The sequence below is a fragment of the Pseudomonas sp. TKO26 genome (assembly GCF_003225665.1).
GTDB classification, from domain to species: Bacteria; Pseudomonadota; Gammaproteobacteria; order Pseudomonadales; family Pseudomonadaceae; genus Aquipseudomonas; species Aquipseudomonas saponiphila.
Map to the genome: position 1 here is coordinate 110,510 of NZ_QKLN01000007.1, position 56,210 is coordinate 166,719.

Sequence of the window (56,210 nt, forward strand, 5' to 3'; positions counted from 1 at the left end):
AGCAAGGGTGACGAACTGCTCAAGGACAATGTCTGGGTACTGATCTTTCCGGAAGGCACCCGCGTCCCCTACGGCACCATTGGCAAGTTCTCCCGCAGTGGCAGCGCCCTGGCGGTGAACGCCGACCTGCCGGTGCTGCCAGTGGCCCACAACGCCGGCAAGTTCTGGCCGAAGACCGGCTGGGCCAAGCGCCCGGGCACCATCACCGTGACCATTGGCGCGCCGATGTACGCCGAAGGCAGCGGGCCACGAGCCATTGCCGAGCTCAATGACCGGGTCGCGGCCTGGAATGAACAGGCCCAGCGGGACATGGGCTCATTGCCACCATTGGCCACTTCCACGGATAAGGTTGCTGTATGAGCTTCTGTGGATAACCTGTGTACGACTTTTCTCACAGCGGCAAAAATCTACTTATAAATTACTGATTTATATGCATATTTCCCAAGCTAATAAAATGTGGAAAAACGTGCATAAGTTTTTCGGACACAAAAAAACCGGCCTTGATGCCGGTTTTTTTTCGCCCGTTCAATCCCATCGGCTTCAGTCCTGCAACAAAGGCAGCTCAAGGATGAAACAGGAGCCCTGGCCGACCTCGCTGCGACAGCTGATCCGCCCCTGATGCCGATCCACCACCGCCTTGACCATGGACAGACCCAGGCCCAGGCCATCGATGCCCTGGGCCGAGGAAAAGCGCTGGTACTGGCCAAACAGCTGGGGCAGGTCCGCCGGCGCAATCCCCTGGCCCTGATCGGCGATCTCGCAGCGCAGCCAGCCTTCGGCACAGCTCACTGCAACATGAACCGTTGAACCTGGCGGGCTGTACTTGATGGCGTTCTCCAGCAGATTGAACAAGGCCCGGGTCAGCAGCGACTGATCCGCCAGGACCATGCCCTCATTGTCTTCATCCAGATCATGCTGCAGGCGGATCTGTTTCAACTGGGCCAGGGTGGTGGCCTGGTCGAAGGCATCCAGCACCAGCATGGCGAACATGCTGGGCGCAAACTGATAGGCCTCCGACTCGGCCTTGGCCAATTGCACGAAGGCCTCGGTCAGCTCCAGGGCCCGGCGCACCTGTTGCTCGATCTGCCTGTAGACCTGCCCGGGCGGCGAGGGCTGGCGGCTTTGCACATCCAGCAGCGCGAGGATTGCCGAGTGGGGCGCGCGCAGATCGTGGGACAGAAAGCGCAGCAGCACGCCGCGCTGCTGCTCGGCGTCCCGCTCGACGCTGAGGTCGGTGAGGCTCAACAACCAACCGATGGCGTTATCACTGTCCACCGGCAGCAGGGGCGCCAGTTCCATGCGCAGGCTGCGCTGCCGGACGTCGCGAAACTCCAGGGCCGGCAACTGCCCCAGGCTCGGGACCGGGGCCGCGTCCGTCAGGCCCGGATAACCCAGGGCGGCCAGCTGCGCAATCAAGGGCTGCCCCACCAGGGAATGGGCGAACACGTCCCGGGCATTGCGGTTGGCCAGCAGAATCTTGCCGTCCGGATCGCTGATCAGGGTCGCCACCGGCAGGTACTCCAGGCCGTCGGCGATAAAGCGCCGGGTATCCCGGGTCCGGCTCAGGGCCTGTTCCAGGGCAACGATCTGCCCTTGCAGCACGTCACCCGCGGGAGTCTGGCTACGACGGCGCTCCGGCAACACCTTGGGCTCGCTGTCCAGGCGCTCCAGCTCCCAGCCGAAATAGGCCAGGATCACGCTCAGCCGCCGCCAGTTCCAGATCAGGTAAGCCAGCAACATGCCCAGCAGGCTGGCCACCGGCGACCACCAGTAGCCCAGGCGCAACATCAGCACCGACCCCAATAGCGCCAGGCCCATGCAACCCAGGGTTATCCACAAGGCGTGACGTGGACGCCAGAGCAGCAACCCGAGCAATGCAGCGGTCAGGGCCACGGACAACAGCAGCCCCGACCACTGGCCCAGGTCGACGATACTGCGATGCTGCAACAGGCCATTGAGCAGGTTGGCCTGGATCTCCACGCCCGGGGTGGTGCCCTGGCTGCCGGATTGCGGGGTGACATAACGGTCGCCCAGCCCCGGGGCGGTGGACCCCACCAGGATCAGCCGGTCACGCAGCAACTCGGCGGGCACCTCGCCACGCAGCACGCTGACATAGGGCACGCTGGGAAAGCCCGCCGCCTTGTCGATAAAGGCAATACGTACCGGGTTGGCTCGCAACCAGCCCCTGGCAATCTGCGCAGTTCCGGGGCCCGGCATCAGCGGCGACAACGGATCGGCTTCGGTGAGCTGGTAGAGCAACCAGGTCAGCTGCGCCCGCGGCGCCTGCTGCGGACCTTCGCGCAGGTAGACGCTACGCACGGTGCCGTCGGCATCCGCTTGTGCATTGACATGCCCCAGCCCCCGGGCACAGTGGCGCAGCACCGGCACCGGAGGGATCTCCTCCAGGTCCTGGCCGTAGCGAGCGATCCCCTCGCGCAGCACCGGCAGGAACACGGTGCCGGCGCGGCACAGGGCAGCGGCCAACCGGGTGTCGTTTTCCACAGTGCTGCCGGGCTCGCTGAGGATTACATCGAACAGCACGCCTTTGACCTTGGCGTCCGTCAGCCGGTCCAGCAACTGTCCATGCATCGCCCGTGGCCAGGGCCAGCGTCCCAGTTGCTGCAGGCTGTAGTCGTCGATGGTCACCAACAGAATGCGCGGATCGACCGGCAGCGGGGTAAAGCGTCGCAGGTTGTCATAGAACAGGTTGTTAAAAGCCAGGCCCTGGCTCAGGGACAGCAAGGCCGTCAGGGGCAGAAGTATCAGGCCAACCCACAGCCATTCACGTACCAGGCGACGAAACAGGCGCTGGGCCTGGGTCGGTTCACGGCCGTTGGCCCATTGCTTGCCGAGACTCATCGACGGCCCGCCGACGGCTCATTGAGCACGAGTGGTCCTGGGGTAGTAGAAGATGTCATAGACCCCGGTTTCTCCTTCCAGGCCATGCTCGTCGAACGCCGAGAGCCGTACATGATAGAAAAACGCCTTCAGGCCAGTGAAGTTCACTTCCGGAGTGCTGGAGAACTGTTCCTGCTTGATGTTGAGGAAATCCTTGTCGGTAGCCACCTGTGCCCGATAGCGACGGGCACCCGGCAACGGTTGCAGGATGAGTTGCCAGACGGGCAGGGCGCCGGTTTGTCCGGCCTGCCCCAGCAGCCGGGGCGCAGCCAGCAGTTCCACCGGCTTGAGCTCGCCCTGCTTCTGAATGCGCAATCCCTGGCGCGCCATGACCTGGACCTCCCCGGGCAGCGGGCCGGCAGGTTTATCCACAACATGCTTGCCGGAGCGTCGAGCAGTCTTGGTCGGCGGCGGCTCATCGCGGCTCACCGCCACCTGGCCATTGAGCACCTCCACCAGGGATTGCTGATCGTCATTACGCACCCGGAAGTGCGTCCCGCGGACCCCCAACACGCCTACGGGGGTCACGATCTGGAAGCGGTCGTGATCGCTGTTGCGCTTGATCACATAGGATTCGATCTGGCCCTGCTCCAGGACCACCTGAGGAATGCTGTATTGCGTATTCAATTGCAGGGTGACCTGGGAACTGGAGGGTAGCACCACGCGCGAACCATCGCCGAGGGACAGGCTGACGAAAGCCGACGGCGAGGTTTTTATCCCTTCTTTCTCATCGATGCTCATGCCTTCTTCCAGGGCCACCTCGCGGCCCTTGGCATCCAGTTTCCAGGCCTCACCCGTCAAGTGCTCGACGGTAGCCGGCAAGGGCTGGCCGCGGCATTGCTGGTTGTCATCCAGGTAGGGAAGGCGTTGCGGGGCAGCCTGCACGGCGCAGGATGGCAGGATCAGGCCCGCTAGCAGCAATGCAGCGCACGCCACCTGCAACCGGCCAACGGGCGGAGAAGGGCAGAGGTCATTCATGAATTTGCTTTGAGCCTTTGGGAAAACCACGGCGAAATCCTACGCACCATACCTGAGGCAGCGCATGGGCAGAAATCCGCGGCTGCAGGGCGCCGCCCAGGGAAAGGGGCGAATCGGAACCGGGAGGGAAGAGCACAGCCAGCAAAGAAAGTGACACGTCCCTGTGTCGGAACCGGGGCGACAGGTCGCCCGGCCCAAAGTCCTGAGGAGGCACTCCCTGTATTCCCCTTCAACGACGCACGCAAGCGCGCGTTGTGCCGCCAGCCTGGCGGTTGACACTCCCTGTGTCGGAGCACTTCCAGGTGCCCCCGTGTGCCACTCAGCGAGAGCCAATGTAGCGCTGCGCGAGCGGCCGGGGCGGTTTTGCAATATTTGTTCAGAATCATCGCCGCACCTGCTAGAAGACCCAGCGGGGTGCCGGTGACTGCCGCACCGCAGGCAGGGCTGTCCGGCCCAGTAGCGGTTCGGCATCCAGGGTCAGGCTGGCTTCCTGGCTGTCGGGCGAGGCCAGCGTCGAGTAGGCATCGGCCTTGGCTGCCTCACAGCAGGAGCCGGACGACGACGGCAGCCCGCTGGCACTGATCCCCAGATAAGCCGCCAGCATCAAGCTGACCAGGCGCAGCGGATCATCGCCGCTGAACATTCTGACCAGCGCGACCTGGCCTTTGCTGAACATGTTCCCCATGGTTCTTTTCCTTGCTTGAGCGAGCCGGTATCGTGCTGCTGCGATAGCCCCCCAGCACCCGTGCTCCAGGTGCCTTACCGGCTATTTGATATCAGCGTACCGAGGGAGCAGGGGCTCAAGAGCAATTCGCCATAATTGTTCAGAATCAGCCAAGACGCCTAAACTGCCCCCTGCCTGAAGCCGCTGGATCTGTGTCTCTGGGGCTCTTCGAACCATAAGGAACTGCCTGGCATGCGTGTCGCGATACTGGATGACGAACCCGCAGAACTGGCGCGTGTGGAACAGACGCTGCGAGAAATTCCCGGCCCCGGTGAAGCCCCATGGACCCTGCATCGCTTCGAACGGGGCGAAGACCTGCTACGTCAGTTGCGGCGGGAAACCTTTGACCTGCTGATACTCGACTGGCAACTGCCGGACCTCAGCGGTCTGTCGTTGCTGCGCTGGACTCGGGAACACATGGATGCGCCACCTGCGGCCATCATGCTCACCAGCCGCGATGCCGAGAGCGATATTGTCCAGGCCCTGAACAGCGGTGCCGACGATTACTTGAGCAAGCCGTTTCGTCCCAACGAACTCAAGGCCCGGGTCAACGCGGTGCTGCGCCGCCACGGCTTGCAGCGCAATAACAGTGAGGAGCTCCTGAGCTTCAACGACCTGACCTTCGACGATGCCGAACTGACCGTGACCCGCGCAGGAGTCCCCATCAGCCTGACCGAGCGCGAGTACCGCCTGGCCCGCTGCCTGTTCGCCAACCTGGGCCGGCCACTGTCTCGGGAGTACCTGTACGAACGGTTCTGGACCCATGAGGAAATCGCCTCCTCGCGGCCCTTGGACACCCACATCTACCGCCTGCGCAACAAGCTGGGGCTGACCGCGGATCGCGGTTGGCAACTGCTGACCATCTACGGCTATGGCTACCGGCTGGAAAGCGTGGCGGCACCCGACCAGCAGGGCCACTGACAGCTTGCCGGCAACAGCGGCTTGATATCACTCCGGGTCCTGCCAGACATCTTCATAGCCGGCGCGGTCGATGATGAAACGCGTCCCGCTCGGCAGATACAGGTAATCGATCACCTCCGGCAACAGCTCGACCAGATGCTCGGCGCACAGCGGCTGGTAGAAATCCACGGCTGTGGAATGTTCGCCGCAGTGGATAAACCAACTGACCGTGCCGTTCTCCGGCAACTCGATCCGGGTGCCATAGATGGGCGACTGCGCCAGGGAACCAATGGCCAGTGCAATCATCGGCTCCGGCGCCTGGGGAGCGAGGTCGTAGCGTTCACAGACAAGCTGCTGTCTTTCGTTCATTGCTCCAGCCACCAATCGAGCAAGGTCTCGTCATCGGTGTCATCGAGGTTTTTATAGATGTTGGCGTAGTACCACTCGATGCCCGTGGTTTCGCGGAAGCGGTTGAAGAACCGTGCAATGTTGTCCATGCCGTTTCGCGCCGGCACCGACAACGTCAGATTGCCCTTATGGCGCCCGTCGAGCATGCCGCCCAATTCGGTCGCCACATCCGCCGCCAGGGCAACGATGTGCTCTTCAGGGATGTAATCCGCATAGATATGGATACAGAAGTTGCCGCCACGCTTGAGCACAACGGCGGGGGCCTGCGGGTTCTTGATCGAGATGATGTCGCCCTTGGCCAGGTTCAGCGTCAGCCCCGGTGAATAGAGAATCTCGTAGCTGTCCTCGTCGATCCGCCGTACATGTAGCGGCTCATAGACCGGGCCATGGGCGTTTTGCCCCGCCACGACCCGAATCGATATTTCCTGGTTCTGATCATCCATAACTGGTTTCCGAGCGATTGCTGTTTTTACACAGGGTGAAAGGAATCGATCCAGGCTCAGCCGCGTAGCGGGGTCGACTGCTCGATGAACACATCTCGAAGCGCCTGTTCGATGCCCGGATCGTCTTGCAGCTCAGGTGCCAGCAACAGCACCAGCCGATCCAGTCCGGCACACCAGCTGACGGAGCTGTCCATGCTGAAAATGATGCGCTCCTGTTCGATCCGCACTTGTGCAACCCCGCCATAGCCGGAGAGAGCGGGGCTGGAGATTTCCAGGTGGTAGGTGTCCTGGCCCAGGGCGGCGTCCTGTTCGTCGCATTCGGTGCTGCGTTGCAACAACAGGTAGTGCTCGGGCTCGTCGGCGGTATCGGCAAAAGCCACAAGCCATACATCGTCTTCCAGGGTTGCGCTGAAATAACTGGCAGGCCATTCAACGGTCATGCTTGAACCTCAAGTGAAGCCAGCGACAAGCACTCGCTCATGCGCCCAGGATCAATGTTCCCGTGCTGCAAACAGGCATCTTCATAAGCGATATGTTGGTCGTCGGTGATGGAAGACAGGTAGTGGTCGATGGCGCAAAAACTGACCTCGGGCGCGATATCCACGGTGAACAGCGACAGGCCCCGGGTAACCATGCAGCTGGCGCCGAGACTGCGCAGGTGCTGCACAATGCTCGCGCGCTCTGACTCGCCCTCGGCAAAAACCCGCAGCGTCGAGTGCCCGGATTGCCGCACCACGCCAGTTGCGATCAGCTCGTGGGCGTCAGCGCGAGTCAGCACCCAGTCCCCCTTGCTCACGCCGTAGAGATAGTAGGGCGTGTTGTCCAACTCATAGACACCTGCGCCCCGTTGGATGCCCCACATCGATTCATACCCCACCGGTGGGTAACCGTCAGCGTCGATGGTGAGTTTGAAAATGATCTTGTGAAATTGTGCTGTCGAGTTATCCATTCCATCTCACAGAGGCGCCGCCATGGGCCTCACGAACTGTCCGTAAAAGAAGTTTTCCTTGAAGGAAAATATGACCTCTGCGCTATTTCGGCGTGGCCAGGGCCGTATTCTCATCGGACGGATAGAAAAAGTCGTCCCAGCATTTTATAAAATTATCCTTGGACACCTGCGCTGCGCAGCAGCGGATGGGCCCGCTGACGAGGCACTATCTGATGGATCAACAGGGCGGTATCGGGCGTGGGTTGGTAGCGAAATGTCGATACCTCGCTGTGCGGCGACAGCAGTTGAAGGCGCAGACAAGCCTGTGGATCAAACCAGTCGACCCCATCAAACAGCACCAGCGCTTCGCTTGACCAATCAATACTCAACCGCTCGATCGGGGTCAGTGAACCAAGCTCAAGCTGCTCAAGCTGCGCCAGCACCTCGGCCTCAGATGGTGCGCAAATCCATCGGATAATCAGCAACGCGTCGTCTGCCGTGGCAATCGCCGTGTCCAAAGGCTCGTCACCCAGGACAAGAATATCGCCATCGACACCCTCCAGTCGGCCGGCATGGTCATCAATCTGACACGCCCTGTGGTAATCCGAGGGATCGCCGTCGAGGCCACGCCACATACCGGCCAAACCTTCACCTATCACCACCAAGGGGCCACCGGAACTGGACAGCCATGGAGAAATCTTGAATCGACTCATAGGCTCCTTGCCTTCCTGTTGAGCAGAACAGCTACATGATCCACTGACAACGCCATGATGTCCGCGCAAAAAAAAGCCAACGCTAGGCGTTGGCTTTTTAGGTGCCACTGCGGATCAGAAGTCCAGGTTGGACACCGCCAGGGCGTTGCTTTCGATGAAGTCGCGACGGGGCTCGACCGCATCACCCATCAGGGTGTTGAAGATCTGGTCGGCGCCGATGGCGTCTTCGATGGTCACCTTGAGCATGCGGCGCATGCTTGGGTCCATGGTGGTTTCCCACAGCTGGTCGGGGTTCATCTCGCCCAGACCTTTGTATCGCTGGATGGTGTGGCGCTTGGTGCTTTCCGCCATCAGCCAGTCCAGGGCCTCCTTGAACTCGGTGACCGCTTTCTTGCGTTCGCCGCGCTGAACATACGCGCCTTCGTCCAGCAGGGTGCTCAGTTGAGCGCCGAGGGAGACGACGGTCTTGTAGTCGTTGCTGCCAAAGAAGTCGCGGTTGAAGGTGACGTAGTTGGACAGGCCGTGGGAGATCAGTTCGACCTCTGGCAGCCAGACATTACGTTCACGGTCTTCACGCAGGCTGGCCTTGTAAACCAGGCCGGACTTCTCGGAAGTGCGCAGGCGGGCGTCGTACTTGGCCAGCCAATCCTGCATGGCGGCGTGATCGGACAGTTGCTCCATGGTCACGGCCGGCAGGTAGATGAAGTGCTCGGTCAGCTCCTGCGGGTACAGGCGCGACAGGCGCTTGAGGGTCTTCATCACCATGCGGAAGTCGTTGACCAGGCGCTCCAGCGCCTCGCCGGAGATCCCCGGAGCTTCGTCGTTCAGGTGCAGGCTGGCATCTTCCAGAGCCGACTGGGTCATGTAGTCTTCCATGGCGTCGTCGTCTTTGATGTATTGCTCTTGCTTGCCTTTCTTGACCTTGTACAGCGGCGGCTGGGCGATGTAGATGTAGCCGCGCTCGATCAGCTCCGGCAACTGACGGAAGAAGAAGGTCAGCAGCAGGGTACGGATGTGCGAACCGTCGACGTCAGCATCGGTCATGATGATGATGTTGTGATAACGCAGCTTGTCGATGTTGTACTCTTCGCGGCCGATGCCGCAGCCCAGCGCGGTGATCAGGGTGCCCACCTCTTGCGAGGAGATCATCTTGTCGAAGCGCGCCTTCTCGACGTTGAGGATCTTGCCCTTGAGCGGCAGGATCGCCTGGGTCTTGCGGTTGCGTCCCTGCTTGGCGGAACCGCCAGCAGAGTCACCTTCCACCAGGTAGAGTTCGGACAGCGCCGGGTCTTTTTCCTGGCAGTCCGCCAGTTTGCCCGGCAGGCCGGCGATATCCAGAGCGCCCTTGCGACGGGTCATTTCACGGGCTTTACGCGCCGCTTCACGAGCACGGGCAGCGTCGATCATCTTGCCCACCACCAACTTGGCTTCGTTGGGGTTTTCCAGCAGGAAGTCGGAGAAGTACTTGCCCATTTCCTGTTCGACCGCGGTCTTCACTTCGGAAGACACCAGCTTGTCCTTGGTCTGGGAACTGAACTTCGGATCCGGCACCTTCACCGAGATGATGGCGGTCAGGCCTTCACGAGCGTCATCACCGGTGGTGGCGACCTTGTGCTTCTTGGCCAGGCCTTCCTGCTCGATGTAGTTGTTCAGGTTACGCGTCAGGGCCGAACGGAAGCCCACCAGGTGGGTGCCGCCGTCGCGCTGAGGAATGTTGTTGGTGAAGCACAACAGGTTCTCGTTGAAGCTGTCGTTCCACTGCAGGGCGATTTCCACGCCGATGCCGTCTTCACGCTGGATGTTGAAGTGGAACACCTGGTTGACCGCAGTCTTGTTGGTGTTCAGGTATTCAACGAAAGCACGCAGACCGCCTTCGTACTTGAACAGTTCTTCCTTGCCGCTGCGCTCGTCCTTGAGGACGATGCCGACACCGGAGTTGAGGAAGGACAGTTCACGAATCCGCTTGGCCAGGACGTCCCAGCTGAAATGGATGTTCTTGAAGGTTTCAGCCGAAGGCTTGAAGTGAATCTGGGTACCGGTGGTTTCGCTGTCGCCAACGATCTTCATCCGCTCTTGCGGAACACCGTGGACGTAGGTCTGTTCCCAGATCTTGCCGCTGCGGCGCACGGTGAGGATCAGTTCCTCGGACAGCGCGTTCACTACCGACACACCCACACCGTGCAGGCCGCCGGAAACCTTGTAGGAGTTGTCGTCGAACTTACCGCCGGCGTGAAGCACGGTCATGATGACCTCTGCCGCCGAGACGCCTTCTTCTTTGTGCACATCCACCGGGATGCCGCGACCGTTGTCGCGCACGGTGATGGATTCGTCCGGGTGGATGATGATGCTGATGTCGTCGCAATGACCGGCCAGCGCTTCGTCGATGGAGTTATCGACCACCTCGAACACCATGTGGTGCAGACCGCTGCCGTCATCGGTGTCGCCAATGTACATACCGGGACGTTTGCGTACGGCATCCAAACCTTTCAGCACCTTGATGCTGGTCGAGTCGTACGTATTTTCTTCGCTCATGCCTTCACTCCCGATGGTCGTGGGTCTGGGTGATACGGCCTTGTTCCACGTGGAACAAGGCGACTGGCGTTTCCGTCTGCCAGCCTTCCCTCAATAATTCGTGGTCTACACAGGTGATGAACACCTGGCAGCGTAAGTCTTCCAGCAAGCGACAAAGTGCGCGGCGGTGCTGCTCGTCCAACTCGGACGGCAAGTCATCCACTAGATAAATACACTGACCGCGACGGGCCTGGCTCACCAGATGCCCCTGGGCAATGCGCAAGGCACAGACCACCAACTTCTGCTGGCCACGGGACAAGATGTCCGCGGCGTTGTGTCCGCCTAAGCGCAGACGCAGATCAGCACGTTGTGGACCGGCCTGGGTATGACCCATTTGCTGATCACGGTGCAGGGCGGTCGCGAGTACTTCACTGAGCTCTCGGTCCTTGTCCCAACCACGGTAATAGCTAAGCGTCAGGCCCTCGAGCTGCAGCAGTTCGCCCAAGGTCCGCTCAAAGACTGGTTTCAAGGCTTTGATGTAAGCGCGGCGGTATTCATCGATTTCAGCGCTGGCCTGACACAGTTCCCGGTCCCAGGCCGCTTGCGAAGCGGCGTCAAGTGTACCATGCCGCAGCCATGAGTTCCGCTGCCGCAGGGCCTTCTGCAGGCGCTGCCAGGTGGACATGAAGCGCGGTTCCACATGGAACACGCCCCAGTCCAGGAACTGCCGGCGGATCTTGGGAGCGCCTTCGAGCAGGCGAAAGCTGTCCGGGTTGATCAGCTGCAGCGGCAGGATTTCCGCCAGCTGAGCGGCGCTGCGGGCATTCTGCCCGTCGATGCGGATCTGGAACTCCCCCTGGCGATCCCGGGATATCCCCAGATTGCTGTGTCCTCCCTCAGCCAACTCCACCTGGCCAAATACCGTGCAGGCCAGTTGCTCATACTGGATCACCGGTAACAGGCGGGTGCTGCGGAACGAGCGGGCAAGCCCTAGCAGATGAATGGCTTCCAGCACGCTGGTCTTGCCACTGCCGTTGGCGCCGTAGAGAAGGTTGATGCGAGGAGAGGGGGAGAAGGTCACCGGGTGCAGATTGCGCACCGCGGTGACCGAGACGCGACTGAGGGACATCTAGCTTCTGCTGAGCATGATTACAGGCGCATCGGCATGACAACGTAAGCCGAGTCGTCGTTGTCGGATTCCTGCACCAGCGCACTGCTGTTGGAGTCGGACAGGATCAGGCGAACCTGTTCGGTGGTCATCACGCCCAGTACGTCCAGCAGGTAGCTGACGTTGAAGCCGATTTCCAGCGAGCCGCCGTTGTATTCCACGCCTACTTCTTCTTCCGCTTCTTCCTGCTCAGGGTTGTTGGCCTGGATCTTCAGCTGACCATTGGCCAGTTGCAGACGGATGCCGCGATATTTCTCGTTGGACAGGATCGCGGTACGGCTGAAGGCTTCACGCAGGGCCTGACGGTCGCCCAATACCAGCTTGTCGCCACCTTTTGGCAGCACGCGCTCGTAGTCCGGGAACTTGCCGTCCACCAGTTTGGAGGTGAAGGTGAACTCGCCGGTGGTGGCGCGGATGTGGTGCTGCCCCAGGACGATGCTGACGTTGCCGTCCGGCTCGGTGAGCAGGCGCGCCAGTTCCAGGATGCCTTTACGCGGCACGATCACCTGGTGACGATCCGGCTGGCCGATGTCGGCCTGCATCGAGCACATCGCCAGACGGTGACCGTCGGTGGCCACGGCGCGAATGATCCCGGCGGAAACCTCCAGCAACATGCCGTTGAGGTAGTAGCGCACGTCCTGCTGAGCCATGGCGAAGCTGGTGCGCTCGATCAGGCGACGCAGCTTGCTCTGCTCCAACTGGCAGGTCAGCGAGCCCGGGCCTTCTTCCACAGTCGGGAAATCGTTGGCCGGCAGGGTCGACAGGGTGAAGCGGCTACGCCCGGCCTTCACCACCAGCTTCTGCTCATCGACCTTGATGTCGATCAGCGCATCGTTGGGCAGGCTCTTGCAGATGTCCATCAGCTTGCGCGCGGGAACGGTGATTTCCCCCGGTTCGGCCGGCTCTTCAAGTTGTACACGACCGACCAGTTCGACTTCCAGGTCGGTACCGGTCAGCGACAGTTGCTGGCCTTCGACAACCAGCAGCACGTTGGAAAGCACCGGCAAGGTCTGACGACGTTCGACGACGCCGGCGACCAGTTGCAGAGGTTTCAACAGGGCTTCGCGTTGAATGGTGAAATGCATGGTCTAGTCCCTTGCCTTAATAAGCTGCGTTGGAGTCATCAAGTGGTCAGAGTACGCAGCAGGTTCTTGTAGTCCTCGCGGATGTCCGCGTCGGATTCCTTAAGTTCATTGATCTTGCGGCAGGCGTGCAGCACGGTGGTGTGGTCGCGGCCGCCGAACACATCGCCGATTTCCGGCAGGCTGTGGTTGGTCAGTTCCTTGGACAGGGCCATGGCCACCTGACGCGGACGGGCCACCGAACGCGAACGTCGCTTGGACAGCAGATCGGAAATCTTGATCTTGTAGTACTCGGCGACGGTGCGCTGGATGTTATCCACAGACACCAGTTTGTCCTGCAGGGCCAACAGGTCCTTCAGGGACTCGCGAATCAGCTCGATGGTGATGTCGCGGCCCATGAAGTGCGAGTGAGCAATGACCCGCTTGAGCGCGCCTTCCAGTTCACGGACGTTGGAGCGAATCCGCTGGGCAATGAAGAACGCCGCGTCGTGGGGCAGTTCGACCTTGGCCTGGTCGGCCTTCTTCATCAGGATCGCCACCCGGGTTTCCAGTTCCGGAGGCTCGACCGCCACCGTCAGGCCCCAGCCGAAGCGCGACTTGAGGCGCTCTTCCAGGCCCTCGATCTCCTTGGGATAGCGGTCGCTGGTGAGGATCACCTGCTGGCCGCCTTCAAGGAGGGCGTTGAAGGTGTGGAAAAACTCTTCCTGGGAACGCTCCTTGCGGGCGAAGAACTGAATGTCATCGATCAGCAGCGCATCGACCGAACGGTAGAAGCGCTTGAATTCGTTGATGGCATTGAGCTGCAACGCCTTGACCATGTCTGCCACGAAGCGCTCGGAATGCAGGTACACGACCTTGGCATTCGGGTTCTTCTTCAACAGGTGGTTACCCACGGCGTGCATCAAGTGGGTCTTACCCAAACCGACGCCGCCATACAGGAACAGCGGGTTGTAGCCATGCTTGGGGTTGTCCGCCACCTGCCAGGCCGCCGCGCGGGCCAGCTGGTTGGACTTGCCCTCGACAAAATTCTCAAAGGTGAAGGTGCGGTTCAGATAGCTGGTGTGCTTGAGCGCGCCTTCTACCTGGACAGTACGCTGCTCGGCGCGTACCGGTGCCTGCTGCGAGCTGGCGCCCGCCATCGGGTCGAAGCTGTCACGAGAGGGTTCTTCGCTGACTTCGGCACTCTTCTGCGCCGCGGTTTTCTTGGCCGGAGCGGAAGTGGGTGCCGGAGTTGGCGCAGGAGCCGCCGCCGGGGTGGCATTGGCCGCTGCCGCTTGCAGCGCTTGCGAGGCTGCGGCGGCCAGTGGCGCATTAGGTGCAGCGCGAGGCGCCGAACTGCGTTTGCTGCCTATTAATAAGGAAAGAACCGGCGCACTGCCGTTGCCGTGTTCATCCAGCAGCTCGAGCACGCGCCCCAGGTACTTTTCGTTGACCCAATCGAGAACAAAACGATTCGGTGCGTAAACACGCAACTCGTCGCCTTCGGCTTCGACCTGTAGCGGACGGATCCAAGTGTTGAATTGCTGGGCAGGCAGCTCATCACGCAGAAGCTCCACGCACTGCTGCCAAAGTTCCACTGACACGGATATCCCCTAAGTTGAAAGCCGGTGAGGCAAAAACAAGCGGCCATTGTAGCGATCAGCCGCCCACTTATCCACATGTAGCGTGCCCTCAGGACACTAAGAATCAACGTCTTACCCCGAATAAACACGACCAGCGGTATGTGCATAAGCTCTGTGGATAACCCCGCTTGAGGTCGTTGCACAACTCGGGTCGAAACGCTGTGGGTAAGTCGCCTGTGGATAACTGCTCGTTCCACGCACAGGTTTTCCGATAGCGCAGCACAGGGAGGACACCGTTTCTCAACCGTGTTGTCATTCTCTGTACAGTACGGAATAGAAGGGCTAAAGCCAGTTATCCACAGAAGGCGTCGTCCCTAGCCTTTATAAGCTTTACAGAAAAGCTTTAAATACTTTCCTTCTTTATTTTTATATCTACCTGACCCTGGCTCACAACCCCGTCCCCGGACATACATAGATAAAGGAAAAGCTGGTTGGAAATTGACCTAGAGGCTTGCTTTCTCTAGAATCGCCGATCTCTTAAAACGGGGGCCATTCCGGCCCGTTGTGGACGAACCAGGTAACACGACATGAAACGTACTTTCCAACCAAGCACTATCAAACGCGCTCGTACCCACGGTTTCCGTGCTCGCATGGCTACCAAGAACGGTCGTGCCGTCCTGTCGCGTCGTCGCGCCAAAGGTCGTGCGCGTCTGGCAGTTTGATAATCCGGCACTGGAGGTGAGTCAGGACTTCAGTCGGGAAAAGCGTCTGCTTACACCCCGGCACTTCAAGGCGGTCTTTGACTCCCCTACCGGCAAGGTTCCGGGGAAAAATCTCCTGCTCCTTGCGCGCAACAACGACCTGGATCATCCCCGTCTGGGGCTCGTGATCGGGAAAAAGAGCGTAAAGCTCTCCGTTGAGCGCAATCGCCTCAAGCGTCTGATGCGCGAATCGTTTCGTCTCCACCAGGATTCACTGGTCGGATGGGATATCGTTATCGTCGCGCGCAAAGGTTTGGGCGATGTAGAAAACCCCGAATTGATTCAGCATTTCGGCAAACTCTGGAAACGTCTGGCACGCAACAAGCCGGAACCAGCAGTCAAATCCGAAACTGTAGGGGTAGACAGTCCCGATGCGTAAACTGGCACTCGTTCCGATCCAGTTTTACCGCTATGCCATTAGTCCTCTGATGGCCAATCACTGTCGTTTCTACCCCAGTTGTTCCTGCTACGCGTTAGAAGCCATCGAAAATCATGGCCTTCTGCGCGGTGGCTGGCTGACCTTTCGTCGTTTAGGTCGCTGTCATCCGTGGAATCCCGGTGGTTATGACCCGGTTCCACCTATCCCTACCTCCCGTTCTTCTTCGATGGCCGAGTAATCATGGATATCAAACGCACGATCCTGATCGTCGCCCTGGCAATCGTGTCCTATGTCATGGTTCTTAAATGGAACCAGGATTATGGCCAGGCTGCCCTGCCGACTCAGAATGTTGCTTCCAGCACGACCACTCCGGGCTTGCCGGACACGCCAAATGGCACTTCCGCTGCCAACGACGACATTCCGCGCGCAGCAAGCGACACCACTGCACCGGCTGAAGCGCCCGTTGCTGCAAGCAAAGATCTCATTCAGATCAAAACGGATGTGCTCGACCTGGCTGTCGATCCACAAGGTGGGGATATCGCGCAACTGCGTTTGCCACTGTATCCACGTCGTCAAGACCACCCGGAAATCCCGTTCCAGTTGTTCGATAACGGCAATGAGCGGACTTACCTGGCACAAAGCGGCCTGATTGGCAGCAATGGCCCGGACGCAAGCCCGGCTGGTCGTCCGATCTACTCCTCGGAAAAGAAAAGTTATCAACTGGCTGACGGTCAGGACCAACTGGTGGTCGACCTGAAGTTCAGCAAGGACGGCGTCCACTACATCAAGCGTTTCACCCTGAAACGTGGCCTGTATGACATTACCGTTTCCTACCTGATCGACAACGAAAGCGCACAACCTTGGACCGGTGCAATGTTTGCCCAGCTCAAGCGTGACGCCAGTTCCGATCCATCCTCCAGCACCGCCACCGGCACTGCGACTTACCTGGGCGCAGCCCTGTGGACAAGTTCCGAGCCGTACAAAAAAGTGTCCATGAAAGACATGGACAAGGTGAACGAGGATAAAACCAAGGCCCCAATCACTGAAAACGTTCAGGGTGGCTGGGTAGCCTGGCTGCAACACTACTTCGTGACCGCCTGGATTCCGCCAAAAGGCGAAAACAATCAGGTTCTGGCGCGCAAGGACAGCAAGGGCAACTACATCATCGGCTACACCGGCCCTTCGATGACCGTCGCTCCAGGTGCCAAGGCCGAAACCAGCGCCACTCTGTACGCTGGTCCGAAAAGCCAGGCCGTGCTGAAAGAGTTGTCCCCAGGTCTGGAACTGACCGTCGACTACGGCTTCCTGTGGTTCATCGCCCAGCCGATCTTCTGGCTGCTGCAACATATCCACAGCCTGGTGGGTAACTGGGGTTGGTCGATCATCTTCCTGACCATGCTGATCAAGGGGATCTTCTTCCCACTGTCGGCTGCCAGCTACAAATCGATGGCGCGTATGCGTGCCGTAGCTCCGAAACTGGCCGCGCTGAAGGAAAAATTCGGCGACGATCGTCAGAAAATGTCCCAGGCGATGATGGAGCTGTACAAGAAAGAGAAGATCAATCCGCTGGGCGGCTGCTTGCCGATCCTGGTGCAGATGCCGGTCTTCCTGTCCTTGTACTGGGTTCTCCTGGAAAGCGTGGAAATGCGCCAGGCGCCGTTCATGCTGTGGATTACCGACCTGTCGATCAAGGATCCGTTCTTCATCCTGCCGATCATCATGGGCGCCACCATGTTCATCCAGCAGCAGTTGAACCCGACGCCTCCGGATCCGATGCAGGCCAAGGTGATGAAAATGATGCCAATCATCTTCACCTTCTTCTTCCTGTGGTTCCCGGCCGGTCTGGTGCTGTACTGGGTAGTGAACAACTGCCTGTCGATCGCTCAACAGTGGTACATCACTCGTAAGATCGAAGCGGCCACCAAGAAAGCGGCTGCCTGACCTACGCTGTGGATAACCACACAAGACGCCCCCTAGTGGGGCGTTTTGCTATCTGTCACTTTTGTCTGGATGTCGGGTTATGAATGTCCCTCGTGAAACCATCGCCGCCATCGCCACCGCCCAAGGGCGCGGCGGCGTGGGCATCGTACGGATTTCCGGGCCCCTGGCGGGCGCGGCGGCCAAGGCCATCAGTGGTCGCGAACTGAAGCCGCGTTTTGCCCATTACGGGCCATTTCTCAGTGCGCAGGCTGAGGTCCTGGACGAAGGCATCGCCCTGTATTTCCCGGGTCCGAACTCCTTCACTGGGGAAGATGTACTGGAACTTCAGGGCCACGGCGGGCCAATTGTTCTCGACATGCTGCTGCAGCGTTGCCTGGAACTGGGCTGCCGCCTGGCCCGGCCGGGGGAATTCAGTGAACGTGCGTTCCTCAATGACAAACTGGACCTGGCACAGGCCGAAGCCATTGCCGACCTGATCGAAGCCAGCTCGGCACAGGCTGCGCGCAACGCCTTGCGTTCATTGCAGGGGGCGTTCTCCCAGCGTGTGCATAACTTGACCGAGCAACTGATCGCCCTGCGGATCTACGTCGAAGCGGCGATTGATTTTCCCGAGGAAGAAATCGACTTCCTCGCCGATGGTCATGTCCTCAGCATGCTCGATGCAGTGCGCGATGAGTTATCCACAGTACTGCGTGAAGCCGGGCAGGGTGCCTTGCTGCGTGATGGCATGACCGTGGTGATCGCCGGTCGTCCCAATGCCGGCAAATCCAGCCTGCTCAACGCCCTGGCCGGGCGCGAGGCGGCAATCGTCACCGATATCGCCGGCACCACCCGGGACATCCTCAAGGAACATATCCACATCGATGGCATGCCGTTGCACGTGGTGGACACCGCCGGGCTACGAAATACCGAAGACCAGGTGGAAAAGATCGGTGTCGAACGGGCACTCAAAGCCATCGGTGAAGCGGATCGGGTGTTGCTGGTGGTGGATGCCACTGCAGCCGAGGCCGCGGATCCTTTCGCTTTGTGGCCCGAATTCCTGCAACAGCGGCCGGATCCGGCCAAGGTTACGCTGATTCGCAACAAGGCCGACTTGACCGGCGAGCCCATTGCCCTGGAAACCTGTGATGATGGCCACGTAACCATCAGCCTCAGTGCGATGTCCGCGGGCGTCGGCCTGGATTTGCTGCGTGAGCATCTCAAGGCTTGCATGGGTTATGAACAGACCTCGGAAAGCAGCTTCAGTGCCCGCCGCCGACACCTCGAGGCCCTGCGCTACGCCAGTGCCGCGCTGGAGCATGGCCGTGCCCAGCTGACCCTGGCCGGTGCCGGCGAACTGCTGGCCGAGGATCTGCGCCAGGCCCAGCAGTCCCTGGGGGAAATTACCGGGGCTTTCAGTTCCGATGATCTGCTGGGGCGGATCTTCTCCAGTTTCTGTATCGGCAAGTAGATTCGCCCCCGATGGGCTCCGGCAAAGGTTATCCACAGCCCTGCCGGTAGCGCTCGGTTTTACTCCACTGACAGGTAGATTCGTGTCTGCAGCTGTGCAGGCGGGGTGGAGCGCGGATCGTTTACATACTGTTCAAACATCGGAAAATTCCCCGGCGTCAGGCCACTCTCGGGCAGCCACTCGGAGAACATCCAGGCATAGGCTTTGCCCATCTCGTTGTAGGGGCCAACGTAATTCAGCATTGCGTAGCGCCCTTGAGGGATTTCGAACCTTTCCAGCTTTTCACCCAGATCCGCATCAGGCGCGACCGAGACTCCGGCCAGGGAACGCAACTGTTCGGTCGGAACCTGCTCGGGGTCATTGAAGTACACACCAAACCCGCAGGCGGTCGGGTGCATGAGCCCCTGGCTGGCAGCCAGCATGAAAACACGGGTGAACACCGGACCGATTTCCTGATAGGAACCCTGATGAGGCAATGCCGCCAGGACAACGCCAGGGAAATGTTCAATGGTAATGGGGTACATATTTGACTCCTTTGGGTCGAAAGGACAGGAACGGGTTGCGCGATACCGCCCTGGTGGCACCCCGAAAACGCCAGAGAATGCCCGGTTGAAGGTAGCTCCCGATTCATACCCGGCACGCAAGGCCACCTCGGCCAGGTCCTCTTGCGTACCTGCCAGTGCCGCGGCAGCCAGATGCATGCGCATCCGTTGCACCGTGGCATTCAGCGTTTCTCCCATCATCGCGCGGTAAATGCGGTGAAAGTGGTAAGCCGACATACAGGCCAGGTCCGCCAGGTGGTACAGGTCCGGATCGCTGTGTGGATGGCTTGCCAGCCAATGCAGCACCGGCTCCATGCGCTGGCCGTAATGGATTCGGGTTGCAGGTTTCATAAGGGCTCCTTGGCACTCCACTGTAGCGACGGCAGATTTGCAGATTTTGCGATTTTTACCGGCCCAGGGGAGAGCGACGTTACCTTTACCCCCCTCCCGCACGACAGCTGATAAAGCTGCGGTCTTGAGTAACAACCCTCTTTCGAAGAAGGGCCATTTCTCCTTGTTTTTCCCGAAAAATCAGGTTTTTCGCGGCTTTTTATTGGTTTTCCCAAGTGGTACCTGATTTGCATCCTGGTGGATGGACAGGTTTGTACACCTGAAGAAACAGTCCGGCATTCAAGGAATAGAAATGGCTAGCGCGAATTCTGCATTGCACCGTGGCTTGAGTACCCGGCATATCCGCTTCATTGCATTGGGTTCTGCCATAGGCACGGGCCTGTTCTACGGTTCAGCGGCGGCGATCCAACGGGCCGGCCCTGCGGTTCTGCTGGCGTACCTGATTGGCGGTGCGGCCATCTACCTGACCATGCGCGCGCTGGGGGAAATGGCGGTGAGGACACCGGTTTCCGGCTCCTTCGGACAATACGCCAGCACCTACCTGGGGCGTTTCCCGGGGTTCCTGACCGGCTGGAGCTACGCCTTTTCGATGCTCATGGTGTGCCTGGCGGACGTCACCGCCTTTGGCGTCTACATGGGCCTGTGGTTTCCCGAAACCCCCAGGTGGATATGGGTACTGAGCATCGTCCTGGGGATCGGCGCCTTGAACCTGTGCAGCGTCCGAGTATTCGGCGAGCTGGAGTTCTGGCTGTCGATGCTCAAGGTTGGCGCCATCGTGGCCATGATCGTCGGCGGCTTTACCTTGCTGTTCTTCGGCATCCAGCTCGGAGACGAACAAAGCCGTGGGGGGCTGGGCAATCTCTGGGAATACGGCGGTTTTTTCCCGAATGGCGTCGAGGGCATGATCGCCTCCTTCACCATTGTCATGTTCGCTTTTGGCGGAATCGAAGTTATAGGCATCACTGCCGGCGAGGCCAAGGATCCGCAACGCATGATTCCCAAGGCCATCAACTCGGTGCCACTGCGGATCCTGATCTTCTATGTTTTCACCTTGCTGATTCTGTTGACGCTGGCTCCCTGGTCGAGCATAGGCAGCCATGGCAGCCCGTTTGTGCAGATCTTCAGCAGCCTGGGGATAGATTCGGCGGCCACGGTGCTGAACATCGTGGTGATTTCGGCCGTGGTGTCGGCCATCAACAGCGATATCTTCAGTGCCGGCCGCATGATGTACGGCATGGCCGCCATCGGCCAGGCACCGGCGGTGTTTGCCAGAACCTCACGCTTCGGCGTGCCCTGGATGACGGTGCTGGTGATGTCGCTGGCGCTGCTGCTGGGCGTGCTTCTCAATTACTGGGTGCCGGAGCGACTGTTCCTGGTCTTTGCTTCCCTGGTGACGTTTTCCGTGGTGTGGGTCTGGCTGATGATCTTGCTGTCGCAGATCGCCATGCGTCGTGGCCTGACAACTCGGGAAGTCCACGAGCTGCAGTTTCCGGTGCCCCTGGGAATTGCCGGCCAGGCCTGCGCCGTGGTTTTCATGCTGTTCATCTTTGCCGTGCTGGGGGCTTTTGCCGACACACGCCTGGCACTGTATGTGGGAGTGGGCTGGCTGGCACTGCTGTCTCTGGCCTACTGGATCTGGATCAGACCGGCCGCTGTACACGGGGTTGTGACCGAGCCCGGTCTTGAAACTCATGAATAGGGATATGTCCATGCGAACATTCGAGTTGCCGCCCGCCACTGTAGAAGCCTTTCAGCGTGATGGAGCGGTGTGCATTCGCCAGTTGTTCAGCGCAGATGAAGTGGCGCTGCTGGAGCAGGGTATCGAACACAATCTGGCGCAACCCAGTGAGCGGGCCAAGGTCGCCAGCCTGCCCGACGATCCCGGCTGGTTTTTCGAGGACTTCTGCAACTGGCAGGAGAACCCTGATTATCGACGCTTTATCTTCGATAGCCGGGTCGGCCATGTAGCCGCGCAGTTGATGGGTTGTGCACAGGTTAGGTTGTATCACGACCATCTGCTGGTCAAGGAGCCCAATACCCGGCAGCGCACTCCCTGGCATCAGGACCAGCCTTACTACAACGTCGAGGGGCGACAGAACTGCAGCATGTGGATGCCTGTGGATCCGGTTGCGCGAGAGTCGACCCTGGAGTTTGTCGCCGGTTCGCACCTGGGGCCCTGGCTGATGCCCCGTACCTTCCTGGACAACCAGGCCAAATGGTTCCCCGAAGGCAGCCTCGCGGATCTTCCGGATATCGAGGCCGATCGAGACGCATGGAACATTCTTGGCTGGGATCTGCAGCCCGGGGATGCGGTGTTTTTCCACATGCTGACCTTGCATGCAGCCGGTGGCGTCGGTGGAGATAGGCGACGGCGCGCCTTCTCCCTGCGCTTTCTGGGGGAAGATATGCGGCATGCCCCCAGGCCCTGGCGGACGTCTCCGGAGTTTCCAGGCCTGGCCTCGCAACTGCCGGCTGGGGCGCCAATGGAACATGAACTCTTTCCTTGCCTGTGGACGGAGCAGCCCCGGTTTTAGGCACTTGTGGTCCGCGGCAGAATCGGAATCAGCTGATAGGCATACAACCAGAGCCCGACCAGCATGCGCGATCGCAGCCTCAAATGGATGGAAGGTGTTTATGCGCTTTTTTAGCTATCTTGCGGTACTCGGTCTGAGCCTTGTCTGCCAAGGCACCTGGGCTCAGCTTTCTTCGAATCAGGCACCAGCGCCAGAGCAGGTGGCCACGTCTGTCTCCGCGGAAGCTGAAGTTGCCCCTCTCAATGCTGGAATAGCGACAGCGGAGCCGGTGTCCGCTGATAGAGAAGCAGCTGCGCCGGTGAGCGAAGCGACGCCAAACAGCACCAAGCAGTATTGGGCACTGCTGGTGGTTGTGCTGCTGGGGCTGAGTTGGTGGGTCCAGGGGCGCTTGGTCAAACAGCCCGAGTAATACTGCTTATCCACAGACAGGCTCCTGCGGCCTGTCTGTTTCCTCTCTCTCTGATAACCACTGAATGCGCTGCAAGCCAGAGTCGTGTCCCCGGATTATCCCGGGCACGGCTTTTTTCTGTGGATTAAGCCCTGTGAATAACTGCCCTTCAGCTCAGTTGATAACCGGGCCTCAAAACTGAGGAAAACCACCTCTGTGGATAACCACCCCATTCATCCACAGGTTTAAACCGCTTATCCAAGGGCCTCCTGGCTACCTAATCACAGAGTTTAAAACCTCTGTACACATTGAATATAAAGGGCTGTAGAGATTTATCCACAGAAAGACATGTGTATAAGAATAAACATAAAAACAAGGATTTAATAAATTTCTCTCTTTTAATTTCTATTGTCCGTCAGTCATCCACAGCTGGTTAAATTTTGTGCAAAGGGTTCTTTAGGAAGGGCTAAGTCCCTATACTTGCCGCCTTGGTCCAAAAACCAACCCGACAACTACTCCTAATTACTCCTACTTGAAGCAGGCACGAGGTGCGTGGTGGATTTCCCTTCCCGTTTTGAAGTGATCGTCATCGGCGGCGGTCATGCCGGTACCGAGGCAGCACTTGCATCAGCACGCATGGGGGCAAAAACCCTGTTGCTGACGCATAACGTGGAAACCCTCGGTGCCATGAGTTGCAATCCCGCGATCGGCGGCATTGGCAAAAGCCATCTGGTCAAGGAGATCGATGCCCTCGGCGGCGCGATGGCCATGGCGACCGATAAAGGTGGTATTCAGTTTCGTGTATTGAATAGCCGCAAAGGCCCAGCCGTGCGTGCTACCCGCGCCCAGGCCGACCGCGTTCTATACAAGGCCGCGGTACGCGAGATTCTCGAGAACCAGCCCAACCTGTGGATATTTCAACAAGCCGCTGATGACTTGATCGTGGAACAGGATCAGGTGCGGGGCGTGGTCACCCAGATGGGACTGCGGTTCTTCGCCGAATCGGTGGTGCTGACCACCGGCACCTTTCTCGGCGGACTTATCCACATTGGCATGCAGAACTACTCTGGCGGTCGTGCAGGTGATCCACCCTCGATCGCTCTCGCACAACGTCTGCGGGAGTTGCCACTGCGGGTCGGCCGCCTGAAAACCGGTACTCCGCCACGCATCGATGGCCGTTCTGTGGATTTCTCGGTCATGACCGAGCAACCTGGGGATACACCCATTCCGGTGATGTCGTTCCTGGGTTCCAAAGAACAGCATCCGCAACAGGTCAGTTGCTGGATTACCCACACCAATGCCCGCACCCACGAGATCATCGCCTCGAACCTCGATCGTTCACCGATGTATTCCGGGGTGATCGAAGGCATTGGGCCGCGTTACTGCCCGTCGATCGAAGACAAGATCCATCGCTTTGCCGACAAGGAAAGCCATCAGGTGTTTATCGAACCTGAAGGCCTGACCACCCATGAGCTGTACCCGAACGGGATATCCACATCCCTGCCGTTCGACGTGCAGCTGCAGATCGTGCAATCGATCCGCGGCATGGAAAATGCCCATATCGTGCGTCCCGGCTACGCCATCGAGTACGACTACTTCGATCCTCGCGACCTCAAGTACAGCCTGGAAACCAAGGTGATCGGCGGTCTGTTCTTCGCCGGCCAGATCAATGGCACCACCGGTTACGAAGAGGCCGGCGCCCAAGGTCTGCTGGCCGGGGCCAACGCCGCCTTGCGCGCCAAGGGCAAAGACAGCTGGTGCCCGCGTCGCGATGAGGCCTATATCGGTGTGCTGGTAGACGACCTGATTACCCTGGGGACCCAGGAACCGTACCGGATGTTCACGTCACGGGCCGAATACCGCCTGATTCTGCGGGAAGACAACGCCGATCTGCGCCTGACCGAAAAGGGGCGCGAACTGGGGCTGGTGGATGACGTGCGCTGGGCGGCGTTCTGCAAGAAACGCGAAGGCATTGCCCAGGAAGAGCAACGCCTGAAGTCCACTTGGGTCCGTCCGGGCACCGAACAGGGCGATGCGATCGCCCAGAAATTCGGCACGCCGCTGACCCATGAGTACAACCTGTTGAATCTGCTGAGCCGTCCGGAAATCGACTACGCTGGTCTGGTCGAAGTGACCGGGCAGGGCGCTGAAGATCCACAAGTCGCCGAACAGGTCGAGATCAAGACCAAGTACGCCGGCTACATCGATCGTCAGCAGGACGAAATTGCCCGTCTGCGTGCCAGTGAAGACACCAAACTGCCTGTGGATATCGATTACACCGGCATTTCCGGACTGTCGAAGGAAATCCAGAGCAAGCTCGGCGCGACCCGTCCCGAAACCCTGGGCCAGGCGTCGCGGATTCCGGGCGTAACCCCGGCGGCCATTTCCCTGTTGATGATTCACCTGAAGAAACGCGGCGCCGGCCGTCAGTTGGAGCAAAGCGCTTGAGTTCTATGGTCACCCCACAACATGCGGACGAGTTATCCACAGGTGCACGCCAGCTCGGTGTCAATCTGAGCGCAACCCAGCACGACCTGCTGCTGGGTTACCTGGCCCTGTTGATCAAGTGGAACAAGGCCTACAACCTGACCGCGGTGCGCGATCCCGACGAAATGGTTTCCCGCCATCTGCTCGATAGCCTGAGCGTGATGTCGTTCATCGAGAACGGTCGCTGGCTGGACGTCGGTAGCGGCGGCGGGATGCCTGGTATCCCTCTGGCGATCCTGTTTCCTGAGTCGCAAGTCACCTGTCTGGACAGCAACGGCAAGAAAACCCGCTTCCTGACTCAGGTCAAACTCGAACTCAAGCTGGATAACCTGCAAGTTATCCACAGCCGGGTTGAAGCCTTCACTCCTGAACTGCCATTCAACGGGATCATTTCCCGGGCATTCAGCAGCATGGAGAACTTCACCAACTGGACCCGCCACCTGGGCGACCGCGATACACGCTGGCTGGCAATGAAGGGCGTCCATCCCTCGGATGAGCTGTTAGCATTGCCGGCAGACTTCCACCTCGATAGCGAACACGCCTTGGCCGTACCCGGTTGCCAAGGCCAACGCCATCTGCTGATACTGCGCCGCACGGCATGATTGGGAACACAAGCAAGAATGGCTAAGGTATTCGCGATTGCGAACCAGAAAGGTGGTGTGGGCAAGACCACCACCTGCATCAACCTCGCAGCATCCCTGGTCGCGACCAAGCGCCGGGTGCTGTTGATCGATCTTGATCCACAGGGCAACGCCACCATGGGTAGCGGTGTGGATAAACATGGTTTGGAAAACTCGGTCTATGACCTGCTGATCGGCGAATGCGATCTGGCCCAGGCCATGCACTTCTCCGAGCACGGCGGTTATCAACTGCTGCCGGCCAACCGCGACCTGACCGCCGCGGAAGTGGTTCTGCTGGAAATGCAGATGAAGGAAAGCCGTCTGCGCAGCGCCCTGGCGCCGATCCGCGAGAACTACGACTACATTCTGATCGACTGCCCGCCGTCGCTGTCGATGCTCACCCTCAATGCGCTGGTGGCCGCCGATGGGGTCATTATCCCCATGCAGTGCGAGTACTACGCGCTGGAAGGCTTGAGCGACCTTGTGGATAACATCAAGCGCATCGCTGAACTGCTCAACCCGCAACTCAAGATCGAAGGCTTGTTGCGGACCATGTTCGATCCTCGGCTGAGCCTGATGAACGATGTTTCCGCACAGCTCAAGGAACACTTCGGTGATCAGCTGTACGACACCGTGATTCCGCGCAACATCCGTTTGGCCGAGGCGCCGAGCTACGGCATGCCGGCATTGGCGTACGACAAACAATCCCGTGGCGCGCTGGCCTATCTGGCCCTGGCGGGCGAGATGGTTCGCCGGCAACGTAAACAATCCCGCGCCGCAGCCGCCCAGCCAACTTAAGGAATCCCCATGGCCGTCAAGAAACGTGGTCTCGGACGTGGACTGGATGCACTGTTGAGTGGTCCGACTGTCAGTGCCCTTGAAGAACAAGCGGTGCAGGCCGACCAGCGCGAGCTGCAGCACCTGCCCCTGGACCTGATCCAGCGTGGCAAGTACCAGCCGCGCCGGGACATGGACCCTCAGGCGCTGGAAGAACTGGCGAACTCCATCAAGACCCAGGGCGTGATGCAACCGATCGTGGTGCGCCCTATCGGTGGGGGGCGTTTCGAGATCATTGCCGGCGAACGCCGCTGGCGTGCCAGTCAGCAGGCTGGCCAGGAAACCATCCCGGCGATGGTTCGCGATGTGCCGGATGAAACCGCCATCGCCATGGCGTTGATCGAGAACATCCAGCGCGAAGACCTCAATCCCATCGAGGAAGCCGTGGCCCTGCAGCGCCTGCAGCAGGAGTTCCAGCTGACTCAGCAACAGGTCGCCGAAGCGGTGGGCAAGTCCCGCGTCAGCGTGGCCAACCTGCTGCGCCTGATTGCCTTGCCTGAGGTGATCAAGACCATGCTGTCCCACGGCGACCTGGAAATGGGGCATGCCCGTGCCTTGCTCGGATTGCCGGAAAATCAACAGGTTGAAGGGGCGCGACACGTTGTCGCACGCGGCCTCACCGTACGCCAGACCGAGGCCCTGGTTCGCCAGTGGCTGAGTGGCAAACAGGAGCCTGCTGAACCGGTCAAGCCAGACCCGGACATCGCCCGTCTCGAGCAACGCTTGGCCGAGCGCCTAGGCTCTGCGGTGCAGATCCGCCACGGAAAGAAGGGCAAGGGACAGTTGGTGATCGGCTACAACTCCCTGGACGAGCTGCAAGGCGTCCTTGCCCACATCCGCTGAAACATTTCCTTATGTAGCGTGCAGTCGGAAATCACTACCCGGCAGTTGAATAGGGGCTGAACCGCCCCTATACTCTGCGCGCATTTTGTCGGCACAAATTATGCCAAGTTATTGAATTCTGGCAGCCGACCCTTGAGGAGCAAGAGCGATGGAAACCCGCACGCCAAACCGCTTGCCGTTTCATCGCTTGGCGGTTTTTCCGGTTTTACTGGCTCAGTTGGTCATTCTACTGATAGCCGCTCTGGCGCTCTGGCAATGGCGTGGAGTCGTAGCCGGATACTCAGGCCTTTGCGGAGGACTGATAGCCTTGCTACCCAATGTGTATTTCGCTCACAGGGCATTTCGGTTTTCCGGCGCCCGAGCGGCCCAAGCCATCGTCCGGTCTTTTTATGCCGGTGAGGCGGGCAAACTGATTTTGACGGCTGTGCTGTTTGCACTGACGTTCGCAGGTGTGAAGCCATTGGCGCCGCTGGCTGTATTCGGCGTCTTCGTGCTGACCCAATTGGTCAGCTGGTTCGCTCCCCTGCTAATGAGAACAAGACTTTCGAGACCTTAGGGCGTTTGAGGCAACCATGTCAGCAGAAACAACCGCTTCGGGCTATATCCAGCACCACTTGCAGAACCTGACCTTCGGTCAGCTACCCAATGGGAGCTGGGGCTTTGCCCACTCCGCAGCAGAAGCCAAGCAAATGGGCTTCTGGGCATTCCACGTCGATACCCTCGGCTGGTCTGTCGCACTGGGTGTGATCTTCATTCTTCTGTTCCGCATGGCGGCCAAGAAGGCGACTTCCGGCGTGCCGGGCGCTTTGCAGAACTTCGTTGAAGTCATGGTTGGCTTCGTCGATGGCAGCGTGAAGGACAGTTTCCACGGTCGCAGCCCGGTGATTGCACCGCTGGCATTGACCATTTTCGTCTGGGTGTTCCTGATGAACGCCATCGACCTGGTACCGGTGGACTGGATTCCACAACTGGCCATGTTGATCTCGGGCGATCCGCACATTCCATTCCGTGCTGTTTCCACCACTGACCCGAACGCCACCCTGGGCATGGCCCTGTCGGTGTTCGCGCTGATCATTTTCTACAGCATCAAGGTCAAGGGCATCGGCGGTTTCATCGGCGAACTGACCCTGCACCCGTTCGGCAGCAAGAACATCCTGGTTCAGGCGCTGCTGATTCCGGTGAACTTCCTGCTGGAGTTCGTGACCCTGGTCGCCAAGCCTATCTCTCTGGCACTGCGTCTGTTCGGCAACATGTATGCCGGCGAACTGGTGTTCATCCTGATCGCTGTGATGTTCGGCAGCGGCCTGCTGTGGCTCAGCGGCATGGGTGTGGTTCTGCAATGGGCGTGGGCTGTGTTCCACATCCTGATCATCACCTTGCAGGCCTTTATCTTCATGATGCTGACCATCGTCTACCTGTCGATGGCACACGAAGAGAACCATTAAGACCGGTTTCGACCAGTCTGATGTCCCTCTCGTTGCGGCGAGAGGGGGCCCGTCTCGGGTCAATGAAACGATTTGTTTTACCGCTTTAATCTAAAAAACCTAAACCATACGACGTAAAAGTCGGGAGGAAAGATGGAAACTGTAGTTGGTCTAACCGCTATCGCTGTTGCACTGTTGATCGGCCTGGGCGCACTGGGTACCGCAATTGGTTTCGGCCTGCTGGGCGGCAAGTTCCTGGAAGGCGCTGCGCGTCAACCAGAAATGGTTCCAATGCTGCAAGTTAAGATGTTCATCGTTGCCGGTCTGCTCGACGCCGTAACCATGATCGGTGTTGGTATCGCTCTGTTCTTCACCTTCGCAAACCCCTTCGTTGGTCAACTCGCTGGCTAATCACTCGAGTATTCGAGTTGATTGGTGTGACGGACAACGAACGAGCGAGGTGTTGGCGTGAACATTAATGCAACCCTGATTGGCCAGTCCGTTGCGTTCTTAATTTTTGTATTGTTCTGCATGAAGTTCATTTGGCCTCCGGTCATTGCTGCTTTGCACGAACGTCAAAAGAAGATCGCGGATGGACTGGACGCTGCCAGCCGAGCAGCTCGTGACCTGGAACTGGCCCAAGATAAAGCGGGTCAGCAACTGCGCGAAGCTAAAGCTCAGGCAGCTGAAATCATCGAGCAAGCCAAGAAGCGCGGTTCTCAGATCGTCGACGAAGCCCGTGAACAGGCTCGTGTCGAAGCTGAACGCGTGAAGGCTCAGGCTCAGGCCGAGATCGAACAGGAACTGAACGGTGTCAAAGACGCGCTGCGTGCCCAACTGGGCAGCCTGGCAGTCAACGGCGCAGAGAAGATCCTGGGTGCCACAATCGATCAAAACGCGCACGCAGAGCTGGTTAACAAACTGGCTGCTGAAATTTAAGCGAGGGCGATCATGGCAGAACTGACCACGTTGGCCCGACCTTACGCTAAGGCGGCCTTCGAGCACGCTCAGGCCCACCAGCAGCTGGCCTCTTGGTCAGCCATGCTCGGCCTGGCTGCAGCGGTGTCACAAGATGACACCATGCAGCGCGTGCTTAAGGCCCCGCGACTGACGAGCGCAGAAAAGGCCAGCACTTTTATCGAAGTGTGTGGCGACAAGTTTGATGCACAGGCACAGAATTTCATTCACGTTGCCGCCGAAAACGACCGTCTCCTGCTGTTGCCGGAGATCTCCGCTCTGTTCGACCTGTACAAGGCCGAGCAAGAGAAATCGGTGGATGTGGATGTGACCAGTGCGTTCGCATTGAACCAAGAACAGCAAGACAAACTCGCCAAGGTTCTCAGTGCACGGCTCGGCCGGGAAGTGCGACTGCACGCTGCGGAGGATGCCAGCCTTATTGGTGGTGTCGTAATCCGCGCCGGCGACCTGGTTATCGATGGCTCGATTCGCGGCAAACTCGCGAACCTTGCCGAAGCATTGAAATCTTGAGTTTGAAGGGGCAGCAGAGCAATGCAGCAACTCAATCCTTCCGAAATAAGTGAAATTATCAAGGGCCGCATCGACAAGCTCGATGTGACCTCCCAAGCCCGTAACGAAGGCACTGTCGTCAGCGTATCTGACGGCATCGTGCGGATTCACGGTCTGGCCGACGTCATGTACGGCGAGATGATCGAGTTTCCGGGCGGCGTCTACGGTATGGCCCTCAACCTTGAGCAAGACTCTGTAGGTGCCGTAGTACTGGGCGCGTACACCACTCTGGCTGAAGGCATGAGCGCCAAGTGCACCGGCCGCATCCTCGAAGTTCCGGTTGGTAAGGAACTGCTGGGTCGCGTAGTCGACGCACTGGGTAACCCAGTTGACGGCAAAGGTCCGCTGAACAACACCGAGACCGACGCGGTCGAGAAAGTTGCTCCAGGCGTGATCTGGCGTAAGTCGGTAGACCAGCCTGTACAGACTGGCTACAAGGCTGTCGATGCCATGATCCCTGTCGGCCGTGGCCAGCGTGAGCTGATCATCGGTGACCGTCAGATCGGTAAGACCGCTCTGGCAATCGACGCGATCATCAACCAGAAAGACAGCGGCATTTTCTGCGTATACGTAGCGATCGGTCAGAAGCAATCGACCATCGCCAACGTTGTGCGCAAGCTGGAAGAAAACGGCGCCCTGGCCAACACCATCATCGTGGCGGCCAGTGCTTCGGAATCGGCAGCACTGCAATTCCTGGCACCGTACTCCGGTTGCACCATGGGCGAATACTTCCGCGACCGCGGTGAAGACGCGCTGATCGTTTATGACGATCTGTCCAAGCAAGCAGTGGCCTACCGCCAGATTTCCCTGCTGCTGCGCCGTCCACCAGGCCGTGAAGCCTACCCAGGTGACGTGTTCTATCTCCACTCCCGTCTGCTGGAGCGCGCTTCCCGCGTTTCCGAAGAGTACGTAGAGAAGTTCACCAACGGCGCAGTGACTGGCAAGACCGGTTCCCTGACCGCTCTGCCGATCATCGAAACCCAAGCTGGCGACGTTTCCGCGTTCGTTCCGACCAACGTGATCTCCATCACCGACGGTCAGATCTTCCTGGAATCGGCCATGTTCAACTCCGGGATCCGTCCTGCTGTGAACGCCGGTGTTTCGGTATCCCGTGTGGGTGGTGCCGCTCAGACCAAGATCATCAAGAAGCTGTCCGGTGGTATCCGTACCGCTCTGGCTCAGTACCGTGAACTGGCGGCATTCGCCCAGTTCGCTTCTGACCTGGACGAAGCGACCCGTAAGCAACTTGAGCATGGTCAGCGCGTTACCGAGCTGATGAAGCAGAAGCAATATGCGCCGATGTCCATCGCCGACATGTCCTTGTCCCTGTACGCCGCTGAACGTGGCTTCCTGACGGACGTCGAGATTGCCAAAGTTGGTAGCTTCGAACAGGCCATGATTGCTTACTTCAACCGCGATCACGCCGACCTGATGGCGAAGATCAACGTGAAGGGTGACTTCAACGACGAAATCGACGCTGGCCTGAAAGCCGGTATCGAGAAGTTCAAAGCCACCCAAACCTGGTAAGCCGCAGCGGGAGCCGCAAGGCTCCCGCTTGCTAACCTGATAGGTGTTACATGGCAGGCGCAAAAGAGATTCGCAGTAAGATTGCGAGCATCAAAAGCACGCAAAAAATTACCAGCGCCATGGAAAAAGTGGCGGTCAGCAAAATGCGCAAGGCACAAATGCGCATGGCTGCTAGCCGTCCTTATGCGGAGCGCATCCGCCAGGTTATTGGTCATCTGGCCAACGCCAACCCGGAATATCGTCACCCGTTCATGATCGACCGTGCTATCAAGCGCGTCGGTTATATCGTGGTGAGCAGTGACCGTGGTCTGTGTGGTGGCTTGAACACCAACCTGTTCAAGGCCCTGGTCAAGGACATGGCGGTAAACCGCGAACAAGGCGTCGAGATCGATCTGTGTGTGGTCGGTAGCAAGGGTGCGGCCTTCTTCCGCAACTTCGGCGGTAACGTCGTTGCAGCTATCAGCCATCTGGGTGAAGAGCCGTCGATCAACGATCTGATCGGTAGCGTCAAGGTGATGCTGGATGCGTACCTGGAAGGCCGGATTGACCGCCTGTCCGTGGTATCCAACAAGTTCATCAACACCATGACTCAGCAGCCGACCGTGGAGCAGTTGATTCCACTGGAGGCAACCCCGGATCAAGAACTCAAGCACCACTGGGACTATCTCTACGAACCGGACGCCAAGGAGCTGCTGGACGGCTTGATGGTCCGTTACGTGGAGTCGCAGGTCTACCAGGCGGTGGTCGAGAACAACGCAGCTGAACAAGCCGCGCGGATGATCGCAATGAAGAACGCTACCGACAACGCCGGTGACTTGATCAGCGATTTGCAGCTGATCTACAACAAGGCGCGTCAGGCTGCGATCACCCAAGAGATCTCGGAAATCGTCGGCGGCGCTGCCGCGGTTTAACGGTTCAAATATTCAGAGGATCCAGCTATGAGTAGCGGACGTATCGTTCAAATCATCGGCGCCGTTATCGACGTGGAATTTCCACGCGACAGCGTACCGAGCATCTACGACGCCTTGAAGGTTCAAGGCGCCGAAACCACTCTGGAAGTTCAGCAGCAGCTGGGCGACGGCGTGGTGCGTACCATTGCGATGGGCTCCACCGAAGGCTTGAAGCGCGGTCTGGACGTCAACAACACTGGCGCAGCCATCTCCGTACCGGTCGGTAAAGCGACCCTGGGCCGGATCATGGACGTACTGGGCAACCCGATCGACGAAGCCGGTCCTATCGGTGAAGAAGAGCGTTGGGGTATCCACCGTCCAGCTCCTTCCTTCGCAGAACAGGCAGGCGGCAACGACCTGCTGGAAACCGGGATCAAGGTAATTGACCTGGTTTGCCCGTTCGCCAAGGGCGGTAAAGTTGGTCTGTTCGGTGGTGCCGGTGTGGGCAAGACCGTAAACATGATGGAACTGATCCGTAACATCGCCATCGAGCACAGCGGTTATTCCGTGTTCGCCGGTGTGGGTGAGCGTACTCGTGAGGGTAACGACTTCTACCACGAGATGAAGGATTCCAACGTTCTGGACAAGGTTGCTCTGGTCTACGGCCAGATGAACGAGCCACCAGGAAACCGTCTGCGCGTAGCGCTGACCGGCCTGACCATGGCCGAGAAGTTCCGTGACGAAGGTAACGACGTTCTGCTGTTCGTCGACAACATCTACCGTTACACCCTGGCCGGTACCGAAGTATCCGCACTGCTGGGCCGTATGCCTTCGGCCGTAGGCTACCAGCCGACCCTGGCTGAAGAGATGGGCGTTCTGCAAGAACGTATCACTTCGACCAAGCAAGGCTCGATCACTTCGATCCAAGCGGTATACGTACCTGCGGACGACTTGACCGACCCGTCGCCAGCGACCACCTTCGCCCACTTGGACGCCACCGTCGTTCTGTCCCGTGACATCGCTTCCCTGGGTATCTACCCAGCGGTAGACCCACTGGACTCGACTTCCCGTCAGCTGGACCCGAACGTGATCGGCAACGAACACTACGAGACTGCTCGCGGCGTTCAGTACGTACTGCAGCGTTACAAAGAGCTGAAGGACATCATCGCGATCCTGGGTATGGACGAGCTGTCGGAAGCCGACAAGCAGTTGGTATCCCGTGCTCGTAAGATCCAGCGCTTCTTGTCGCAGCCGTTCTTCGTGGCTGAAGTCTTCACTGGTTCTCCAGGCAAATACGTTTCCCTGAAAGACACCATCGCTGGCTTCAAAGGCATCCTCAACGGTGACTACGACCACCTGCCAGAACAAGCGTTCTACATGGTCGGCGGCATCGAAGAAGCGATCGAGAAAGCCAAGAAACTGTAATCCCGGCGCCCGGCAACGGGCGCTAATTTAGGTTGAGGCAAGCAGATGGCTATGACAGTCCATTGCGATATCGTCAGCGCGGAAGGGGAAATCTTCTCCGGTCTGGTGGAGATGGTGGTTGCGCACGGTGAACTGGGTGATCTTGGTATCGCTCTGGGTCACGCACCGCTGATCACCAACCTGAAGCCAGGTCCGATCCGCTTGATCAAGCAGGGCGGGGAAACCGAGGTGTTCTACATCTCCGGTGGTTTCCTCGAGGTTCAGCCGAACATGGTCAAGGTTCTTGCCGACACCGTGCAACGTGCTGCCGACCTGGACGAAGCCTCCGCTCAGGAAGCCGTCAAGGCTGCTGAGAAGGCCCTGAATGAAAAAGGCGCAGATTTCGACTACGGTTCTGCTGCTGCACGTCTGGCCGAGGCCGCAGCTCAGCTGCGTACCGTCCAGCAGATCCGCAAGAAGTTCGGCGGCTAAGTCGCAGGCTTTCTGTGTGATTGCTTAAAAAGGGTAGCCTCGGCTACCCTTTTTATTTTCCGCCATTCACCCCCCCTTGGTCGCAGTCGCCGACCCCCCAGGATTGGTAGCCAGTCATGTCTCTCGAAATCGTTATCCTCGCCGCGGGTCAAGGCACTCGCATGCGTTCGGCGCTGCCCAAGGTGCTGCACCCGGTCGCCGGCAACTCCATGCTCGGGCATGTTATCCACAGCGCCCGGCAACTTGATCCACAGCGCATTCACGTGGTGATCGGCCACGGAGCGGATGCGGTGCGCGAGCGCCTGGCGGCCGATGATTTGAATTTCGTATTGCAGGACAAGCAGCTGGGCACCGGTCATGCCGTCGCCCAGGCCGTACCTTTCATCACGGCCGACACCGTGCTGATCCTCTACGGCGATGTGCCGCTGATCGAAGTCGAGACCTTGCAGCGCCTGCTCAAGCAGGCGGGGCCGGAGCAACTGGGCCTGCTCACCGTCGAGCTGGATGACCCGACCGGCTACGGGCGCATCGTTCGTGACGCCGGTGGCAAGGTCACCGCCATCGTCGAGCAGAAGGATGCCGACGAGGCCCAGCGCGCGATCACCGAAGGCAACACCGGGATTCTCGCGGTGCCTGGCAAACGCCTTGGCGACTGGACTGGCCGGCTGTCCAACAACAACGCCCAGGGCGAGTACTACCTCACCGACGTGATCGCCATGGCGGTCAGCGATGGCCTGATTGTTGCCACTGAACAGCCGGACGACGCCATGGAAGTGCAGGGCGCCAACGACCGCAAGCAACTGGCCGAGCTGGAGCGCCACTACCAGCTGCGCGCCGCGCGCCGGCTGATGGCCCAGGGCGTGACCCTGCGCGACCCCGCACGTTTCGACGTGCGTGGCGAAGTCACCGTCGGCCGCGACGTGCTGATCGACATCAACGTGATTCTCGAAGGCCGAGTGGTGATCGAGGACGACGTGGTGATCGGCCCCAATTGCGTGATCAAGGACAGTACCCTGCGCAAGGGCGTGGTGATCAAGGCCAACAGCCACCTCGACGGCGCGGTCATGGGCGAGGGCAGCGATGCCGGCCCGTTCGCCCGCCTGCGCCCCGGCACCGTGCTGGAGGCCCGTGCCCATGTGGGTAACTTCGTCGAACTGAAGAATGCCCACCTGGGGCAGGGCGCCAAGGCCGGTCACCTGACCTACCTGGGCGACGCGGTGATCGGCGCCCGCACCAACATCGGCGCCGGCACCATCACCTGCAACTACGACGGGGTGAACAAGCACAAGACCGTGATGGGCGAAGATGTGTTCATCGGCTCCAACAACTCCCTGGTGGCGCCTGTGGATATCTTGTCCGGCGCCACCACCGCCGCCGGTTCCACCATCACCCAGGATGTGGCTCCAGCCCAGCTGGCGGTGGGTCGGGCGCGGCAGAAGAACATCGACGGCTGGAAGCGGCCGGAGAAGATCAAGAAGGACTGAGGTTATCCACAACCGTGGAACCCTGTTCGCCGGCAAGCCGGCTCCTACCGATGGGTGTAGGAGCCGGCTTGCCGGCGTTTTTTTCACGCCCCCCGCTTGACGAAGTTTCGATCATAGGTTTTTATTGCGCCTGTTATCTTTCGAATCGAAACTTAAGCCGCCATGTCGAAACGCAACACTCCCCAACGCCGCCACAACATCCTTGCCTTGCTCAACGAACTGGGCGAAGTGAGCGTGGACGCCCTGGCCAAGCGCTTCGAAACCTCTGAAGTTACGATTCGAAAGGATCTGGCCGCCCTGGAGAGCAATGGCCTGTTGCTGCGTCGCTACGGTGGCGCCATCACCATGCCCCAGGAGCTGGTCAGCGACCTCGGCCAGCCTGTGTCGCTCTACAAGCAAGCCATTGCCCGCGCCGCGGTGCAGCGCATCCGCGAACACGCGCGGATCATCATCGACAGTGGTAGCACCACCGCCGCGATGATCCCCGAACTGGGCTTGCAACCGGGTCTGGTTGTCATGACCAACTCGCTGAATGTGGCCAACGCCCTGAGCGAGCTGGAGCACGAACCGGTGCTGTTGATGACCGGCGGCACCTGGGACCCGCATTCCGAGTCCTTCCAGGGCCAGGTGGCCGAACAGGTTCTACGCTCATACGACTTCGACCAGCTGTTTATCGGTGCCGATGGCATCGACCTGGCCCGCGGCACCACCACCTTCAACGAACTGCTGGGGCTGAGCCGGGTCATGGCCGAAGTGGCGCGTGAAGTGGTGGTGATGGTCGAATCCGACAAGATCGGCCGCAAGATTCCCAACCTGGAACTGCCATGGAGCAGCGTCCATACCCTTATTACCGATGATCGCCTGCCCTTAGAGGTCCGCGACCAAATCCAGGCCCGCGGCATAACTCTGATTTGCGCGGCTGTCAGCTAGGAGAGAAACCATGTGTGGAATTGTTGGCGCCGTTGCTGAACGCAATATCACCGCCATTTTGCTGGAAGGCCTCAAGCGCCTCGAATACCGCGGCTACGACAGCGCCGGTGTCGCGGTCTACACCAACGCCGGCAAGCTTGAGCGCATGCGTCGCCCGGGCAAGGTCAGTGAACTGGAACAGGCCCTGGCCGGCGAGCCGCTGGTGGGCCGCCTGGGCATCGCCCACACCCGCTGGGCCACCCATGGCGCGCCGTGCGAGCGTAATGCTCACCCGCATTTCTCCGGCGACCTGGCGATCGTGCACAACGGCATCATCGAGAACCACGAAGCCCTGCGCGCGCAACTCAGCGCACTGGGTTACGCGTTCACCTCGGACACCGACACCGAAGTCATCGCCCACCTGCTGGACCACAAGCTCAAGGACCTGGGCGACCTCACTGTGGCCCTGAAGGCCACCGTCAAGGAACTGCATGGCGCCTATGGCCTGGCCGTGATCAGCGCCAGCCAGCCGGACCGCTTGGTGGCAGCCCGCAGTGGCAGCCCGCTGGTGATCGGCCTGGGCCTGGGAGAAAACTTCCTCGCCTCCGACCAACTGGCCCTGCGCCAGGTCACCGACCGCTTCATGTACCTGGAAGAAGGCGACATCGCCGAGATCCGCCGCGACAGCGTGCAGATCTGGGACATCGACGGCCAGGCCGTGGAGCGTGAGGCGGTCCAGTACCGCGATGGCGCCGAAGCGGCGGAGAAGGGCGAGTTCCGCCACTTCATGCTCAAGGAAATCCACGAACAACCGTCCGTGGTGCAACGCACCCTGGAAGGCCGCCTGAGCGCCAATCAGGTGCTGGTCCAGGCCTTTGGCCCGCAAGCCGCCGAGCTGTTCGCCAAGGTGCGCAACGTGCAGATCGTCGCCTGCGGCACCAGCTACCACGCCGGCATGGTGGCCCGTTACTGGCTGGAAGAACTGGCCGGCATTCCGTGCCAGGTGGAAGTGGCCAGCGAGTTCCGCTATCGCAAGGTGGTGGTGCAGCCCGACACCCTGTTCGTGACCATCTCCCAGTCCGGCGAAACCGCCGACACCCTGGCGGCTTTGCGCAATGCCAAAGAGCTGGGCTTCCTCGCCAGCCTGGCGATCTGCAACGTCGGCATCAGCTCCCTGGTGCGTGAATCCGACCTGACCCTGCTGACCCAGGCCGGGCGCGAAATCGGTGTGGCCTCCACCAAGGCCTTCACCACCCAGCTGGTGGGCCTGTTGCTGCTGACCCTGTCCCTGGGCCAGGTGCGTGGCACCCTGGCCGCCGGCGTCGAAGCCGAACTGGTGGAAGAGTTGCGCCGCCTGCCGATCCGCCTGGGCGAAGCCCTGGCCATGGACGGTGTGGTGGAAAAGACCGCCGAGCTGTTTGCCGACAAGCACCACACCCTGTTCCTCGGTCGTGGTGCCCAGTACCCGGTAGCAATGGAAGGCTCCCTCAAGCTCAAGGAGATTTCCTACATCCACGCCGAAGCCTACCCGGCCGGTGAGCTCAAGCACGGTCCGCTGGCCCTTGTGGATAACGACATGCCGGTGGTCACCGTGGCGCCGAACAACGAGCTGTTGGAAAAACTCAAATCCAACCTGCAGGAAGTGCGTGCCCGTGGCGGCGAGCTGATCGTGTTTGCCGACGAACAAGCCGGCATGACCAATGGCGAAGGCACCCACGTGATCCAGATGCCGCACATCCACGACATCCTCTCGCCGATTCTCTACACCATCCCGCTGCAGCTGCTGTCCTACTACGTTGCCGTACTCAAGGGCACCGACGTCGACCAGCCGCGCAACCTGGCCAAGTCAGTCACCGTGGAGTGAGTTATCCACAGTCGGGCAGTGCCTGGCTTTGGATAACCGCAACCGCAAACAAAAAAGGGGAGCCTGTCCAGGCTCCCCTTTTTGCATGCGCCTTGACCTTCCGGCTGCGCTCGTCGTGTCCGGCAGCCTGGCTGGCGGACGGCATGGCCTTCAGCGCGAATGCTGTACCGAAACAATGTCGCCAGTCGATGCGTCGATATCCACCCTGAACATCGCCTGGTCACGCTGACGGCTGAACATGCAGGTAAAGATGCTGGGCGAATCGTGCGGAAATTGTTCGAACCAGCTGTAGACACCTGCCTCAAGCTGGCCATTGATCAGCAACTGGTCGGCAATTCTGATCTGCTGCTGGCGGTCGCCGGAAACCACATAAAGCGTCGCCGCCACGCCGGAGTCATCATCGTTCCACAGGATGGCGAGGTGCTGCCGATCCGGCACCACAATCGCCAGCAGGCCGCGGCTGTTGACCACGCTCAGGGGCTGATCCTGCCAGCGCCAGCAAGCTTCGACGACTCGGCAGGGAGCCCAGCCCAGAGCGATCATCTGGTCCACTGTCATGTGTTCGTCGATGACCTTGCCGTCTTCGCGGATCCGCTCGAAATCACTAATCACAACTTTCACTCCACAGGCAGCAAACTAGGCGTGCCGACAATTTTCAGATTTCTGTCACCGACGAACTCCACCTGCTGCACGCCGCCCTTGTAGTTCTCCAGCGGACCGGTGAGGCCACTGTGAATCTTTTGCGGTGCCGTGGTTTCGACGGTGATCACATGGGACACATCTGTCTTGAACCGATCGAGGATCACCAGTTTATCCCGCGCATAGGCCTGGCTGGGAATTGGCTCGGGGGCGGCGAAACCGCCGAAGGCTGGCTTGCCCTGCATGATGGCCTCGGCCTGGCCCTTGGCGACAACCATCTGGTATTGCCGTCCCGGCGGCACTATCTCGGTCTTGACCTGGGTGCCTTCCAACCACGCCGGCAAGTTGCCCTCGGCGATCATCGCCTCGTTGACCTGCGCGGCCGTTCGCACCTCTAGCACTTGCGACTGGTTGGCCAATCGCGCCGCATTGCGTTCGGCGCTGACCTTGGCCATTTTCGGCCCGGCGCCAAGCAGCGCCAGGCCGGCCATGCCTTGCAGCAGGTCACGGTAGCCCGGGCCGAGCCGGTCGCCGAGCTGCCCGAGCAATTCCATGCCGCCATAGATCGCGGCGCCCACCGCCACAGTGGTCAGCAGGGCCGCCAGGCCGGCCATGGCGGCCAGCACCAGTGCACCGGCGGCGGCGACCAGGCCCAGCGCCTCAAGGCCCGTGTGCAGCCAGCCCTCGATATCCAGTACGAACTCCACCTGCAGCGTCGGACCGCCGATGAAGGTGTTATGGCTGCCGGACTTGATATGCGCACCGCAAGTCATCTTGCTGCTCAGTCGTGCCGCCGGCTTGCCGTTGATGTACACCGTGGCGCTGCCTTCGGCGATGGTGATTGGGAAGGGCCAGGGCGGATGCGCGACGGGAAAGCCGCTGCAGGAACTGGACACGTCTTCGCCGGCCCGCATGGCATTGCGCAGGTTGACCAAGACGTTGGGACTGCCCCTTATGAGTGCACCGGTAGCGGGTTCGGGCAGATCGAAGATGGTCGACAGTCCCTTCACCAACTGGAACATCGACAGGCCACCGGCGGCGACCGAACCCGCCAGGATCACTGCCGCCAGGCCACCCGTTGCCGCGGTCGCGGCGATGATGGCCGCGCCAATGAGAGCGCCTGCCACCGCGCCGGCGAGCATGGCTGCAACTCCGAATCCATGGGCGATTTCATCGCCCAAACGTGCTGCGGCCTGTACATCCATGCTGAGATTGCGCCTCCGATACGACAAGCATCTTCCCTGGGGCCAGGTTGGCCCGAGGCGCGGATTATCAAAGAGTAGCCAGGGAAGGGGCAAGGCCAAAAAAGGCAGTCTGCAGCGAAGGAGGAAGGGCGCTTCACGCGCAAGGTTATTTTTGTGCGACAGTTTTGCATTCTCCGAGTCCGCGACGAATGTCAGTGGATGGCCCGAGGAATCCCGACTTGTGCACAGGTCTGGATTTTTATCCTGCTAATGGAAAACCAATGAAACTTCGCCTGATTCATGGATGGATGCTCCTGCTGATGGTGGCTGTCCTGATGCTGGGAGCCCTGACCCCAGTGCTGTCCAACAGCCTCTTGCTGTTGATGGATCGGGCCAACTTCATTCCCGCCGAATCGTCCATCTGGACCTTCGAGCCAACACGGATCAACCAGGGTGCTGCTTCCTATTGGCTGTATGGGGAAGACCGGCACTACTACTTCTATTTTTCCTACGCCGAAGATCAGCCTTACCGGCTGATTGCCAAGAACAACCCGTGCCCGGGATTCGACAGGCACGATGTCGGCACCTGGTGTATCCCCTGAAGCCAGGGCCCTGGATTATGCTGCGGGCTCGCGGCGCCCACCGGGCAGGCGCCGGCAGCTGAGGTAGGGCATGGACAGGTTCCAGGAAATGCAGGTATTCGTGTGCGTCGCCCAGGAGCAGGGCTTCGCCGCTGCGGCCCGGCGGTTGAACCTGTCGGCCGCCAGCGTGACCCGGGCCGTGGCCGCGCTGGAGCAGCGCATCGGCACTCAGTTGCTGATCCGCAGCACCCGCCGTGTGCACCTGAGCGATGCCGGGCAACGCTACCTGGAGGATTGCCGGCGCATTCTGGCCGAGGTCCAGGATGCCGAGGCCTCGGCCGCCGGTATCCATGCCCAGCCCCGTGGCCAGTTGACCCTGACGGCGCCGGTGCTGTTCGGCGATCTGTTCGTCACGCCTTTGCTGGTGCGCTACCTGCAACGTTATCCACAGGTGAGCGTCAACGCCCTGCTGCTGGACCGGGTGGCGAATATGGTGGAGGAGGGCATCGATGTGGCGGTGCGCATCGGCGAGCTGGCCGACAGCGGTCAGCACAGCATCCGTGTCGGTGAGGTGCGCCGGGTGGTGTGCGCCGCGCCGCAGTTCCTGGAGGCCCATGGGCGTCCGCAACATCCCGATGAGCTGCGCCAGGCACCGGTGATCGCGCCTTCGTCCATTGGTCAGGCCCGCAACTGGCAGTTCAATGACAATGGCCTGGTACTGAGCGTGCGCCCCGACCCGCGGTTGCTGGTCAGCGCCAATCAGGCAGCCATCAGCGCCGCCTGCCTGGGCTTGGGGCTGACCCGGGTGCTGTCCTATCAGGTCGCCGACAAGGTGGCGGCGGGGCAGTTGGAAATCGTTCTCGAGGCCTTCGAGCTGGCGCCCTTGCCGATCCACGTGGTGTACCAGGGCGGGCGCAAGGCGCCGGCGAGGGTGCGCAGCTTTGTCGACTTCGCCGTACAGACCCTGCGGCAACACCCATCGCTCAATCCCTGATCGGCTTTATTGCGCTGGATGAAATGATGGATTGCGATTTCTGGTGATTCTGTTGTTTTTCTCCGAGGACCAAGATAGGGCTCCCAGCGCGGCACTTCGACCGCGCCTCGTTTGCGGAGTCGACCATGTCTCAGCCACCCATCAAGTTCTACAACTTTCCCCGTTCCGGGCACGCCCATCGGGTCGAACTGATGCTGTCCCTGTTGGACCTGCCCAGCGAAACCATCTTTGTCGACCTGGCCAAGGGCGCCCATAAGCAGGCCGACTTCCTCGCCCTCAACGTCTTTGGCCAGGTGCCGGTGATCGATGACCAGGGCGTGGTGCTGGCCGATTCCAACGCCATCCTGGTGTATCTGGCCCAGCGTTATGGCCAGGGCCGCTGGTTGCCCAGCGATCCCGTGGGCGCGGCCCAGGTGCAGCGCTGGTTGTCGGTGGCGGCGGGGCCGATTGCCTTTGGACCGGCGGCGGCGCGGCTGATCACGGTGTTTGGCGCCTCGTTCAATGCCGAGGAAGTCATCGCCCGGGCCCATGCCCTGCTCAAGATCATGGACCAGGAGCTGGCGAGCCGGCCCTTCCTGGTAGGGCAGGAGGCAACCATTGCCGATGTCGCGGGCTACAGCTACATCGCCCACGCCCCTGAAGGCAACGTGTCACTGGAGCCCTACCCCCATGTACGGGCCTGGCTGGCGCGGATCGAGGCGCTGCCCGGTTTTGTGCCGATGCCGTCCACTGCGGCGGGTTTGAAAAGCGCCTGACGGCGGAACCGGTGGAGGCTTGCCCATGAACACCCAATCTCCCTGGCATGCCGGCGAACGGCAGCTTCAGACCCTGACCGGGGTGGCCGAGCGCATGCAAGCCTTCGGCGCCAAGGTCATCCGCACGGCGATGCCCGACCAGCACCGGCAGTTCTACCAGCAGCTGCCGTTGATCCTGGTGGGAGGGGTGGATGACCAGGGGGATCCCTGGGCGAGCGTGCTGGAAGGCCCGCCCGGTTTTGCCCAGGCGCCCCAGGCCAGTCTGTTGCGCCTGGACAGCCTGCCCGCCGCCGACGATCCGCTGGTCTTGCACGAGGGGGCGGCGGTGGGCTTGCTGGGGATCGAGCTGCATACCCGGCGGCGCAACCGCCTCAATGGCCGGATCGGCACCCTGGACCGTGACGGTTTCAGCGTCAACGTGGAGCAATCCTTCGGCAATTGCCCGCAGTACATCCAGTTGCGCGAGCTGCAGCAGGTGGCCCTGAGCGACCCCGCCAGTCGCCCGGCCCAGCGTCGCCAGGAGCTGGACCCGGCGGCCCGGGCGCTGATCACTGCTGCCGACACTTTCTTCGTGGCCAGCTACGTCGACCTTGATGGCCAGCGCTCGGTGGATGTATCGCACCGCGGTGGGCAGGCGGGGTTTGTCCGGGTCGAGGGCAACTGCCTGACCATTCCCGACTTTGCCGGCAACCTGCACTTCAACACCCTGGGCAACCTGCTGCTCAATCCGCGGGCGGGCTTGTTGTTCATCGATTTTCGCAGTGGCGAGCTGCTGCAGCTCAGCGGGCGCACCGAGCTCATTCTCGACGGGCCGCTGATCGCCGCTTTTCAGGGCGCCGAACGGGTATGGCGCTTTTACCCGGAACAGATGGTCCGTCGACCGGGCGCCCTGTCCCTGCGCGGGGAGCTGCAGGGCTTTTCCCCCAACAGCCTGCTGACCGGCAACTGGCCCCAGGCCGAGGCCCGTCTGCGGGCGGCGGCCCTGGGTCAGCAATGGCGGCCCTTGCGGGTGACGCGCATCGAGGACGAGAGCCGCAGCATCCGTTCGTTCTACCTGGAGCCGGCCGACTCTGCCGCAGCGCCAGGCTTCCTGGCGGGCCAGCACCTGCCGTTGCGGTTGACGATCGACGGCCAGCCGCTGATCCGGACCTACAGCCTGTCCAGTGCGCCTTCCGATGCTTTCCTGCGGATCAGCGTCAAGCGCGAAGGGCGCTTCTCCAGCCATATGCACCGGCAACTTGAGGTGGGCGACCTGCTGGAGGCGCGCTCGCCCCAGGGCCGCTTCAGCGCCGATCCTTTGGCAACGCGGCCGCTGGTGCTGCTGGCGGCCGGAGTGGGGATCACCCCTTTGCTATCGATGCTGCGGGAGGTGGTGTATCAGGGCCTGCGCACCCGTAGCAGGCGTCCCTGCTGGCTGATCCAGAGCTCGCGCAGTCTCGCCGAGCAACCCTTTGCCGCCGAGCTGCAAGCCCTGCAGGCGCAGGCCGGGGAATCGTTGCGGGTGCGGCGTCTGCTCAGCCAGCCGGAAGCGCAGGCGCGGCCGGGCGTCGACTTCGATCAGGCTGGCCGCATGGACGTTCAACAGCTACTGGCAGAGCCGGATCTGGACTTCGACAGCGCCGACTTCGTGCTCTGCGGCCCCGGCGCCTTCACTCAGGATCTGTACGACCGCCTGCGGGACCTGGACATCAACGATGAACAGATCCACGCCGAAACCTTCGGCCCCTCGACCCTGCGCCGCCGGCCCGATCCCCTGGCGCCAGCGTTCGAGCAGCCGCCGGCGGCCACCACGACGGTGCTGGTGCGTTTCCAGCAGGCGGCCAGGGAACTGAGCTGGCAGCCCGCCAGCGGCAGCCTGCTGCAACTGGCGGAAAGCGCCGGCCTGCACCCGGAGTTCAGTTGCCGGGGTGGCTCCTGTGGCACCTGCCAGACCCGGCTGGTCAGCGGTCAGGTCAGTTATCCACAGGTGCCACCGCAGCTCCCCGAGCCCGGCCAGGTGCTGATTTGCTGCGCCGTTCCGGCGGCTGTGGATAAAGACGCCGCGCCTTTGATCCTCGACCTGTAGCAGGGCAAAAAAACTCCTCGCCAGCGATTGCCGCCGGCCCCGGCCCTGCGTAGGCTGGCGCGATCTCAAGGCCGGGCATTGGCCTCGCAGCCGGCCCTCCAGGGTCTTTTTCGCGTTAAAGGGAATCAACGATTCATGCGCCCCCGGGCCGTTCTCCGTTTCTCTGCCCTGTTGCTCAGCGCCCTGCTGCTCAGCGCCTGCGGCAATGACCAGCAGCCGGCGCTGGACCAGCAACTCTACATCTGGCAACGCCAGTGGACCGCGGCCCACGCCGACGCCCTGGCAGGCTCGCGGGCCGACTTTTCCACAGTCCGGGTCCTGGCCCTGCAAGCTTTTCCACAGGCTGGCTGGAGCCGTGCGCGGATCGACGCCGCCTTGCTCAAGCAGGATGCCCGGCCGTTGATCGCGGTGGTGCGTCTCGACGGTCAACTGCCGTCCCTGGATCAGGACGAGATCATCCGTCAGGTCCGGCAATTGCTGGCGGATTGGCAGGAGCAGGGCCTGACCCTGGCCGGGGTCGAGATCGACCACGATGCCGGCAGCGCGCGCTTGCCCGCCTATGCCAGGCTGCTGGAGCGCTTGCGAGCGGCGCTGCCCAGTCACCTGGCCCTGAGCATCACCGCCTTGCCGGCCTGGCTCGACAGTCGCGAGTTGCCGGGCCTGCTGGCCAGGGTCGACAGCAGCGTGCTCCAGGTGCACGCGGTGAGCGATCCACGGCGCGGCCTGTTCGATCCACGGCAAGCCGAGCAATGGGCCCGGCGGTGGGCGCGGATCAGTGCCAAGCCCTTCTATCTGGCCTTGCCCGCCTACGGTGTCGCCTTGCTCCCCGGGGCCGAAGGCGCGCCGCTGGTGGAAAGCGAGGCGCCGCTACGGCGGGCTGGAGAGCGTCGGGAACTGATGGCCGATCCCGAGCAACTGAGCCAGCTGGGCCGCGCCCTGCGGGCTGATCCGCCGCCCCATCTGGCCGGTCTGATCTGGTTTCGCCTGCCGCTCAAGGGCGATGTGCGGGCCTGGAGCCTCGACACCCTGAAGGCGGTGGCCCGGGGTGATGCCCTGAGCGCTGAACTGGGCATCCGCCTGGAGGAACAGGACGGCCTGTTCGATATTCGTCTGGACAATTCGGGCAACCTCGATCGGCCCCTGCCTGAACAACTGACCCTGGCCGTTGCCCAATGCGACGGATTCGACGGGCTGGGCGGTTATTCCGCTGAGCTGCGCGACGGCCAACTGCTGTTGACCCGGCAACGCAGCGGCCGTCTGGCCGCAGGCGCCAGCCGCGCCGTGGGCTGGGCCCGCTGTACGAAAATTGACCAAGGAGCTGCGCATGTTCGTCCCTAGATCCCGTCACCTGCTGTGCCTGAGCCTGTGCCTGCCCCTGGCTCCGGCCATGGCCTGCGGGCCGACTTTCCCCATGCGCCTGCTGGACGACCGCCCACAGACGCTGGCGCAGCTGCCCGAAGGCAGTTTCAAGTTCGAGATCAGCCGTCTGGGTCAGCCCATCGTCGGGCTCATGCCGGTCGCCAACAACGGCTTCAGTGTCGATTACAGCCTGCCTGAGAGCTACTCGGTGCAAGAGCGCAACTGGGCCGAACAACAAGGGCTGGATCAGGCCCAGCAAACCCTGGTCGGCCAGTTGCGCAAGCTCGATGACGCACGCGAGGCGGAGCAGCAAGGGGCCGGCCTGCCGCCAGAGATCAAGCTCTACACCGCGGGCGCCGTGGCCTTCAGCGCCGGCGATCATGAGTTGGCGGCGGAGTATTTCCGCAAGGTGCTGGCGCTGCCCGCCGAGCAGCGCGCCCTGCGCAGTACCTGGGCCGCCTATTCCCTGGGGCGGGCCCTGTCCTTTATCAGCGAGCAAGCCAACGAACTGGACGATCAGGGCCGGCGTGACATGCGGCAGTCGGCGCGCCAGGCGTTCGCCCAGACCCGGCAGCTGAGCATCGACGCCTTCAGCGACCCCCTGAGCCTGGGCGTCGCAAGCCTGGGGGAGGAGGCGCGGATCCTCAAGAATCAGAACGACTGGAGTCAGGCCATCGATCTGTATGCCGTGCAGAACCAGCTGGGTTCAGAGGTGGGCTACAGCTCCCTGAAACAAGTGGTGGGCGAACTGAGCGGCCTGCCGGACGCGCAATTGCTGGAACAGCTCAAGCAGCCTTCCGTAGCCCGCTTGCTCACCGCTTCGTTGATCTCGCATCAGGGCTGGTCCTTCGGTGAGCGGCCGGAGTCGGAGGTAAAACTGATCAAGCTGCTGAGCCAGGGCACCGCCGGCAGCTTCGACAATGCCGACCGGCTGGCGGCGCTGAATTATCAGAATGGCGATTTCGCCACCACCCGGCAGTTGCTGGAGCATGCCGGCGACGGCGGCCTGGCCTGGTGGCTGCGGGCCAAGATGGCCCTGCGTGATGGCGACAAGGTGGCTGCCGCCGCGGCTTACGCCAAGGCTTCGGCCGCCTTCCCCCGAGACGAGAGCTGGGGCTTTCGCGGCGATTACGACGGCAATTACGAAGACCTCAAGCCGGGCTGCCGGGTAGAAGGCGAAAGCGCCTTGCTGGCCCTGGATCGCGGTGACTACCTGCAAGCCTTCGAGTTGCTCTACCGCAGTGGCGACATCTACTGGCACGACGCGGCCACCGTGGCCGAGCGGGTGCTGACCCTGGATGAACTCAAGCAGTTCATCGATACCCAGGTGCCGGCGCCAGCGCCGACTCCCAAGCAGCCGGATGCCTACTACGAAAGCCTGCCGATCGCCGCCCAGATTCGCGAACTGCTGGGCCGACGCTTGTTGCGTGAAGGGCGTTACGAAGAAGGCTGGGGCTATTTCGACAGCCCGGAACGCCAGGCCATCGCCAAGGCCTACGGCGAGAACCGACGCCGTGCCGAGTCGGCCTGGCTGCCTACGCGCCGTGCCGAGGCCTATTACCAGGCCGGCAAGCTGGCCCGGGCGTCGGGGATGGAGATCCTGGGTTACGAAATGGGCCCGGACTATCACAGCCTCTGGGGCAGCTACAGCCTGGAGATCCCGCCGGTGCAGGTCGGGCCCTTCATCAGTGCCGACGAAGTGCAGCGTCAGCAAGCCACCACCGCCGAGCCCGATGTGCGCTACCACTACCGCTACGTGGCCGGGGAGCTGGGCAACCGGGCGGCGGATTTCCTGCCCCATACCAGCCAGGCCTATGCCGCGGTGCTGTGCAAGGCGGCGCGCTGGACCCGGGGCAGCGATGCCGAGATCGAGTACTACCGGCGCTACGTGGAAAACGGGCCCTTCGTGGAATGGGCCGGCAACTTCGGCATGAACTGCCAGGAGCCGGACTTCGGCAGCGCCAACAAGCGTTACCTGACCCAGTGGCTGGACGGCTCCCGTTCGGCCCTGATGCAGCACAAGCTGGCAGCGGCCGGTGGCGCTGGCGTGCTGCTGGCTGGCGCCTATCTGCTGTGGCGTCGGCGCCGAACGGCCTGATGCTCCGGGGGCTTGCAGTGACGTCTGTTCGCCACTGAGGTGGGGCGGGGCTCAGGCCTGCTGGACAAAGGTCAGGCGCAGGGCGAAACCGATCAGCAGGCTGCCGAACAGCCATTGCTGCAAGCGTTGCGCCGAAGGGCTGCGTTGCATCCAGCGACCCAGCCCGGCCCCGGCCAGGGCGTAGCAGGCGTCGAACAAAGCGCCCACTGCCACCAGTAGCACCCCCAGGGTGACGAACTGCGGGACCACCGCCCCGGCCTGGGGATCGATGAACTGCGGCAACAGCACCGAGCAGAACAACAGCGCCTTGGGGTTCAGCAGGTTGGTCAGCAGGCCGCGCTGGATCGCCTGGCGCCAGCGCAGGGGCGTGGCCGCCGCGCCGGCGCTATCGAGGTTGGGCAGCAGGTTGGCGCGCAGGCACTGGATGCCGATCCACAGCAGGTAGGCGGCGCCCGCCAGGCGCACCACATCGAAGGTCCAGGGCGCGGCCTTGAACAGCGCCGCCAAGCCCAGGGCGGCCAGGGCCACGTGGCAGCCGCGGGAGATCGCCAGCCCCAGGGCAGTGGCCAGCGCCTGGGCCTTGCCCTGGCGGGCTCCGGTCTGCAGCAGCAGGATCATGTCGGGGCCGGGCAGCAGGTAGACCACCGCCAGAGCCAGGAAATACATCCACAGTTGCGCCACCTTGCACCCCCCTTCGTTGTCGAATCGGTGCGCCCAGTTTAGGGCCAGAGGGGTGAGCAGGTGCTTGCGTAATCAGCCAGCAATGCGGCAAAAATTGGCATAATCTTCCAGCTTTCACCGCCATGGCCATCTGGATATGCCAAACATGAAACTCGATGCCTACGATCGCAAGATTCTCGCCGCGCTGCAGCGCGATGGCCGCCTGAGCAATGTGCAACTGGCCGAGGAGATCGGCCTGTCACCGTCGCCCTGCCTGCGCCGGGTACGCATGCTGGAAGAGGCCGGGGTGATCCGCGGTTACCAGGCGACCCTGGACCGCGACGAAGTGGGGCTGGGGCTGACGGTGTTCGTCGGGGTCAAGGTGGAACGGCACAACGACGCCGAGGCCGAAGCCTTCCGCCAGGCGGTGTTGCAGTTGCCGGAAGTGATCTCGGCGTTCCTGGTATCCGGCGAATCGGATTTCCTGCTGCAGGTGGTGGTCCCGGACCTGCGGGGCTACGACCGCTTCCTGACCGGCCATTTGCTGAAGATCCCCGGGGTCAGCGACATCCGCAGCAACTTCGCCATTCATACGGTGAAAACCCCAGGGCCCTTGCCATTGGGGCACTTGCCCGGCTGATGATCCTGGCCAGCCGGGGCAGCGCCTCACCGGCATGCTCTAGCTACTGTGGCGAGGGAGCTTGCTCCCGCTCGGTCGCGCAGCGGCCGCAGAATCTGGCTACGCGGGGTGTCAGGTACTTTGCGTTGGCCGGGCCTGGGGCCGCGTTGCAGCCCAGCGCGAGCAAGCTCGCTCGCCACAGGGGCTCAGGTCCACCAGTAGCGCACCAGGTGGAAGAAGATCGGCGCGGCGAAGCACACCGAATCCAGGCGATCGAGCATGCCGCCATGGCCTTCGATCATGTGCCCCCAGTCCTTGACCCCGCGGTCGCGCTTGATTGCCGACATGACGATGCCGCCAGCAAAACCCAGCAGGTTGATCAGCAGGGCGATGAGGAACGACTGCCAGACATTGAACGGGGTGATCCAGAACAGCGCGCCGCCGATCAAGGATGCCAGCAAGATACCGCCGACAAAGCCTTCGACGGTCTTGGACGGTGACAGGTTGGGAGCGATCTTGCGCTTGCCAAAGAGTTTTCCACAGACGTACTGCAGCACATCCGAGAGCTGCACCACGATCACCAGATAGGCGATCAGCAGCAGGTTGCGGCCTTCATAGCCGGCGATGTCCAGGGTCAGCAGGGCCGGCACGAAGGACACGCAGAACACCGCGATCATCAGGCCCCACTGGACCTTGGAGGCGCGTTCCAGGAAGTGCGTGCTGTCGCCGCCCAGGGACGCCAGGATCGGCAGCAGCAGGAACACGTAGACCGGGATGAAGATCGAGAACAATCCGTACCAGTCGGAGTAGATCAGCAGGTACTGCAGGGGCAGGGCCAGGTAGAAGGCCGCCACCAGGGCCGGGTAGTCGCTGCGCCGGGTCGGGGTCAGGGTGAGGAACTCGCGCAGGGCGTAGAACGACACCGCGTAGAACAGCAGGATCACCGCCGCGGTGCCGAGCCAGAAGGCGACGCCGATCACCAGCACCATCACCCACCAGGCGTTGATCCGTGCATTGAGGTTGTCGATCACCGGGTTGGGCGTGCCGCGGGTGCGCCACTGCAGGATGAAACCGATCAGCGAGGCCAGCACCAGAATGGCGCCGATGCCGCCGAACAACATCAGGGTCTGCTTATCCATCTCAGCTGTGCTCCGGAGCCAGGGCCAGCAGCGCGGCGCGGCTGCGTTCGAGGAAGTGTTCCTTGCTTTCGTCTTCTTCCAGGGCCAGCGGCGCACCGAAGCTGGTGGTGCACAGCAGGGGCAGGGGCAGGAAGCGGCCCTTGGGCATGACCCGATTGAGGTTGGCGATCCACACCGGAATCACCTCCACCTGTGGATAACGTTTGGCCAGGTGGTAGATCCCGCTCTTGAACGGCAGCAGGCCGTCTTCCGGGTTGCGCGTGCCTTCCGGAAAGATGATCAGCGAGTCGCCCTGGTCCAGGGCATCGAGCATCGGCTGCAGCGGATTGTTATCCACAGCCTCCTTGCGCTCGCGGTCGATCAGCACTCCGTTGAATACCTGGTTGATGATGTAGCGGCGCAGGGCGCTTTTCTGCCAGTAGTCGGCACCGGCCACGGGCCGGGTCAGCTTGCGCAGGGCCGGCGGCAGCGAAGCCCAGAGCAGCACGAAGTCGCCGTGGCTGCTGTGGTTGGCGAAGTAGATCCGCTGCACCGGTTGCGGCGCGGAGCCCAGCCACAGGCTGCGGGCCCCGGTGATGCTGCGGGCGGCGGAGGTGATGAGATTGGCAACCAGGGGTTCGAACATGGGCATTCCTTATCCGGCGAAGGTCAGCCAGGGGCTGGCCAGGATCAAGCTCAACAGCGTCAACACCTGGGCCGCCAGCAGCAACGCCTGGCGGCGCAGCAGGCCAAGGGCTCCGCGGCTGCGTTGGTCCCAGGGCCGGCCGCCTTTTTCCGCGGGCTGCAGGCCTAGGGCGCCCAGGGCCTGATCCAGGGCCTGGGTGCTGTGTTCCAGAGACGTGGGGCTATCGGCCACGCGCTGAAACAGGTCGGCGTCGAAGGCCACCCGCAGCGCCAGGTACTTTTCCACCAGCCCCAGCAGTACCAGGGCCAGGCTGACGATCAACCCACCCAGAGTGACGCTGGCCAGCAGGTACTGAGCCAGGCCATACAGGGCACCGAGCAGGGTCAGGCCTGTGGATAACTGATCCAGGGCCCGGCCCCGGCGCAGCAGGCTGGCGACGCTGTATAACTGCATCTCACTGGACATGGGCCGGACTCTTGGCGTGGACCAGGGTCTGCAGCGCCTGCCGGTGGGCCGCTTGCAGGACGATCTGCGGGCGTGCCCGCTGGATCTGCACCACGGCTGCGTCCACCGTGGCGGCGCGCCCACTGTGCAGCAGCCAGGCGGCAATCGCCGTGGCGCTGCGCGAATAACCCAGGGCGCAGCACACCAGCAGCGGGCCTTGCTGATGCAGGCGTTCAATGGCTTGCGCCGCGGCCAGGCACTGCTCCGGGCTCGGTGCGCACAGATCGAGCACCGGCAGGCTCTGGTAGGCCTGCAAGCCACGGCTGTCCAGGGACAGTTCGGCGCACAGGTCGAGCACTGCGACAAACCGGCTGTCCTGCAACTGCGCCGGAGTCGGCAGACGCCCCAGCCAGACGTTATCCACAACCTGATCCGGCTGTGGATGGTTTTTTGTCCACAGCCGCGAGTTGATCCAGGCTGCTGCCAGATAGGGTGCCAGCAGCCAGCGGGCGGCCGGGCTCAGGCGGCCGTCCTGGCGCTTCTGGAACCCTGCGACGCCGAGCAGGGCGTAGTTCAGGGCCACCAGCAGCAGGGCCACGGCGGGCCAGATCAACCACAGCCCGGTGCCGCCCCAAGTGAAGGCGGCCACCGCCAATAGCGCCGCACCCAGGCCGTAGCGCCAGGCCAGCTGGCGCCGCCGCGGGTCGCGCGTCGGTTGTCCGCTGAACAGCGGGCTGGGGCGATCCAGCGGCCACAGCCAGACGCACAGCCAGCCGGCCAGGGCGCCAGTGGGCACATCGACAAAGTGGTGTTGATAAGTGGTCAGCACCGACACCCCGATCAAGCCGAACCAGCCATGCACCAGCCAGCGCCAGAAGCCCTGGCTATGCCGGGCGTAGCAGACCCACAGCACCACCAGCAGGGCGATGTGCAGCGACGGCGCCTGGTTGAAGGGCTTGTCGAAGCCGGCCAGCACCTCGAACAGCCAGCCGAACACCCCGTCCAGCTCCGGCCGGGCAAAGGTGAAGCGCAGCGGCCAGAGCAGAAAGCAACTGACCGCGATCACCTGGGCGCTCAGCAGGCGCAGGGCGTGGCGCTTGAGCTCATCCCGGCTGCGTGGCAGCAGCAGAGAGAAGCCGTAGAGCAGGTCGATGGACCAGTAGGGGACGATGGTCCAGGCCCAGAACGGCATGTGCCGCTCCCAGTCGAAGACCAGGCTGGCGACGTCGTCGCGCTGGGCGCTGACCCAGGTGGCGAAACCGTAGGTGCTGAAGAACAGCGGCGCCAGGAGCAGCAGCCAGAGCACCGCCGGTTTCAGCAGGCCCGGCTCCCGCGCCGGCAAGACGCCTGCGGCCATCATTGCACCCGTTGCGCCAGGGACACGCTGAAGATCCCCCATTCATCCACGCGCATGGTGATCTTGCGAAAGCCTGCCGCCTCCACCAATTGATCCATTTCCGCCTGGGTACGGCGGCGCATGACCCAGGCCTGGCCTTCGCGGTGGCTGGTCAGGGCACGGGCGATCAGTTCCAGCTGCGGGTGCCACGGCTGGCCGGTGTACACCAGGTAGCCGCCGGGTTCCACGGCGCTGGCCAGGCCGGCCAGGGAGCCGCCGACCATCTGGTTGTCGGCGAACAACTCGTACAACCCGGACACCACCGCCAGGGTCGGCTTGGGATCGAGGGCCGCCAGGTCCTCGCGGTCGAAGGCGTTGCCCTTGACGAAGCGCGCGATCTCGCCCAGGCCCTTTTCCTGGATCAATGCGCTGCCGTCGCGCACGTTGATGTCGCTGTAGTCGCGCAGCAGGATCGATTCCGGCAGTGGGCTGACCCCTTGCAGGGCTTCGAGGATGTAGCGGCCGTGGCCGGCGGCGATGTCGACGATGCGCACTTCGCTGTGCTGTTCACGGAGTTTTTCCATGGCCAGGCGCAGCAGCTCCTCCACGTGCAGCTTGCGCTGGCGGATGCCGCGCCAGCCGATGGAGTTCAGGTAGTTCTGGTCGATCAGCCGGCCCAGGGCGGAATGCCCGGTGGGCTGGTTGCGGTAGACGTAGTCCAGGGTGCTGCCGGAGTCGAAGCCGGTGTCGAAGCCCAGCTTGACCCCCGCCGACAGCTGGCTGCCCAGGCGCATGCTGGCGCGGGTGGCGCGCCAGTACAGGTCGCGCAGGGAGTTGTGCGGCAGCGGCGCGGCCAGGGCTTCGGACTCGGCGCAGGTGACGCCCAGGCGGTCGGCGTCCAGCAGGGCAGGGCGGTTCAGCGGGCGGGCGAAGTTCTGCAGGATGAAGCGGCGGATGCTGGCCATGGCCGGGGCGCGGCTCTTTTCCCCCAGGGTGTCGTGGAAGAAGCCGGGAAGGATGTGCTTTTCCTTGTGCAGGCTGCCCAGCCGCTCGAAGAACTGCTCCTGGGGCTTGCGGTGCACCACGAAGTCGGCACCGGAAATCAGCAGCTGGGTCGGCACTTGGATCGCCTGGGCGTCGGCCACCACCCGGTCCGCGGCTTCATACAGGCCCAGCAGCACGTTGACCGAGATCGCCTTGGTGATCAGCGGGTCGGCGTCGTAGCTGCGCACCCGTTCCGGGTCGTGGCTCAGGAAGCGCGCCTTGACGTAGCTGTTGACGAAGAAGTTGCCGCGAAAACGCCGCATCAGCGCCAGGCCGGGACGGGCGAAGGGCACGTACAGCTTGACCTTGAACGCCGGCGAGGCCAGCACCAGGGAACGGATGCGCGGCGCGTAGTCGTGGACCCAGGTGGACGCGATCACCGCGCCGACGCTCTGGGCCACCACGGCGATGTTTTCTTCGTCGATGCCGTGGGCGCTGCCCAGGTGGTCGCAGAAGGTCTGCACGTCGCGCACGCTGGTGGCGAAGCTCGGGCTGTCGCCCCGGGCACCCGGGGATTGGCCGTGGCCACGGGCGTCCCAGGCGAAGAAGTCGACCTGCGGCAGGTTCAGTTCGTCCACCAGATGGGCGATGCGCCCGGAGTGTTCGTGGCCGCGATGGAACAGCAGCACCGCTTGCCGCGGTTCGCCGGGGGCCACTTCGGTGGCCGGCCAGTGGCGGTAAAACAGTTCGACGCCGTCATGGGTCCGAAACGTCTGGTGTTGAGCGTCGCGCATTGCCATTTCCTTATGCAGAGGGAGCGTTGTGCTGAACTTCTTTGAGGCCCTGGCGGACCCGATTGATCAGGGTGTAGACCAGCAAAGCGGCAACCAGTGCCAGCACGCCGTTGATCCACAGGGCGCCGAGCCAGCCCAGGGCGATGCCGGTGGCCAGCACGCCGAGGATGAAGGCCCGGTCGCTCTTGCCCATGGGGCCGTCGTAGCGGCGTGAGGCGCCGACCATCGGCCCGAGCACCCCGGCGTATTCGCTGAACAGCGCCAGCAGGGTCACGGCCAGCACCAGCAGCAGGCTGACCCCCGGGAGCAGGGCGAAGGGCAGGATCAGCGCGCTGTCGGCGACCACGTCGCACAGTTCGTTGAGGTAGGCGCCCAGGCGCGACTGCTGGCCGAACTCCCGGGCCAGCATGCCGTCGATGGCATTGAGCGCCATGCGCAGGATCATCCACAGCGGAATCAGGGCGAACAGCCAGGCGTGGCTGGCGAACAGGGCGATGACGGTGCCGACCAGGAGTGAGATGACGGCGGCCAGGACGGTGATCTGGTTGGCGGTGGTGCCGTTGTCGTACAAGCGCTGCACCAACGGCCGCAGCAGGTTCTGAAAGCGCGGTTTGAGCTGGTAAATCGAGAGCATGATGGGACGGTTCCTTGTCGCACGCGGTGAGCAGGGCTGGATTATTGCCACAAATGCCAGGGGGCTGACATCAGAAGTTTCTGCACGAGCAAATGGCTGCCAGTTGTGTCTTCGACGCACGCCATGGATGAAAAGACATGACGTGCGACAAAAATTTCACTCGATGGGTTATACAGTAACGAATTGTTTCAACTTTATTCGGCCCGGGATTTATCCACAGGGCCGGGCCAGAGCGGCGGGGTGGTATGCAAGTCGATCTTCAGACACAGGGCGCCGAAGTGGCCGCCTTGCCACGGTTTCAGCGGGCGGCGGTTCATGCCGCGCGTTTGCA

Annotated in this window: 56 protein-coding genes (2 of these 56 running past the window's edge); 34 read left to right on the top strand and 22 right to left on the bottom strand. The window is 61.5% G+C overall.

The window, feature by feature from the left end; translation table 11 throughout:
* Positions 1 to 360 carry the 3' portion of a 1-acyl-sn-glycerol-3-phosphate acyltransferase gene (locus DNK59_RS12750; RefSeq protein WP_110723421.1) on the top strand. It extends 411 nt beyond the left edge of the window, so only the last 360 of its 771 coding nucleotides appear in the window; its start codon lies beyond the left edge, outside the window; its stop codon occupies positions 358 to 360.
* A 180-nt stretch (positions 361 to 540) separates the two neighbouring features.
* Here DNK59_RS12750 and DNK59_RS12755 read toward each other — a convergent pair whose 3' ends face one another.
* From DNK59_RS12755 to DNK59_RS12765, 3 genes are all read right to left on the bottom strand, one after another.
* A complete protein-coding gene (locus DNK59_RS12755; RefSeq protein WP_110723422.1) occupies positions 541 to 2,859 on the bottom strand; it encodes a CHASE2 domain-containing protein in 2,319 nt (772 codons plus the stop codon).
* An 18-nt stretch (positions 2,860 to 2,877) separates the two neighbouring features.
* Entirely contained in the window at positions 2,878 to 3,876 is a 999-nt protein-coding gene (locus DNK59_RS12760; protein ID WP_110723423.1) for a FecR domain-containing protein, read from the bottom strand.
* Positions 3,877 to 4,273: 397 nt separating this feature from the next.
* Positions 4,274 to 4,561, bottom strand: a complete 288-nt coding sequence (locus DNK59_RS12765) for a hypothetical protein (RefSeq protein ID WP_110723424.1) — start codon at positions 4,559 to 4,561, stop codon at positions 4,274 to 4,276.
* 231 nt (positions 4,562 to 4,792) lie between these two features.
* On the opposite strand from DNK59_RS12765, the gene DNK59_RS12770 reads away from it, so the two are divergent.
* Positions 4,793 to 5,521 carry a response regulator transcription factor gene (locus DNK59_RS12770; protein ID WP_110723425.1) on the top strand — a complete coding sequence of 243 codons (729 nt, stop codon included), beginning with the start codon at positions 4,793 to 4,795 and terminating at the stop codon, positions 5,519 to 5,521.
* A gap of 27 nt (positions 5,522 to 5,548) precedes the next feature.
* Here the strand turns inward: DNK59_RS12770 and DNK59_RS12775 are convergent, their stop codons facing one another.
* From DNK59_RS12775 to dnaA, 9 genes are all read right to left on the bottom strand, one after another.
* Positions 5,549 to 5,869 (bottom strand): hypothetical protein, encoded by a 321-nt coding sequence (locus DNK59_RS12775; RefSeq protein WP_177431239.1) that lies wholly within the window; start codon positions 5,867 to 5,869, stop codon positions 5,549 to 5,551.
* Positions 5,866 to 6,351: a DUF4265 domain-containing protein gene (locus DNK59_RS12780; RefSeq protein WP_110723427.1), complete on the bottom strand. Its 486-nt coding sequence runs from the start codon at positions 6,349 to 6,351 to the stop codon at positions 5,866 to 5,868. The genes DNK59_RS12775 and DNK59_RS12780 overlap by 4 nt, the downstream gene beginning before the upstream one ends.
* 56 nt (positions 6,352 to 6,407) lie before the next feature.
* Positions 6,408 to 6,791 (bottom strand): Imm10 family immunity protein, encoded by a 384-nt coding sequence (locus tag DNK59_RS12785; protein ID WP_110723428.1) that lies wholly within the window; start codon positions 6,789 to 6,791, stop codon positions 6,408 to 6,410.
* Positions 6,788 to 7,300 carry a DUF4265 domain-containing protein gene (locus DNK59_RS12790; protein WP_110723429.1) on the bottom strand — a complete coding sequence of 171 codons (513 nt, stop codon included), beginning with the start codon at positions 7,298 to 7,300 and terminating at the stop codon, positions 6,788 to 6,790. Before DNK59_RS12790 ends, DNK59_RS12785 begins: the two co-directional genes overlap by 4 nt.
* Positions 7,301 to 7,452: 152 nt before the next feature.
* Positions 7,453 to 7,992, bottom strand: a complete 540-nt coding sequence (locus tag DNK59_RS12795; protein ID WP_110723430.1) for an Imm21 family immunity protein — start codon at positions 7,990 to 7,992, stop codon at positions 7,453 to 7,455.
* A 114-nt stretch (positions 7,993 to 8,106) separates the two neighbouring features.
* The gene (gyrB, locus tag DNK59_RS12800) at positions 8,107 to 10,524 is read right to left on the bottom strand and encodes a DNA topoisomerase (ATP-hydrolyzing) subunit B (RefSeq protein WP_060836809.1); all 2,418 of its coding nucleotides are present in this window, start codon (positions 10,522 to 10,524) and stop codon (positions 8,107 to 8,109) included.
* Between the two features lie 4 nt (positions 10,525 to 10,528).
* Entirely contained in the window at positions 10,529 to 11,632 is a 1,104-nt protein-coding gene (gene recF, locus DNK59_RS12805) for a DNA replication/repair protein RecF (RefSeq protein ID WP_016967086.1), read from the bottom strand.
* A gap of 20 nt (positions 11,633 to 11,652) precedes the next feature.
* Entirely contained in the window at positions 11,653 to 12,756 is a 1,104-nt protein-coding gene (gene dnaN / locus DNK59_RS12810) for a DNA polymerase III subunit beta (protein WP_009046209.1), read from the bottom strand.
* A 38-nt stretch (positions 12,757 to 12,794) separates the two neighbouring features.
* Entirely contained in the window at positions 12,795 to 14,336 is a 1,542-nt protein-coding gene (dnaA, locus tag DNK59_RS12815) for a chromosomal replication initiator protein DnaA (protein WP_110723431.1), read from the bottom strand.
* Between the two features lie 566 nt (positions 14,337 to 14,902).
* On the opposite strand from dnaA, the gene rpmH reads away from it, so the two are divergent.
* The 5 genes from rpmH to mnmE all read left to right on the top strand — a co-directional run bounded on the left by rpmH (position 14,903) and on the right by mnmE (position 18,846).
* On the top strand, positions 14,903 to 15,037 hold the full coding sequence (gene rpmH / locus DNK59_RS12820; protein WP_003213577.1) for a 50S ribosomal protein L34: 135 nt from the start codon (positions 14,903 to 14,905) through the stop codon (positions 15,035 to 15,037).
* Positions 15,038 to 15,053: 16 nt separating this feature from the next.
* A complete protein-coding gene (gene rnpA, locus DNK59_RS12825; protein WP_197662869.1) occupies positions 15,054 to 15,455 on the top strand; it encodes a ribonuclease P protein component in 402 nt (133 codons plus the stop codon).
* Positions 15,448 to 15,693 (top strand): membrane protein insertion efficiency factor YidD, encoded by a 246-nt coding sequence (gene yidD / locus DNK59_RS12830; protein ID WP_003213574.1) that lies wholly within the window; start codon positions 15,448 to 15,450, stop codon positions 15,691 to 15,693. Before rnpA ends, yidD begins: the two co-directional genes overlap by 8 nt.
* Positions 15,694 to 15,695: 2 nt before the next feature.
* Entirely contained in the window at positions 15,696 to 17,396 is a 1,701-nt protein-coding gene (gene yidC / locus DNK59_RS12835) for a membrane protein insertase YidC (RefSeq protein ID WP_092318027.1), read from the top strand.
* A 79-nt stretch (positions 17,397 to 17,475) separates the two neighbouring features.
* A complete protein-coding gene (mnmE, locus tag DNK59_RS12840) occupies positions 17,476 to 18,846 on the top strand; it encodes a tRNA uridine-5-carboxymethylaminomethyl(34) synthesis GTPase MnmE (RefSeq protein WP_110723432.1) in 1,371 nt (456 codons plus the stop codon).
* A gap of 59 nt (positions 18,847 to 18,905) precedes the next feature.
* On the opposite strand, the gene DNK59_RS12845 is transcribed toward mnmE, so the two are convergent.
* Positions 18,906 to 19,739: a GyrI-like domain-containing protein gene (locus DNK59_RS12845; RefSeq protein WP_110723433.1), complete on the bottom strand. Its 834-nt coding sequence runs from the start codon at positions 19,737 to 19,739 to the stop codon at positions 18,906 to 18,908.
* A gap of 292 nt (positions 19,740 to 20,031) precedes the next feature.
* On the opposite strand from DNK59_RS12845, the gene DNK59_RS12850 reads away from it, so the two are divergent.
* The 19 genes from DNK59_RS12850 (at position 20,032) to glmS (ending at position 38,969) form a co-directional block, all read left to right on the top strand.
* Positions 20,032 to 21,438 (top strand): amino acid permease, encoded by a 1,407-nt coding sequence (locus tag DNK59_RS12850; RefSeq protein ID WP_110723434.1) that lies wholly within the window; start codon positions 20,032 to 20,034, stop codon positions 21,436 to 21,438.
* 10 nt (positions 21,439 to 21,448) lie between these two features.
* Positions 21,449 to 22,273, top strand: coding sequence for a phytanoyl-CoA dioxygenase family protein (locus DNK59_RS12855; RefSeq protein ID WP_110723518.1), 825 nt, complete (start codon positions 21,449 to 21,451; stop codon positions 22,271 to 22,273).
* Between the two features lie 100 nt (positions 22,274 to 22,373).
* Positions 22,374 to 22,682: a hypothetical protein gene (locus tag DNK59_RS12860; protein ID WP_110723435.1), complete on the top strand. Its 309-nt coding sequence runs from the start codon at positions 22,374 to 22,376 to the stop codon at positions 22,680 to 22,682.
* A gap of 534 nt (positions 22,683 to 23,216) precedes the next feature.
* Positions 23,217 to 25,109 carry a tRNA uridine-5-carboxymethylaminomethyl(34) synthesis enzyme MnmG gene (gene mnmG, locus DNK59_RS12865; protein ID WP_060841847.1) on the top strand — a complete coding sequence of 631 codons (1,893 nt, stop codon included), beginning with the start codon at positions 23,217 to 23,219 and terminating at the stop codon, positions 25,107 to 25,109.
* Positions 25,110 to 25,114: 5 nt separating this feature from the next.
* A complete protein-coding gene (rsmG, locus tag DNK59_RS12870; RefSeq protein WP_177431240.1) occupies positions 25,115 to 25,750 on the top strand; it encodes a 16S rRNA (guanine(527)-N(7))-methyltransferase RsmG in 636 nt (211 codons plus the stop codon).
* A gap of 18 nt (positions 25,751 to 25,768) precedes the next feature.
* Positions 25,769 to 26,566: a ParA family protein gene (locus DNK59_RS12875; RefSeq protein ID WP_060841845.1), complete on the top strand. Its 798-nt coding sequence runs from the start codon at positions 25,769 to 25,771 to the stop codon at positions 26,564 to 26,566.
* Positions 26,567 to 26,575: 9 nt separating this feature from the next.
* Complete coding sequence (locus tag DNK59_RS12880) at positions 26,576 to 27,448, top strand: ParB/RepB/Spo0J family partition protein (protein WP_025132139.1); 873 nt, start codon at positions 26,576 to 26,578, stop codon at positions 27,446 to 27,448.
* Between the two features lie 148 nt (positions 27,449 to 27,596).
* Complete coding sequence (locus tag DNK59_RS12885) at positions 27,597 to 28,004, top strand: F0F1 ATP synthase subunit I (RefSeq protein WP_016964883.1); 408 nt, start codon at positions 27,597 to 27,599, stop codon at positions 28,002 to 28,004.
* Between the two features lie 16 nt (positions 28,005 to 28,020).
* Positions 28,021 to 28,893, top strand: a complete 873-nt coding sequence (gene atpB / locus DNK59_RS12890) for a F0F1 ATP synthase subunit A (RefSeq protein ID WP_110723436.1) — start codon at positions 28,021 to 28,023, stop codon at positions 28,891 to 28,893.
* A gap of 132 nt (positions 28,894 to 29,025) precedes the next feature.
* Positions 29,026 to 29,283 (top strand): F0F1 ATP synthase subunit C, encoded by a 258-nt coding sequence (atpE, locus tag DNK59_RS12895; protein ID WP_002555987.1) that lies wholly within the window; start codon positions 29,026 to 29,028, stop codon positions 29,281 to 29,283.
* Between the two features lie 57 nt (positions 29,284 to 29,340).
* Positions 29,341 to 29,811 carry a F0F1 ATP synthase subunit B gene (locus DNK59_RS12900; protein WP_011064385.1) on the top strand — a complete coding sequence of 157 codons (471 nt, stop codon included), beginning with the start codon at positions 29,341 to 29,343 and terminating at the stop codon, positions 29,809 to 29,811.
* 12 nt (positions 29,812 to 29,823) lie between these two features.
* Positions 29,824 to 30,360, top strand: coding sequence for a F0F1 ATP synthase subunit delta (locus DNK59_RS12905; RefSeq protein ID WP_011064384.1), 537 nt, complete (start codon positions 29,824 to 29,826; stop codon positions 30,358 to 30,360).
* A gap of 21 nt (positions 30,361 to 30,381) precedes the next feature.
* Positions 30,382 to 31,926 carry a F0F1 ATP synthase subunit alpha gene (gene atpA, locus DNK59_RS12910; RefSeq protein WP_016964879.1) on the top strand — a complete coding sequence of 515 codons (1,545 nt, stop codon included), beginning with the start codon at positions 30,382 to 30,384 and terminating at the stop codon, positions 31,924 to 31,926.
* A gap of 50 nt (positions 31,927 to 31,976) precedes the next feature.
* Positions 31,977 to 32,837 (top strand): F0F1 ATP synthase subunit gamma, encoded by an 861-nt coding sequence (atpG, locus tag DNK59_RS12915; RefSeq protein WP_016964880.1) that lies wholly within the window; start codon positions 31,977 to 31,979, stop codon positions 32,835 to 32,837.
* 27 nt (positions 32,838 to 32,864) lie between these two features.
* Entirely contained in the window at positions 32,865 to 34,241 is a 1,377-nt protein-coding gene (gene atpD / locus DNK59_RS12920) for a F0F1 ATP synthase subunit beta (protein ID WP_007924510.1), read from the top strand.
* 45 nt (positions 34,242 to 34,286) lie between these two features.
* Positions 34,287 to 34,712, top strand: a complete 426-nt coding sequence (locus DNK59_RS12925) for a F0F1 ATP synthase subunit epsilon (RefSeq protein WP_058438442.1) — start codon at positions 34,287 to 34,289, stop codon at positions 34,710 to 34,712.
* Positions 34,713 to 34,828: 116 nt separating this feature from the next.
* Positions 34,829 to 36,196 carry a bifunctional UDP-N-acetylglucosamine diphosphorylase/glucosamine-1-phosphate N-acetyltransferase GlmU gene (gene glmU / locus DNK59_RS12930; RefSeq protein ID WP_110723437.1) on the top strand — a complete coding sequence of 456 codons (1,368 nt, stop codon included), beginning with the start codon at positions 34,829 to 34,831 and terminating at the stop codon, positions 36,194 to 36,196.
* Between the two features lie 162 nt (positions 36,197 to 36,358).
* On the top strand, positions 36,359 to 37,126 hold the full coding sequence (locus DNK59_RS12935; RefSeq protein ID WP_092318000.1) for a DeoR/GlpR family DNA-binding transcription regulator: 768 nt from the start codon (positions 36,359 to 36,361) through the stop codon (positions 37,124 to 37,126).
* A 10-nt stretch (positions 37,127 to 37,136) separates the two neighbouring features.
* Positions 37,137 to 38,969, top strand: coding sequence for a glutamine--fructose-6-phosphate transaminase (isomerizing) (glmS, locus tag DNK59_RS12940; RefSeq protein WP_110723438.1), 1,833 nt, complete (start codon positions 37,137 to 37,139; stop codon positions 38,967 to 38,969).
* 150 nt (positions 38,970 to 39,119) lie between these two features.
* Here the strand turns inward: glmS and DNK59_RS12945 are convergent, their stop codons facing one another.
* Together DNK59_RS12945 and DNK59_RS32275 are read right to left on the bottom strand one after the other, a co-directional pair.
* Positions 39,120 to 39,581, bottom strand: coding sequence for a hypothetical protein (locus tag DNK59_RS12945; RefSeq protein ID WP_092317994.1), 462 nt, complete (start codon positions 39,579 to 39,581; stop codon positions 39,120 to 39,122).
* 5 nt (positions 39,582 to 39,586) lie between these two features.
* Positions 39,587 to 40,813: a PAAR domain-containing protein gene (locus tag DNK59_RS32275; protein ID WP_092317991.1), complete on the bottom strand. Its 1,227-nt coding sequence runs from the start codon at positions 40,811 to 40,813 to the stop codon at positions 39,587 to 39,589.
* Positions 40,814 to 41,073: 260 nt separating this feature from the next.
* On the opposite strand from DNK59_RS32275, the gene DNK59_RS12955 reads away from it, so the two are divergent.
* The 6 genes from DNK59_RS12955 to DNK59_RS12980 all read left to right on the top strand — a co-directional run bounded on the left by DNK59_RS12955 (position 41,074) and on the right by DNK59_RS12980 (position 48,644).
* A complete protein-coding gene (locus DNK59_RS12955; protein WP_110723439.1) occupies positions 41,074 to 41,394 on the top strand; it encodes a hypothetical protein in 321 nt (106 codons plus the stop codon).
* A gap of 70 nt (positions 41,395 to 41,464) precedes the next feature.
* Positions 41,465 to 42,367, top strand: coding sequence for a LysR family transcriptional regulator (locus DNK59_RS12960; RefSeq protein ID WP_110723440.1), 903 nt, complete (start codon positions 41,465 to 41,467; stop codon positions 42,365 to 42,367).
* A gap of 125 nt (positions 42,368 to 42,492) precedes the next feature.
* Positions 42,493 to 43,122 (top strand): glutathione S-transferase family protein, encoded by a 630-nt coding sequence (locus DNK59_RS12965; protein ID WP_092317981.1) that lies wholly within the window; start codon positions 42,493 to 42,495, stop codon positions 43,120 to 43,122.
* A 25-nt stretch (positions 43,123 to 43,147) separates the two neighbouring features.
* A complete protein-coding gene (locus DNK59_RS12970; RefSeq protein WP_110723441.1) occupies positions 43,148 to 45,187 on the top strand; it encodes a pyridoxamine 5'-phosphate oxidase family protein in 2,040 nt (679 codons plus the stop codon).
* 135 nt (positions 45,188 to 45,322) lie between these two features.
* A complete protein-coding gene (locus DNK59_RS12975; RefSeq protein WP_110723442.1) occupies positions 45,323 to 46,525 on the top strand; it encodes a DUF3142 domain-containing protein in 1,203 nt (400 codons plus the stop codon).
* On the top strand, positions 46,512 to 48,644 hold the full coding sequence (locus DNK59_RS12980) for a hypothetical protein (RefSeq protein ID WP_110723443.1): 2,133 nt from the start codon (positions 46,512 to 46,514) through the stop codon (positions 48,642 to 48,644). The genes DNK59_RS12975 and DNK59_RS12980 overlap by 14 nt, the downstream gene beginning before the upstream one ends.
* 51 nt (positions 48,645 to 48,695) lie before the next feature.
* On the opposite strand, the gene DNK59_RS12985 is transcribed toward DNK59_RS12980, so the two are convergent.
* Complete coding sequence (locus DNK59_RS12985; protein WP_371920283.1) at positions 48,696 to 49,310, bottom strand: LysE family translocator; 615 nt, start codon at positions 49,308 to 49,310, stop codon at positions 48,696 to 48,698.
* Positions 49,311 to 49,470: 160 nt separating this feature from the next.
* On the opposite strand from DNK59_RS12985, the gene DNK59_RS12990 reads away from it, so the two are divergent.
* A complete protein-coding gene (locus tag DNK59_RS12990) occupies positions 49,471 to 49,944 on the top strand; it encodes an Lrp/AsnC family transcriptional regulator (protein ID WP_011064366.1) in 474 nt (157 codons plus the stop codon).
* Between the two features lie 185 nt (positions 49,945 to 50,129).
* Here DNK59_RS12990 and DNK59_RS12995 read toward each other — a convergent pair whose 3' ends face one another.
* Genes DNK59_RS12995 through DNK59_RS13020 form a run of 6 tightly spaced genes read right to left on the bottom strand, consistent with a single transcriptional unit; the run spans position 50,130 to position 55,879 of the window.
* Positions 50,130 to 51,062, bottom strand: a complete 933-nt coding sequence (locus DNK59_RS12995; RefSeq protein WP_092317962.1) for a phosphatidate cytidylyltransferase — start codon at positions 51,060 to 51,062, stop codon at positions 50,130 to 50,132.
* 1 nt (position 51,063) lies between these two features.
* On the bottom strand, positions 51,064 to 51,687 hold the full coding sequence (locus DNK59_RS13000; RefSeq protein ID WP_092317959.1) for a 1-acyl-sn-glycerol-3-phosphate acyltransferase: 624 nt from the start codon (positions 51,685 to 51,687) through the stop codon (positions 51,064 to 51,066).
* 9 nt (positions 51,688 to 51,696) lie between these two features.
* On the bottom strand, positions 51,697 to 52,152 hold the full coding sequence (locus tag DNK59_RS13005; protein ID WP_092317956.1) for a hypothetical protein: 456 nt from the start codon (positions 52,150 to 52,152) through the stop codon (positions 51,697 to 51,699).
* Positions 52,142 to 53,488, bottom strand: coding sequence for a phosphatase PAP2/dual specificity phosphatase family protein (locus DNK59_RS13010; RefSeq protein WP_110723519.1), 1,347 nt, complete (start codon positions 53,486 to 53,488; stop codon positions 52,142 to 52,144). The genes DNK59_RS13005 and DNK59_RS13010 overlap by 11 nt, the downstream gene beginning before the upstream one ends.
* A complete protein-coding gene (locus tag DNK59_RS13015) occupies positions 53,488 to 55,245 on the bottom strand; it encodes a bifunctional alpha/beta hydrolase/class I SAM-dependent methyltransferase (RefSeq protein WP_110723444.1) in 1,758 nt (585 codons plus the stop codon). Before DNK59_RS13015 ends, DNK59_RS13010 begins: the two co-directional genes overlap by 1 nt.
* Positions 55,246 to 55,255: 10 nt before the next feature.
* Positions 55,256 to 55,879 carry a CDP-alcohol phosphatidyltransferase family protein gene (locus tag DNK59_RS13020; RefSeq protein WP_016966252.1) on the bottom strand — a complete coding sequence of 208 codons (624 nt, stop codon included), beginning with the start codon at positions 55,877 to 55,879 and terminating at the stop codon, positions 55,256 to 55,258.
* A gap of 245 nt (positions 55,880 to 56,124) precedes the next feature.
* On the opposite strand from DNK59_RS13020, the gene hflK reads away from it, so the two are divergent.
* Positions 56,125 to 56,210 carry the beginning of a protease modulator HflK gene (gene hflK, locus DNK59_RS13025; protein ID WP_110723445.1) on the top strand. Its footprint extends 1,852 nt past the window's final position, so only the first 86 of its 1,938 coding nucleotides appear in the window; it begins with the start codon at positions 56,125 to 56,127; its stop codon lies off the right edge, out of view.

Coding starts and splice junctions, on each gene's coding strand:
- DNK59_RS12755 (WP_110723422.1), bottom strand. CDS start 2,859: ATGAGTCTCGGCAAGCAATGGGCCAACGGCCGTGAACCGACCCAGGCC.
- DNK59_RS12760 (WP_110723423.1), bottom strand. CDS start 3,876: ATGAATGACCTCTGCCCTTCTCCGCCCGTTGGCCGGTTGCAGGTGGCG.
- DNK59_RS12765 (WP_110723424.1), bottom strand. CDS start 4,561: ATGGGGAACATGTTCAGCAAAGGCCAGGTCGCGCTGGTCAGAATGTTC.
- DNK59_RS12770 (WP_110723425.1), top strand. CDS start 4,793: ATGCGTGTCGCGATACTGGATGACGAACCCGCAGAACTGGCGCGTGTG.
- DNK59_RS12775 (WP_177431239.1), bottom strand. CDS start 5,869: ATGAACGAAAGACAGCAGCTTGTCTGTGAACGCTACGACCTCGCTCCC.
- DNK59_RS12780 (WP_110723427.1), bottom strand. CDS start 6,351: ATGGATGATCAGAACCAGGAAATATCGATTCGGGTCGTGGCGGGGCAA.
- DNK59_RS12785 (WP_110723428.1), bottom strand. CDS start 6,791: ATGACCGTTGAATGGCCTGCCAGTTATTTCAGCGCAACCCTGGAAGAC.
- DNK59_RS12790 (WP_110723429.1), bottom strand. CDS start 7,300: ATGGATAACTCGACAGCACAATTTCACAAGATCATTTTCAAACTCACC.
- DNK59_RS12795 (WP_110723430.1), bottom strand. CDS start 7,992: ATGAGTCGATTCAAGATTTCTCCATGGCTGTCCAGTTCCGGTGGCCCC.
- gyrB (WP_060836809.1), bottom strand. CDS start 10,524: ATGAGCGAAGAAAATACGTACGACTCGACCAGCATCAAGGTGCTGAAA.
- recF (WP_016967086.1), bottom strand. CDS start 11,632: ATGTCCCTCAGTCGCGTCTCGGTCACCGCGGTGCGCAATCTGCACCCG.
- dnaN (WP_009046209.1), bottom strand. CDS start 12,756: ATGCATTTCACCATTCAACGCGAAGCCCTGTTGAAACCTCTGCAACTG.
- rpmH (WP_003213577.1), top strand. CDS start 14,903: ATGAAACGTACTTTCCAACCAAGCACTATCAAACGCGCTCGTACCCAC.
- yidD (WP_003213574.1), top strand. CDS start 15,448: ATGCGTAAACTGGCACTCGTTCCGATCCAGTTTTACCGCTATGCCATT.
- yidC (WP_092318027.1), top strand. CDS start 15,696: ATGGATATCAAACGCACGATCCTGATCGTCGCCCTGGCAATCGTGTCC.
- mnmE (WP_110723432.1), top strand. CDS start 17,476: ATGAATGTCCCTCGTGAAACCATCGCCGCCATCGCCACCGCCCAAGGG.
- DNK59_RS12845 (WP_110723433.1), bottom strand. CDS start 19,739: ATGAAACCTGCAACCCGAATCCATTACGGCCAGCGCATGGAGCCGGTG.
- DNK59_RS12850 (WP_110723434.1), top strand. CDS start 20,032: ATGGCTAGCGCGAATTCTGCATTGCACCGTGGCTTGAGTACCCGGCAT.
- DNK59_RS12855 (WP_110723518.1), top strand. CDS start 21,449: ATGCGAACATTCGAGTTGCCGCCCGCCACTGTAGAAGCCTTTCAGCGT.
- DNK59_RS12860 (WP_110723435.1), top strand. CDS start 22,374: ATGCGCTTTTTTAGCTATCTTGCGGTACTCGGTCTGAGCCTTGTCTGC.
- rsmG (WP_177431240.1), top strand. CDS start 25,115: ATGGTCACCCCACAACATGCGGACGAGTTATCCACAGGTGCACGCCAG.
- DNK59_RS12875 (WP_060841845.1), top strand. CDS start 25,769: ATGGCTAAGGTATTCGCGATTGCGAACCAGAAAGGTGGTGTGGGCAAG.
- DNK59_RS12880 (WP_025132139.1), top strand. CDS start 26,576: ATGGCCGTCAAGAAACGTGGTCTCGGACGTGGACTGGATGCACTGTTG.
- DNK59_RS12885 (WP_016964883.1), top strand. CDS start 27,597: ATGGAAACCCGCACGCCAAACCGCTTGCCGTTTCATCGCTTGGCGGTT.
- atpB (WP_110723436.1), top strand. CDS start 28,021: ATGTCAGCAGAAACAACCGCTTCGGGCTATATCCAGCACCACTTGCAG.
- atpE (WP_002555987.1), top strand. CDS start 29,026: ATGGAAACTGTAGTTGGTCTAACCGCTATCGCTGTTGCACTGTTGATC.
- DNK59_RS12905 (WP_011064384.1), top strand. CDS start 29,824: ATGGCAGAACTGACCACGTTGGCCCGACCTTACGCTAAGGCGGCCTTC.
- atpA (WP_016964879.1), top strand. CDS start 30,382: ATGCAGCAACTCAATCCTTCCGAAATAAGTGAAATTATCAAGGGCCGC.
- atpG (WP_016964880.1), top strand. CDS start 31,977: ATGGCAGGCGCAAAAGAGATTCGCAGTAAGATTGCGAGCATCAAAAGC.
- atpD (WP_007924510.1), top strand. CDS start 32,865: ATGAGTAGCGGACGTATCGTTCAAATCATCGGCGCCGTTATCGACGTG.
- DNK59_RS12925 (WP_058438442.1), top strand. CDS start 34,287: ATGGCTATGACAGTCCATTGCGATATCGTCAGCGCGGAAGGGGAAATC.
- glmU (WP_110723437.1), top strand. CDS start 34,829: ATGTCTCTCGAAATCGTTATCCTCGCCGCGGGTCAAGGCACTCGCATG.
- DNK59_RS12935 (WP_092318000.1), top strand. CDS start 36,359: ATGTCGAAACGCAACACTCCCCAACGCCGCCACAACATCCTTGCCTTG.
- glmS (WP_110723438.1), top strand. CDS start 37,137: ATGTGTGGAATTGTTGGCGCCGTTGCTGAACGCAATATCACCGCCATT.
- DNK59_RS32275 (WP_092317991.1), bottom strand. CDS start 40,813: ATGGATGTACAGGCCGCAGCACGTTTGGGCGATGAAATCGCCCATGGA.
- DNK59_RS12955 (WP_110723439.1), top strand. CDS start 41,074: ATGAAACTTCGCCTGATTCATGGATGGATGCTCCTGCTGATGGTGGCT.
- DNK59_RS12960 (WP_110723440.1), top strand. CDS start 41,465: ATGGACAGGTTCCAGGAAATGCAGGTATTCGTGTGCGTCGCCCAGGAG.
- DNK59_RS12965 (WP_092317981.1), top strand. CDS start 42,493: ATGTCTCAGCCACCCATCAAGTTCTACAACTTTCCCCGTTCCGGGCAC.
- DNK59_RS12970 (WP_110723441.1), top strand. CDS start 43,148: ATGAACACCCAATCTCCCTGGCATGCCGGCGAACGGCAGCTTCAGACC.
- DNK59_RS12975 (WP_110723442.1), top strand. CDS start 45,323: ATGCGCCCCCGGGCCGTTCTCCGTTTCTCTGCCCTGTTGCTCAGCGCC.
- DNK59_RS12980 (WP_110723443.1), top strand. CDS start 46,512: ATGTTCGTCCCTAGATCCCGTCACCTGCTGTGCCTGAGCCTGTGCCTG.
- DNK59_RS12985 (WP_371920283.1), bottom strand. CDS start 49,310: ATGTATTTCCTGGCTCTGGCGGTGGTCTACCTGCTGCCCGGCCCCGAC.
- DNK59_RS12990 (WP_011064366.1), top strand. CDS start 49,471: ATGAAACTCGATGCCTACGATCGCAAGATTCTCGCCGCGCTGCAGCGC.
- DNK59_RS12995 (WP_092317962.1), bottom strand. CDS start 51,062: ATGGATAAGCAGACCCTGATGTTGTTCGGCGGCATCGGCGCCATTCTG.
- DNK59_RS13000 (WP_092317959.1), bottom strand. CDS start 51,687: ATGTTCGAACCCCTGGTTGCCAATCTCATCACCTCCGCCGCCCGCAGC.
- DNK59_RS13005 (WP_092317956.1), bottom strand. CDS start 52,152: ATGTCCAGTGAGATGCAGTTATACAGCGTCGCCAGCCTGCTGCGCCGG.
- DNK59_RS13010 (WP_110723519.1), bottom strand. CDS start 53,488: ATGGCCGCAGGCGTCTTGCCGGCGCGGGAGCCGGGCCTGCTGAAACCG.
- DNK59_RS13015 (WP_110723444.1), bottom strand. CDS start 55,245: ATGCGCGACGCTCAACACCAGACGTTTCGGACCCATGACGGCGTCGAA.
- DNK59_RS13020 (WP_016966252.1), bottom strand. CDS start 55,879: ATGCTCTCGATTTACCAGCTCAAACCGCGCTTTCAGAACCTGCTGCGG.